58 protein-coding genes and 2 pseudogenes (1 of these 60 only partly in view) are annotated in these 54942 nt (G+C 61.9%); 40 read left to right on the plus strand and 20 right to left on the minus strand.

Going from position 1 to position 54942, the window contains the following annotated elements:
- The first annotated feature begins 268 nt into the window (after positions 1-268).
- On the plus strand, positions 269-631 hold the full coding sequence (locus EBBID32_RS09145) for a hypothetical protein (RefSeq protein WP_037489969.1): 363 nt from the start codon (positions 269-271) through the stop codon (positions 629-631).
- Positions 632-775: 144 nt separating this feature from the next.
- Positions 776-1312 (plus strand): recombinase family protein, encoded by a 537-nt coding sequence (locus tag EBBID32_RS09150; RefSeq protein WP_037489970.1) that lies wholly within the window; start codon positions 776-778, stop codon positions 1310-1312.
- A 909-nt stretch (positions 1313-2221) separates the two neighbouring features.
- Here EBBID32_RS09150 and EBBID32_RS23565 read toward each other — a convergent pair.
- Complete coding sequence (locus EBBID32_RS23565; protein ID WP_006954618.1) at positions 2222-2443, minus strand: hypothetical protein; 222 nt, start codon at positions 2441-2443, stop codon at positions 2222-2224.
- Between the two features lie 59 nt (positions 2444-2502).
- On the opposite strand from EBBID32_RS23565, the gene EBBID32_RS09160 reads away from it, so the two are divergent.
- On the plus strand, positions 2503-3186 hold the full coding sequence (locus EBBID32_RS09160) for a hypothetical protein (RefSeq protein WP_156022515.1): 684 nt from the start codon (positions 2503-2505) through the stop codon (positions 3184-3186).
- 337 nt (positions 3187-3523) lie between these two features.
- Here the strand turns inward: EBBID32_RS09160 and EBBID32_RS09165 are convergent, their stop codons facing one another.
- On the minus strand, positions 3524-4837 hold the full coding sequence (locus EBBID32_RS09165; RefSeq protein WP_006954624.1) for a lipopolysaccharide biosynthesis protein: 1314 nt from the start codon (positions 4835-4837) through the stop codon (positions 3524-3526).
- Between the two features lie 187 nt (positions 4838-5024).
- Here EBBID32_RS09165 and EBBID32_RS09170 point away from each other — a divergent pair, with 187 nt between their 5' ends.
- On the plus strand, positions 5025-5789 hold the full coding sequence (locus EBBID32_RS09170; RefSeq protein WP_006954626.1) for a sugar phosphate nucleotidyltransferase: 765 nt from the start codon (positions 5025-5027) through the stop codon (positions 5787-5789).
- A 124-nt stretch (positions 5790-5913) separates the two neighbouring features.
- On the opposite strand, the gene EBBID32_RS09175 is transcribed toward EBBID32_RS09170, so the two are convergent.
- The 3 genes from EBBID32_RS09175 to EBBID32_RS09185 are packed head-to-tail and all read right to left on the minus strand — an operon-like array spanning position 5914 to position 8509.
- Complete coding sequence (locus EBBID32_RS09175) at positions 5914-6351, minus strand: HIT family protein (protein ID WP_006954628.1); 438 nt, start codon at positions 6349-6351, stop codon at positions 5914-5916.
- Entirely contained in the window at positions 6348-7445 is a 1098-nt protein-coding gene (locus EBBID32_RS09180) for a CDP-alcohol phosphatidyltransferase family protein (protein WP_006954631.1), read from the minus strand. The genes EBBID32_RS09175 and EBBID32_RS09180 overlap by 4 nt, the downstream gene beginning before the upstream one ends.
- The gene (locus EBBID32_RS09185; RefSeq protein WP_006954634.1) at positions 7442-8509 is read right to left on the minus strand and encodes a hypothetical protein; all 1068 of its coding nucleotides are present in this window, start codon (positions 8507-8509) and stop codon (positions 7442-7444) included. Before EBBID32_RS09185 ends, EBBID32_RS09180 begins: the two co-directional genes overlap by 4 nt.
- A gap of 159 nt (positions 8510-8668) precedes the next feature.
- On the opposite strand from EBBID32_RS09185, the gene EBBID32_RS09190 reads away from it, so the two are divergent.
- From EBBID32_RS09190 to lpdA, 8 genes are all read left to right on the plus strand, one after another.
- Positions 8669-9457: a succinate dehydrogenase iron-sulfur subunit gene (locus EBBID32_RS09190; RefSeq protein ID WP_006954635.1), complete on the plus strand. Its 789-nt coding sequence runs from the start codon at positions 8669-8671 to the stop codon at positions 9455-9457.
- A 5-nt stretch (positions 9458-9462) separates the two neighbouring features.
- Positions 9463-9921 carry a PaaI family thioesterase gene (locus tag EBBID32_RS09195; protein ID WP_006954637.1) on the plus strand — a complete coding sequence of 153 codons (459 nt, stop codon included), beginning with the start codon at positions 9463-9465 and terminating at the stop codon, positions 9919-9921.
- Complete coding sequence (gene zapE, locus EBBID32_RS09200) at positions 9918-11030, plus strand: cell division protein ZapE (protein ID WP_037489978.1); 1113 nt, start codon at positions 9918-9920, stop codon at positions 11028-11030. Before EBBID32_RS09195 ends, zapE begins: the two co-directional genes overlap by 4 nt.
- Before the next feature lie 415 nt (positions 11031-11445).
- On the plus strand, positions 11446-12408 hold the full coding sequence (gene mdh, locus EBBID32_RS09205; protein WP_006954642.1) for a malate dehydrogenase: 963 nt from the start codon (positions 11446-11448) through the stop codon (positions 12406-12408).
- 100 nt (positions 12409-12508) lie between these two features.
- Positions 12509-13393, plus strand: a complete 885-nt coding sequence (sucD, locus tag EBBID32_RS09210; protein ID WP_006954644.1) for a succinate--CoA ligase subunit alpha — start codon at positions 12509-12511, stop codon at positions 13391-13393.
- 83 nt (positions 13394-13476) lie between these two features.
- Entirely contained in the window at positions 13477-16272 is a 2796-nt protein-coding gene (locus tag EBBID32_RS09215) for a 2-oxoglutarate dehydrogenase E1 component (protein WP_006954646.1), read from the plus strand.
- A gap of 8 nt (positions 16273-16280) precedes the next feature.
- Positions 16281-17528, plus strand: coding sequence for a 2-oxoglutarate dehydrogenase complex dihydrolipoyllysine-residue succinyltransferase (gene odhB / locus EBBID32_RS09220; protein WP_006954648.1), 1248 nt, complete (start codon positions 16281-16283; stop codon positions 17526-17528).
- Between the two features lie 129 nt (positions 17529-17657).
- Complete coding sequence (gene lpdA / locus EBBID32_RS09225; protein ID WP_006954650.1) at positions 17658-19058, plus strand: dihydrolipoyl dehydrogenase; 1401 nt, start codon at positions 17658-17660, stop codon at positions 19056-19058.
- Between the two features lie 111 nt (positions 19059-19169).
- On the opposite strand, the gene EBBID32_RS09230 is transcribed toward lpdA, so the two are convergent.
- Together EBBID32_RS09230 and gph are read right to left on the minus strand one after the other, a co-directional pair.
- On the minus strand, positions 19170-19931 hold the full coding sequence (locus EBBID32_RS09230; protein WP_006954652.1) for an enoyl-CoA hydratase/isomerase family protein: 762 nt from the start codon (positions 19929-19931) through the stop codon (positions 19170-19172).
- Positions 19928-20596 carry a phosphoglycolate phosphatase gene (gene gph / locus EBBID32_RS09235; protein WP_196805625.1) on the minus strand — a complete coding sequence of 223 codons (669 nt, stop codon included), beginning with the start codon at positions 20594-20596 and terminating at the stop codon, positions 19928-19930. The genes EBBID32_RS09230 and gph overlap by 4 nt, the downstream gene beginning before the upstream one ends.
- A gap of 148 nt (positions 20597-20744) precedes the next feature.
- On the opposite strand from gph, the gene glmU reads away from it, so the two are divergent.
- Genes glmU through EBBID32_RS09270 form a run of 7 tightly spaced genes read left to right on the plus strand, consistent with a single transcriptional unit; the run spans position 20745 to position 26241 of the window.
- Positions 20745-22037, plus strand: a complete 1293-nt coding sequence (gene glmU, locus EBBID32_RS09240; RefSeq protein WP_231382158.1) for a bifunctional UDP-N-acetylglucosamine diphosphorylase/glucosamine-1-phosphate N-acetyltransferase GlmU — start codon at positions 20745-20747, stop codon at positions 22035-22037.
- A 55-nt stretch (positions 22038-22092) separates the two neighbouring features.
- A complete protein-coding gene (locus EBBID32_RS09245; RefSeq protein ID WP_037489982.1) occupies positions 22093-22992 on the plus strand; it encodes a metallophosphoesterase in 900 nt (299 codons plus the stop codon).
- 33 nt (positions 22993-23025) lie between these two features.
- Positions 23026-23385 (plus strand): ribbon-helix-helix domain-containing protein, encoded by a 360-nt coding sequence (locus tag EBBID32_RS09250; protein ID WP_006954661.1) that lies wholly within the window; start codon positions 23026-23028, stop codon positions 23383-23385.
- A complete protein-coding gene (locus EBBID32_RS09255; RefSeq protein WP_006954663.1) occupies positions 23382-23762 on the plus strand; it encodes a PIN domain-containing protein in 381 nt (126 codons plus the stop codon). Before EBBID32_RS09250 ends, EBBID32_RS09255 begins: the two co-directional genes overlap by 4 nt.
- A gap of 16 nt (positions 23763-23778) precedes the next feature.
- A complete protein-coding gene (gene glmS / locus EBBID32_RS09260; protein ID WP_006954665.1) occupies positions 23779-25602 on the plus strand; it encodes a glutamine--fructose-6-phosphate transaminase (isomerizing) in 1824 nt (607 codons plus the stop codon).
- Between the two features lie 47 nt (positions 25603-25649).
- Positions 25650-25898, plus strand: coding sequence for a hypothetical protein (locus tag EBBID32_RS09265; protein WP_006954668.1), 249 nt, complete (start codon positions 25650-25652; stop codon positions 25896-25898).
- Positions 25891-26241, plus strand: a complete 351-nt coding sequence (locus EBBID32_RS09270; protein WP_006954669.1) for a type II toxin-antitoxin system HicB family antitoxin — start codon at positions 25891-25893, stop codon at positions 26239-26241. The genes EBBID32_RS09265 and EBBID32_RS09270 overlap by 8 nt, the downstream gene beginning before the upstream one ends.
- 82 nt (positions 26242-26323) lie before the next feature.
- Here EBBID32_RS09270 and EBBID32_RS24860 read toward each other — a convergent pair.
- From EBBID32_RS24860 to EBBID32_RS09295, 5 genes and pseudogenes are all read right to left on the minus strand, one after another.
- Positions 26324-26422: pseudogene (locus EBBID32_RS24860) on the minus strand (biopolymer transporter ExbD); the annotation flags it as partial.
- 329 nt (positions 26423-26751) lie between these two features.
- Positions 26752-27330: pseudogene (locus EBBID32_RS09280) on the minus strand (nitrilase-related carbon-nitrogen hydrolase); the annotation flags it as partial.
- Between the two features lie 15 nt (positions 27331-27345).
- Entirely contained in the window at positions 27346-28227 is an 882-nt protein-coding gene (locus EBBID32_RS09285) for a hypothetical protein (protein WP_037489986.1), read from the minus strand.
- Positions 28228-28269: 42 nt separating this feature from the next.
- On the minus strand, positions 28270-29049 hold the full coding sequence (locus EBBID32_RS09290) for a hypothetical protein (protein ID WP_231382157.1): 780 nt from the start codon (positions 29047-29049) through the stop codon (positions 28270-28272).
- A gap of 29 nt (positions 29050-29078) precedes the next feature.
- Entirely contained in the window at positions 29079-30293 is a 1215-nt protein-coding gene (locus EBBID32_RS09295; protein ID WP_006954680.1) for an NADP-dependent isocitrate dehydrogenase, read from the minus strand.
- A 181-nt stretch (positions 30294-30474) separates the two neighbouring features.
- Between EBBID32_RS09295 and EBBID32_RS09300 the strand changes: the two genes are divergently transcribed.
- The gene (locus tag EBBID32_RS09300) at positions 30475-31209 is read left to right on the plus strand and encodes a phosphatidylserine decarboxylase (protein ID WP_006954682.1); all 735 of its coding nucleotides are present in this window, start codon (positions 30475-30477) and stop codon (positions 31207-31209) included.
- 50 nt (positions 31210-31259) lie between these two features.
- Positions 31260-31991 carry a CDP-alcohol phosphatidyltransferase family protein gene (locus tag EBBID32_RS09305; protein WP_006954684.1) on the plus strand — a complete coding sequence of 244 codons (732 nt, stop codon included), beginning with the start codon at positions 31260-31262 and terminating at the stop codon, positions 31989-31991.
- A gap of 7 nt (positions 31992-31998) precedes the next feature.
- Here the strand turns inward: EBBID32_RS09305 and EBBID32_RS09310 are convergent, their stop codons facing one another.
- The gene (locus tag EBBID32_RS09310) at positions 31999-32226 is read right to left on the minus strand and encodes a hypothetical protein (protein ID WP_006954686.1); all 228 of its coding nucleotides are present in this window, start codon (positions 32224-32226) and stop codon (positions 31999-32001) included.
- Between the two features lie 256 nt (positions 32227-32482).
- Here EBBID32_RS09310 and rpsB point away from each other — a divergent pair, with 256 nt between their 5' ends.
- The 12 genes from rpsB to rpmE all read left to right on the plus strand — a co-directional run bounded on the left by rpsB (position 32483) and on the right by rpmE (position 43804).
- Positions 32483-33241, plus strand: a complete 759-nt coding sequence (gene rpsB, locus EBBID32_RS09315; RefSeq protein ID WP_006954689.1) for a 30S ribosomal protein S2 — start codon at positions 32483-32485, stop codon at positions 33239-33241.
- Between the two features lie 99 nt (positions 33242-33340).
- Entirely contained in the window at positions 33341-34270 is a 930-nt protein-coding gene (gene tsf / locus EBBID32_RS09320) for a translation elongation factor Ts (protein ID WP_006954691.1), read from the plus strand.
- Between the two features lie 184 nt (positions 34271-34454).
- The gene (gene pyrH, locus EBBID32_RS09325) at positions 34455-35180 is read left to right on the plus strand and encodes a UMP kinase (RefSeq protein WP_006954692.1); all 726 of its coding nucleotides are present in this window, start codon (positions 34455-34457) and stop codon (positions 35178-35180) included.
- A 1-nt stretch (position 35181) separates the two neighbouring features.
- Complete coding sequence (frr, locus tag EBBID32_RS09330; protein ID WP_006954695.1) at positions 35182-35739, plus strand: ribosome recycling factor; 558 nt, start codon at positions 35182-35184, stop codon at positions 35737-35739.
- Positions 35740-35783: 44 nt separating this feature from the next.
- Entirely contained in the window at positions 35784-36524 is a 741-nt protein-coding gene (locus EBBID32_RS09335) for an isoprenyl transferase (RefSeq protein ID WP_006954699.1), read from the plus strand.
- A 5-nt stretch (positions 36525-36529) separates the two neighbouring features.
- Entirely contained in the window at positions 36530-37306 is a 777-nt protein-coding gene (locus EBBID32_RS09340; RefSeq protein WP_006954701.1) for a phosphatidate cytidylyltransferase, read from the plus strand.
- Complete coding sequence (locus tag EBBID32_RS09345; protein ID WP_037490015.1) at positions 37306-38463, plus strand: 1-deoxy-D-xylulose-5-phosphate reductoisomerase; 1158 nt, start codon at positions 37306-37308, stop codon at positions 38461-38463. Before EBBID32_RS09340 ends, EBBID32_RS09345 begins: the two co-directional genes overlap by 1 nt.
- Positions 38460-39593: an RIP metalloprotease RseP gene (rseP, locus tag EBBID32_RS09350; RefSeq protein WP_006954705.1), complete on the plus strand. Its 1134-nt coding sequence runs from the start codon at positions 38460-38462 to the stop codon at positions 39591-39593. The genes EBBID32_RS09345 and rseP overlap by 4 nt, the downstream gene beginning before the upstream one ends.
- 87 nt (positions 39594-39680) lie before the next feature.
- Entirely contained in the window at positions 39681-42329 is a 2649-nt protein-coding gene (gene bamA / locus EBBID32_RS09355) for an outer membrane protein assembly factor BamA (protein WP_196805626.1), read from the plus strand.
- Positions 42329-42970 (plus strand): OmpH family outer membrane protein, encoded by a 642-nt coding sequence (locus tag EBBID32_RS09360; RefSeq protein WP_006954709.1) that lies wholly within the window; start codon positions 42329-42331, stop codon positions 42968-42970. Before bamA ends, EBBID32_RS09360 begins: the two co-directional genes overlap by 1 nt.
- A 6-nt stretch (positions 42971-42976) precedes the next feature.
- Positions 42977-43456, plus strand: a complete 480-nt coding sequence (fabZ, locus tag EBBID32_RS09365; protein ID WP_037489994.1) for a 3-hydroxyacyl-ACP dehydratase FabZ — start codon at positions 42977-42979, stop codon at positions 43454-43456.
- A 123-nt stretch (positions 43457-43579) separates the two neighbouring features.
- Complete coding sequence (rpmE, locus tag EBBID32_RS09370) at positions 43580-43804, plus strand: 50S ribosomal protein L31 (RefSeq protein ID WP_006954711.1); 225 nt, start codon at positions 43580-43582, stop codon at positions 43802-43804.
- A gap of 88 nt (positions 43805-43892) precedes the next feature.
- On the opposite strand, the gene aroB is transcribed toward rpmE, so the two are convergent.
- Positions 43893-44996 carry a 3-dehydroquinate synthase gene (gene aroB / locus EBBID32_RS09375; protein WP_006954715.1) on the minus strand — a complete coding sequence of 368 codons (1104 nt, stop codon included), beginning with the start codon at positions 44994-44996 and terminating at the stop codon, positions 43893-43895.
- A complete protein-coding gene (locus EBBID32_RS09380; protein ID WP_037490016.1) occupies positions 44987-45535 on the minus strand; it encodes a shikimate kinase in 549 nt (182 codons plus the stop codon). The genes aroB and EBBID32_RS09380 overlap by 10 nt, the downstream gene beginning before the upstream one ends.
- 94 nt (positions 45536-45629) lie before the next feature.
- Here EBBID32_RS09380 and EBBID32_RS09385 point away from each other — a divergent pair, with 94 nt between their 5' ends.
- The 5 genes from EBBID32_RS09385 to EBBID32_RS09405 all read left to right on the plus strand — a co-directional run bounded on the left by EBBID32_RS09385 (position 45630) and on the right by EBBID32_RS09405 (position 51070).
- Positions 45630-45818: a hypothetical protein gene (locus EBBID32_RS09385; protein ID WP_006954717.1), complete on the plus strand. Its 189-nt coding sequence runs from the start codon at positions 45630-45632 to the stop codon at positions 45816-45818.
- 5 nt (positions 45819-45823) lie between these two features.
- Positions 45824-47635 (plus strand): hypothetical protein, encoded by a 1812-nt coding sequence (locus EBBID32_RS09390; RefSeq protein WP_006954719.1) that lies wholly within the window; start codon positions 45824-45826, stop codon positions 47633-47635.
- Positions 47635-48564 carry a tyrosine recombinase gene (locus EBBID32_RS09395; RefSeq protein ID WP_037489996.1) on the plus strand — a complete coding sequence of 310 codons (930 nt, stop codon included), beginning with the start codon at positions 47635-47637 and terminating at the stop codon, positions 48562-48564. Before EBBID32_RS09390 ends, EBBID32_RS09395 begins: the two co-directional genes overlap by 1 nt.
- 11 nt (positions 48565-48575) lie before the next feature.
- The gene (locus EBBID32_RS09400; protein WP_006954723.1) at positions 48576-49520 is read left to right on the plus strand and encodes an acetyl-CoA carboxylase carboxyltransferase subunit alpha; all 945 of its coding nucleotides are present in this window, start codon (positions 48576-48578) and stop codon (positions 49518-49520) included.
- A 71-nt stretch (positions 49521-49591) separates the two neighbouring features.
- Positions 49592-51070, plus strand: coding sequence for a M48 family metalloprotease (locus EBBID32_RS09405; RefSeq protein WP_006954730.1), 1479 nt, complete (start codon positions 49592-49594; stop codon positions 51068-51070).
- A gap of 123 nt (positions 51071-51193) precedes the next feature.
- Here the strand turns inward: EBBID32_RS09405 and EBBID32_RS09410 are convergent, their stop codons facing one another.
- Both EBBID32_RS09410 and EBBID32_RS09415 read right to left on the minus strand, forming a co-directional pair.
- The gene (locus EBBID32_RS09410; RefSeq protein WP_006954731.1) at positions 51194-51355 is read right to left on the minus strand and encodes a Flp family type IVb pilin; all 162 of its coding nucleotides are present in this window, start codon (positions 51353-51355) and stop codon (positions 51194-51196) included.
- Positions 51356-51493: 138 nt separating this feature from the next.
- A complete protein-coding gene (locus EBBID32_RS09415; RefSeq protein ID WP_006954732.1) occupies positions 51494-51679 on the minus strand; it encodes a Flp family type IVb pilin in 186 nt (61 codons plus the stop codon).
- Between the two features lie 81 nt (positions 51680-51760).
- Between EBBID32_RS09415 and EBBID32_RS09420 the strand changes: the two genes are divergently transcribed.
- On the plus strand, positions 51761-52168 hold the full coding sequence (locus tag EBBID32_RS09420) for a (deoxy)nucleoside triphosphate pyrophosphohydrolase (RefSeq protein WP_006954733.1): 408 nt from the start codon (positions 51761-51763) through the stop codon (positions 52166-52168).
- A 34-nt stretch (positions 52169-52202) separates the two neighbouring features.
- On the opposite strand, the gene bfr is transcribed toward EBBID32_RS09420, so the two are convergent.
- The 3 genes from bfr to EBBID32_RS09435 all read right to left on the minus strand — a co-directional run bounded on the left by bfr (position 52203) and on the right by EBBID32_RS09435 (position 54302).
- On the minus strand, positions 52203-52682 hold the full coding sequence (bfr, locus tag EBBID32_RS09425) for a bacterioferritin (RefSeq protein ID WP_006954734.1): 480 nt from the start codon (positions 52680-52682) through the stop codon (positions 52203-52205).
- Between the two features lie 149 nt (positions 52683-52831).
- Positions 52832-53002, minus strand: coding sequence for a (2Fe-2S)-binding protein (locus tag EBBID32_RS09430; RefSeq protein ID WP_006954746.1), 171 nt, complete (start codon positions 53000-53002; stop codon positions 52832-52834).
- Positions 53003-53060: 58 nt separating this feature from the next.
- The gene (locus EBBID32_RS09435; RefSeq protein ID WP_006954747.1) at positions 53061-54302 is read right to left on the minus strand and encodes a DUF418 domain-containing protein; all 1242 of its coding nucleotides are present in this window, start codon (positions 54300-54302) and stop codon (positions 53061-53063) included.
- Between the two features lie 58 nt (positions 54303-54360).
- Between EBBID32_RS09435 and EBBID32_RS09440 the strand changes: the two genes are divergently transcribed.
- A protein-coding gene (locus tag EBBID32_RS09440; protein ID WP_006954749.1) for a methyltransferase domain-containing protein crosses the window boundary here: on the plus strand, positions 54361-54942 show its 5' portion. Its footprint extends 201 nt past the window's final position; the window shows 582 of its 783 coding nt (coding positions 1-582); the start codon lies at positions 54361-54363; its stop codon lies off the right edge, out of view.

The following is a 54942-nucleotide window of genomic DNA, read 5'->3' on the forward strand; positions in this document are numbered from 1 at the left end:
GGGGCATGCCCCCCATGATCTGATGATCAAACAGGCGGCTTAACGACAACCGGGATTAGCTTAACTCAGCCGCCAAACTGTCCAAAAAGGCGGGACCACCTCAAACGGCGAAGAGCGGCGGCGGCATTGCAAGCGGGATACGCAGCAAGCGCGATACAAAGATAGCGGTTATTGAGTTTGCGTTGGACGGCTTGAACGAGGATGCTGACGCGAACGCGAGTTTGAACGCGGAAATGCAGCAAAGGCTTGCGCGTGTGGTGAAACTGAAATGACAATTAAACTCGCGTTCGATTTTTGCGATTTCGATCTTCCGTTTGATGACGAGTTGCGACGGCGTAGCGGAAAGGCGCTTACAGAGCGGACAACGGCGTTTTCGATGATAACAATCGACGCGGATTTCGAGCGCGAGATATTGCAATATCCGCATAAGCTTGATCTGCATTTTCAGGAAATGGTAGATTACATCAAGAAGGCTGGGGAAATGCGCGAGGCGTTTGATACGCACGCAATTCAACGACGCACTGCACAGATTTTCTACAGCGACGACGATGAACGCGATGATCTTGGTTTCAGGCTTCTCTATTTTTTTGAAACCGCAGAGGACGCAAGCGCAGGGCGTTTCTTGCCGTAGCGCTTCATGGTGCAGATGCAGCGCGTTTGGGTAAACGCTACCGTGACGGCAAAAAACTGTGCAGCGAATGTCACATTTAGGTCGATTTCTAACTTTTGCGACAGCAGACAGTTTGGGTCTTAGAACCTAATGTGACGAGGGAATATGATCGTAGGCTATGCGCGTGTCAGCACAACAGGCCAAAGCTTGGATGTGCAGTTGGGCGAGCTTGCAGCGCAGGGATGCGAACGCATCTATGAGGACAAGGCGACAGGCACGAATTGCGAACGCGCTGGGCTCATAGAGATGATGGGCTTTGTGCGCGAAGGCGATACGATTGTCGTAAGCAGGCTTGATCGTTTTGCACGTTCGCTGAGCGATCTGTTTCAGTTGCTGGATCAGCTTGCGGCCAAAGGCGTTGCGTTTCAATGCGTGCATCAGAACATTGACACAAGCAGCAGCACGGGAAAGCTGACGCTGGCGATCTTGGGCGCTGTAGCAGAGTTTGAAAACGATTTGCGGCGAGAACGGCAGCGTGACGGCATTGCAAAGGCGAAATCCAACGGAATTTACAAGGGGCGCAGAGCAATGGTTAGCGCGGAGCGTGTGAAGGAATTGATAGCGAGCGGAACGGCGATCAGTGAAATTGCACGGCAGCTTGGTTGTCATCGTCAAACTGTTTATCGCTTGGCGCGATCTTGAACGAAATTTACTATGTAGATAATTTCTGTGCAGGGGTTTTCGACGTAGATAATTAAATTTCGAGCGCGATAAATATATTCGTGAGACGCGCTGCGTTGCACGACATATGCTGCTTTCGAAAAACACTTGCTGGGACTAAGACCAGATGGATGAGCGCGCAGCACGCGAACGTGAAGACGAATTGGTCGTATGACGGCAGGAACAAACGCAATCATACGAACTTAGGAGTGCAAATCTCCTAAACCTTGGAACGAGGTTCAGTGGCACACGTAAAAATGCAATCACAAGATGCAAGCTCTGACTGTTCCATTGTCCAACTTGCACCCACACATCGAAATTTTGGAAGTTCGTTGTGTGGCACCGTTAGGTGCGTCAGCGATGACGCGGTAAAAACATCTGCAAACAAGTCAATACTAACCACTTGGCTGCGTAATAGCAGCGATGCTTCCAATAGCGTGCGGACCCAATCTCAACTCAACGAAAGGGCGAACGCAATTTTTACTCTCTTTTCTGCAGAGCAGAAAGGGGGGTAAAAAGCGATTGGTTTCCCATCTAATCTAACGAAGGCAGAAATCATACGACGCAACAATTGGCAGCGACGAAGCGCGAAACGCTTGTTGCTGTAGATTGTGAAGGCGTTGGATTGCGTGAGCGCAAGCGAATGTAAGCCATATAACCAGCAACGAATTGCGAAGCGGATTTGCGATCGACGAGAGCGAAAATTCACATAGATCGCGCGAATATGAGATACGAAATTTCCGTGCAAGATTTGCTGGATCACGTTGCGGAATTTCTGGACTTGGACGAGCGATTTTGGAATTCGCGTGAAGGCAGATTTGAGTGGTGCGGTAGGTGGGTGAATTTTCGCAAGGGCAGCGACGTGATCTTGCTGGTCGTGGACGGCGAAGCTTATGAGGTGGTGCGTGTCTGAGCAGTAGGCGCGAAGGCAGCTTTGCGAGCGCGTTCAAGATTTTTGCGCTGCTTCTGGTGATCCTTGACGCTTTGTAGAGCTTTCTTGGCGACAGCAATCTGGCGTTCTTTCGCTGCAACCAGTGATTGCTCAGGCGTCAATGGCTTACGTGGCTGCTTGGGCTTGCGCGGCTTGTTGGTGCGGAATTCGTAAAATCTCATATCGTATTTATGAGGACACAGCTAAGCTTACACGATCTGACAGAATTAGCATTGCGGGGATGGTGATGGGGCTGGCAATTTGCAGTGCTTCAATTGACTGGGCAGCAACAGGAACAATGCTACAGGGCATTGGCACAATTGGCGGTGTAGGCGCTGTTGTTTGGGCTGCGATCAAAGGTGCTAATACATTTGATGCGTGGCGCAGGCAGAAACTGGCTGAGCGCAAGCAAGATCAGGCAGAGCGAATTCTAACAGCGACATACAGGGCACGGCGCGCGCTTGCATATGTCCGTGGTGTGATGATGTGGGGTCACGAGTTGCACGCTGCGGAAGAGCAGATGAAGGAGAAGGACGGTTGGGTAGCGCAGACGGAGGCAAGGCAAAAGCGGTTGGTGACTGCTCAGGCTTTCTACAACAGGATTAATCGCACGAAGGATGAACGCGAGGCGCTTGATGAGTGTCTTCCAATGGCGCGCGCACTGTTTGGCGAAGAGCTTGAGCAGGCCATTGAGAAGCTGAACCATCAATTTTGGATCGTGCAGGTTGATGTGGACAGCTACGTTGACGACGAAGGCGGCGCAGATGCTGAATTCACGAAGAAGCTTCGTCGTGGAATGTATGCGATCAAACCACCAGAAGGCGAGGTGAATGAGGTCACGGAGGCGATGGAAGCTGCTGTGGCTACGATTGAACGGATTTGTTTGCCAGTTTTGCGTTTGGAGGCCAGTGCAGCGGCGACCTAAACACACCTTTACACGTTTCTTACACGCGAAATTCCAGACCGTTCTAATATGTTGAGAAAACGTTATAAATTTCAGCGCCGGTTTAGCGAAGCGCTAAGCGTTTCAGGCACTGCCAGACTATCGAGAAGGGGCCGGTTTTCCGGCCCCTTTTTCGTTGGGTGCGCATGACGATTTTATCCAGATCCGTTCGTCCTGAGTAGCCATTGAGCGAAGTCTAAATGGCGTATCGAAGGACTCGTCCAGCGCCTGATGCTTCGATACGAGCCTTCGACAAGCTCAGTCTCTACTCAGCACGAACGGATCTTGGACCGCCCAACGTCATCTTCCACCCTCCCATTCACCCCTGTGCCCGCACCGCGTTGCGGCTGGCGAGGCCCATCATCAAGAACCCGGCAACGGCCGCGACGATATTGGCGCTGGCAGCGCCAATCGTGCCGTAGAGCGGCAGCAGCGCGGCCTGCATCCCCAGCAACAGGGCGGTCGAGATAAAGGTGATGCGCAGCGACAGGCCCGCCCGGTCGGTCGCCATCAGTAGCGGGCGATAGCTGACCCCGATCAGGTCGATGCAGGCGGCGATGCCCAGCAGCAGCAGCAGCGGATAGGCGGGGAGGAACTCCGGCCCGGCGATCAGCCCCAGCAGCGGGCGGCCGATGAGCAGGATCAGGGCGATGATGACCGCGCCCGCCACCAGCGCCAGCCGGTTGGTGCGGCGGAACAGCGCGCCCAGCGCTTCGCTCCCCTGGTTGCCGCTGCGCGACAGTTCGACGAAGATGCTGCGTGACAATAGCCCCGAAATCTTGGTCAGCGAATTAGCGAGCTGGTTGGCGAGGCGATAGAGGCCCGCGCCGACCGGGCCGACGAACAGGCCGACCACCAGCACCGCGACCTGCTGCCCCATGGATGACAGGCTGGTCTGGAGATTGGTGGCAGTCAGGAAGCCGATGATGCCGGGATTTTCCGTCCGCGCGTCGAGCGCCCGGCCCGCCGTCCACTGGCCGATCCGCCCGCGTCCTTCGCGCAAAGCCAGTCCCCAATAGGCGATGGCGCACAAGAGTTCGGCGGCACCCCAGGCGATCAGGAAACCGGTGATGGACGGCATCAGCCATAGCGCCGCGACTGCGCCGATCATCCGTCCGACCGGAATCATGGTTTCGGCGAGCGCGGCGGAATCGAACCGGTCGAACAGGCGCAAGATCCCAGTCGGGCTGGACCGGATGGTGATCATCATCACCATGCAGAAGATCCAGGCCTGCCACCCCATGCCCGGCGGCAGTTCCAGCAGCACGCCAAAGGCCAGGATGATGAAGGCGGCGATCGCCCCGCCGACCGCGGCAGAGGCGAGGTCGATCAGGATACAGAAGCGCAGCACGCGGTTGAGCGCGTCGCCATTGCCGGTCGCCATATGGGTCTGGCCATAGCGCACGACGATCTGCCAGCTTTCAAAACTGGTGATCGTCTTGATCACTGTCGCCGCGCTCAGGACCAGCGCGAACCGCCCGAAATCGGCGACGCCAAGCGTGCGGGTGACGATGGCGAGATAGGCAAGGCTCAGCACCGCGCCCACGCCCTTGCCCCCCAGCAGCCAGCCGGTATTGGCCAATATGCGGGAAAAGCCGTCCTGTGCTGCGCTGGGCTTGGGTTTCGCCATCATTCTGCTTTCCAGCCTTCGCCGCATTGTAATTCCCGTTCGTTTCGAGCGAAGCCGAGAAACGTTGCGCGGTTTCTCGACTTCGCTCGAACCGAACGGATGAAGTTGAAGTCGATCCGCTCTAGGCGTTGCGAACGTCAGTTTGAAGCCGCCTTTTTTTCGGCCAATTTCCCCTCTAAAGACCCGCGCCATGACCATCACCAAAGCCATCATCCTGTCCGCCGGGCAAGGATCGCGCCTGTTGCCGCTGACCCGCGACGTGCCCAAATGCATGATCGACTTTAACGGCCGCACACTTATCAGCTGGCAGATCGCAGCGCTGGTCGCCAATGGCGTGACCGACATCGTCGTGGTGACCGGCTTTCGCACCGAACGGGTCGAGGATCATGCGCTGCAACTCTATCGCGAGACCGGCGCGCGGATACGCTGCGTGTTCAATCCCTTCTTTCAGGTGGCGGATAACCTCGGCACCTGCTGGATCGTGCGGGAGGAGATGGACCGGGACTTCATCATCCTGAACGGTGATACCATCGTGTCGGACGAAATCGTCGCGAAGCTGATCGCCGGAACGCAGGATGCGATCACCGTCACGGTCGATGTGAAGCCCGACTATGATGATGACGATATGAAAGTGAACCGCGACGAAAGCGGCCGCCTGCACCATATCGGCAAGCGGCTGTTGCCGCCCGACACCAATGCCGAATCGATCGGGATGCTGGCCTTCACCGGCGAAGGCCCGGCGATTTTCCGCAACCAGATCGACCAGATGATGCGGACGCCCGAAGGCGTCGAACGCTGGTATCTGCGCGCCATCGACATCATCGCCAAGGGCAACCGGGTCGGCACCGTCTCGATCGAGGGGATGGAATGGCAGGAGGTCGATTTCCATCAGGATGTCGAGGCAGCGAAGGCGCTGACGGCCAAGTGGGTCGCCGAGGGGCGCTACGGCCGATAAGCGGCGCGGGAAAAAAGAGACGCGGCTATGGTTTGACCTTGTTCCCCCTCCCGCTGGCAGGGGGGGGCAGGGGGTGGGCCTGCTCAAGATTGCTTCAACCCTCCCAAAAATCAAAGCGTTGGGATCATTTCATTTCGTTATCGAAACAATTCTTCATCCACGCTTTCACATTGTCCAGCTCACTGTCCAGCTTGACCGCAGACCCAAGGTCTGGCTGCCCCGGCCAGCCTGAGTCCGCCACAGTCAAGCCCGCCGCACTGCGTGTCCCCTCATAGCGGGGGATGACGTGGAAATGGACGTGGGGATCGACCATCATCAGCATCAGATAGTTGATCTTCGCATAGCCCACCGCCTTTCCTAGCGCCGTCTCGATCGCTGCGGTGACGGTCTTGAGTTCGGCATGGGCCTGCGCGGGCAGGTCGCCGAACGCCGTCGCGTCGCTTTTCGCCGCCAGGATCAGCGACCCCAGTGTCGGCTGGGCCGGGCGGAGCAGCACGACCCAGTGGGTGAACTCCGCGATCAGCGTGGCGGGCCAGCCGAATTTCTCGATAGTGGGGTTCATGGCCGGGCCTGCTCCATCCAGCTGACGATCGGCTGGCCGGACCGTTTGACGCCATAGGCTTGCGCCAGTCGCACGGCGTGAACGACCAGCGAGATCATCGTCCACCAGGCGAGTGCGATCAGGCCGATGTCGGGGCGTCCGAACAGCAGCGACACGAACAGGATCACCATATTGGGATTGCGCCGCGCGGTGATGAGGCGGAACTGGCTGTCGAAGCGTTGCCAGACATGGATGTCCATGCCGAAATCCTTGAGGAACATCCCCTCTATCAACCGTTGCAGCACATATCCCGCAATCACCGCCGCCATTACCAGCGCGAATGTCTGGGTCGAAAGCGCCAGCCCCCAATAGACCAGCCCGGTCCCCCAGAAATGCCACCAGAAGGGCGGATGGACCAGATCGACGCCATGGTCGATCACATTGCCCCATTTGGAGGAGGTGATGGTACAGCGGGCGAGTTTCCCGTCCACCGTGTCCAGCACCATGAAGATAAAGCCGGAGAGAAAGCCGGTCCAATACATGCCCTGCGCGAACAGATAGGTGGCGACCAGGCAGAGGGTAACACCAATCACCGACACCATATTGGGGGTCATGCGCAGCTGCGCCGCGATGCGGGTCAGCACCAGTGCCAGTTCGGGCCATAGATATTTGGTGAGCAGGTCCGTGACGCCCTTATAGGCACCGAAATAGCTTTGCCGCTCGATCGCCCGCCGGGTCGATGGGTCAAGTTCGCGTACCATCGGCTGTTCGAGCTTGCGCAACTGGCGGTTGTAGAGAGCGCGGCCGTCCGACAGATCGATGACATGCGTAGCGGTCAGCGGATCGCTGCCTTGCGGCACCTGGCCCACGATCGGCGCGTTGCCCCACACAAACAAGGTGCCCGGTGTTTCGAGCGCGAGGCGCAGCAGTAGCGGATCGAAGGCGTAGGCCAGGTTGAACAGCAGTTCGTGTCCCGCCGCCAGCGTGCTGCCATTCTTCGCGGCGCTTTCCGCCATGCGGCGGCTGCGCTCGGCATTGGTCATGCCCCAGATCGGCGTCGCATTGTCGCCGATCAGGCGGACGGGACCAAGTGTGGTGGTGAGGGTCTGGCTCATGGATGCGCCTTCGCGAAGTTCAGGATGAGGTCGGCCTGCCGCTGGGACGCGGGGATGGGGGAAAGATCGATGGAATCGCGCATGGCCGCTTCCTGAGCAGCAACGAAGCCCGGTTGCAAGTCTGCGGCGCGGGCTAGGGCGGCGGGCAGGGCATCGGTGCTCTCGATCACCTGGCCGAGCTTCCAGTGGGCGAAAGCTTCGCTGCTGGCATCGCGCCGGTCGAGATTGAGGAAGATGCAGGGGCGCGGCTGGATGAGGAATTCATAGACCTGGCTGGACACGTCACCGAGATAGAGGTCGGCGCTCATCGTATAGCTCATGTCGATCGAGTGGCGGCTGCCCATGTCGACGTGGATATGCGGCGCGGCGGTGACGATGGGTGGGACCGCGCGCGCCAGCTTGGTGTGGGGGGCGATGATGACGTTCCAGTCGGTCAGGGCTTCCAGCGCAGCCAGCACGGCGGGGCCATGGGTGACCCAAGACGAGAGTTTGGGGTCGAAATGGGGATTGTAGAGCAGCACCGGACGGTCATCGGCGAAGAATCGCTGGCGGGGTGCCTTCAGCTCAAATTTGGGATAACCGCCGACGGCAACCGTATCGGGCGTGCAAAGGTCGCGGTCGATCAGGCGGCGGCGATCCTTTTCGCCTGCGACCAGCGTCAGGTCGAAATCGGCATGGCGTTTCTTGTAGCCACCTTCGCGGTCCCCCGCGCCATGTTTGATGAGGATGAGGCGGGCGGCAAAGCCGGGGACGCGGCGTGCCCAGGCGGTGGAAATCTCGGTCGTCACAAGCACGGGAAAGCGGGCGATGGCGGGGTAGTTGAGCAGCAGGGTGGCAAGCCGCGAAGGCTGGCGGAACAGCGAGTCGGCGCGGCCGGGCGGGCGGCGCAAACGCACCGGGATCAGCCGTTTTTCCGGGTCGTAGCGCGCGACCAGCGCCAATATCTGGTCCGAGGGTGAGAGGATGCTGACCCGCACGCCGTTGCGGCGCGCCAGCTCCAGCGCGGCGGGCAGCCAGTGATAGAGTTGCTGTGCTTCGGCAATGGCGAGAAAGGCGATATCCATCAGGTCACAAACGCTCCCACGGGGCATGTCGCCTAGCGGCGATGCCGGGGCATATGCAAGGGTGGCTACGTCTTTCCCTTTTGTAGGTGCTGGACCTTTGCTTATTTTTTGTTATGCGGGCCGCGACCGAACGACACTCTGAAAGAGGCTCGACGAGCGATGGCCGAATTTGCGTTGCCCAAGAACAGCAAGATCAGCGGCAAGGGTGTGACCCACCCCGCACCCGCAGGCGCGACGAAGGTGCGCAGCTTCAAAGTCTATCGCTACGATCCCGACTCAGGGCAAAACCCGCGGTACGACACTTATGAGATTGATCTCGACAGCTGCGGGCCGATGGTTCTGGACGCGCTGATCAAGATCAAGAATGAATATGATCCCACGCTGACCTTCCGCCGGTCGTGCCGCGAAGGGATTTGCGGTTCCTGTTCGATGAACATGAACGGCAAGAACGGCCTGGCCTGCACCACCGCGATCGAGGAATGTTCGGGCAAGGATGTGCGGATCACCCCGTTGCCGCACATGGACGTGATCAAGGATCTGGTGCCCGACTTCACCCATTTCTACGCGCAGTATAATTCGATCCAGCCCTGGCTCAAAACCGTGTCGCCGCCCCCGTCGGGCAAGGAACGCCTCCAGTCACCCGCCGACCGCGAGAAGCTGGATGGCCTGTATGAGTGCATCCTGTGCGCCTGCTGCTCGACCAGCTGCCCGTCCTACTGGTGGAATTCGGACAAGTTTCTTGGCCCGGCGATCCTGTTGCAGGCCTATCGCTGGCTGGCGGACAGCCGTGACGAATATACCGGCGATCGCCTGGACGAGCTGGAAGATCCCTTTCGCCTCTATCGCTGCCACACGATCATGAACTGCGCCAATGTCTGCCCCAAGGGGCTTTCGCCGGCCAAGGCGATTGCCGAAACCAAGAAGATGATGGTCGAGCGGCAGCTCTGATTGTCGTGAGCGGGACAGGGGCGAATGCCTCCGCTGCACTGGCGGAGGATTGGAGTGGCTGGCGGCGTTGGGGTGAGCCGGATAGCGGCGATTTCCTGTCCGTCATCGGCAGCGGTTATGCGCGCAGCGACGCGCCCGGCCGGGCGCAGGTCGCGCTGGAGGTGCAGCCGCTGCACATCAACCGCTATGGCAATCTGCATGGCGGTTTTGCGGCAGGCTTTGCCGATCACGCCTATTTCATCGGCCTGTGGGCGATGGGGCGCAAGGATCAGGCAGGTGCGCTGACCATCGACCTGTCGATGCAATATCTGGGGCTTGGTAAGGTCGGTGTCGCGATGATCGCCGATGTCGAACTGCTCAAGGAAACCGGCAAGATGATGTTCCTGCGCATGACGATCGCCCAGGGCGACGGGTTGATCGCCGCCTCGACCGTTACGCTGCGCAAGGTTCCCGCCCCCAAGTGACAGGGGTGATTGCCCGATATGAGGCGCTGATCGTGGCGGGCGAATTGCGCGCCGATCCTGATCAGCGCGCGGCCGCGCGGCGGCTCGACGCCTTGCAGCAGGAACTGGAAGCGGTGCCAGCGCGCGGTTCGACGCTGTGGAAATTGTTGCGCAAGGCACCAGAGCCGCCGCGCGGCCTCTATATGTGGGGCGGGGTCGGGCGCGGCAAGTCGATGCTGATGGACCTGTTCTTCGACACGGTGAAGATCCAGCGCAAGAAGCGCGCGCATTTCCATGAATTCATGCTCGACGTCCATGCCCGGCTGGCGCAGGCGCGCAAGTCGGAGAAGGGTGATCCGATCCCGCCAGTGGTGGAATCACTGGCTGATGAAGCGCGGTTGCTCTGTTTTGATGAGATGGTCGTCAACAATATGGCGGACGCGGCGATCATGTCGCGGCTGTTTACCGGGTTGCTGGAAAAGCGGGTGACGATCGTCACCACGTCCAACCGCGAGCCGGACGAACTCTACAAGAATGGTCTCAACCGCCAGCTTTTCCTGCCCTTCATCGACCTGATCAAGGATCGGCTCGACGTGCTGACATTGAATGGCCCGACCGATTACCGTCGCGACCGTCTGGGCGATGCCACGCTGTGGCACTGCCCCAATGGCGATGCGGCAACACAAGCGCTCAGCACCGCTTTCTTCCGCCTGACCGATTATCCCCCGTCGGACCGCGCCCATGTGCCGTCGGAGGATATCAAGGTGCAGGGAGGCCGCATGCTGCATGTGCCCAAGAGCCTGAAGGGCGTGGCGGTCTTTTCGTTCAAGCGGTTGTGCGCCGAAGCGCGGGGTGCGCCCGACTATCTGGCGATTGCGCGCAAATATCATACGATCATCATCGTCGGCATCCCGGTGCTGGGGCCGGAGAATCGCAACGAGGCCGCGCGCTTCGTGACGCTGATCGACTCGCTCTACGAATATAAGGTCAAATTGCTGGCGTCGGCGGATGCGGAACCGGCCCGGCTGTATCCGGAAGGCGATGGCGCGTTCGAGTTTGAGCGGACCGTGTCGCGGCTGATGGAAATGCAGTCGGACGATTATCTGGCGCTGGGCCACGGACCCAAATAGTAAAATAATGTGTTCCCGCGCAGGCGGGAACCGGGCTCAAACGTCTGGACTGTACTCCGCCTTCGCGGGAGCAGTTCGCCTTATATGGCCCTATCATGTCTTATCGCCGGGCGTCGCGCGAGGGCACATCCTGCCGTGCGCGACCGTCATCACGGCGCAATCTTCTTGCTGAAAACCGGGAAAAACAGACCGGATGCTTTCCATGTGGAAAGCATCCGGCAGGATACCCCTGCAGGGATGGCTCGGCGGCCAGGGTATGAGCCGGGAGCGACAGGGTGTTGACCCACTTTAATGAAATTGCGAATGAATTGCAAAGATAATTTGTTCCTGCCCTCTTTGTTAGTTGAAACCCCCGGCTTATCGGCTTAAGCGGGCCATCAATTCCAGAATTCACGTCTTGGAGGATGACAGACATATGGCCCGTAACAAGATCGCGCTTATCGGCGCTGGTAACATCGGCGGCACGCTCGCGCATCTCGCGGCTCTGAAAGGTCTGGGCGATATCGTCCTGTTCGATGTCGTGGAAGGCGTGCCTCAAGGCAAGGCGCTCGACCTGTCGCAGTGCGCGTCGGTCGAAGGCTTCGATGCCAAGATCACCGGCTCCAATGATTATGCCGATATTGCGGGCGCCGACGTCATCATCGTCACTGCGGGTGTTGCACGCAAGCCGGGCATGAGCCGCGACGACCTGCTGGGCATCAACCTGAAGGTCATGAAGGCTGTGGGCGAGGGCATTGCCGCCAACGCGCCCGACGCCTTCGTCATCTGCATCACCAACCCGCTCGACGCGATGGTGTGGGCGCTGCGCGAATTTTCGGGCCTGCCGCACAACAAGGTCGTCGGCATGGCGGGCGTGCTCGATTCGTCGCGCTTCAACCATTTCCTGGCCGAGGAATTCAATGTGTCGGCCAAGGACGTCACCAGCTTCGTGTTGGGCGGCCATGGCGACACGATGGTCCCGGTGATCGAATATTCGACCGTCGCGGGCATCCCGGTTCCCGACCTGATCAAGCAGGGTCGTTCGACGCAGGAGCGTATCGATGCGATCGTGCAGCGCACCCGGTCGGGCGGCGGCGAGATTGTCGCGCTGCTCAAGACTGGATCGGCCTTCTACGCCCCCGCCACCAGTGCGATCGCGATGGCCGAATCCTATCTAGGCGACAAGAAGCGCCTGCTGCCCTGCGCCGCCAACCTGACCGGCCAATATGGCGTCGACAATCTCTATGTCGGCGTGCCGGTCATCATCGGCAAGGATGGCGTCGAGCAGGTCATCGAGATCGAGCTGAACGATGAAGCCAAGGCGAACCTCACCGTGTCGGTCGACGCGGTCAAGGAACTGCTGGACGCTTGCAAGGCGATCGATCCTTCGCTCGCCTGAGCCTTTAGAGCTGCACCGTTTCGTTCCAGGTAAGTGCGCAGCCTGGAACGAAACGCTTTAGACGCCAAGTGCCACTTCCACAGAAGATAAAGGGACACCTATGTCCATTCTGGTGAACAAGAACACCAAGGTCATCACCCAGGGTATGACTGGTGCCACCGGCACCTTCCACACCGAGCAGGCGCTCGCCTATGGCACCCAGATGGTGGCAGGCGTTACGCCGGGCAAGGGTGGTTCGACCCATATCGGCCTGCCCATGTTCGACACGGTGCTGGAAGCCAAGACCAAGACCGGCGCCGATGCGTCGGTTGTCTATGTGCCGCCACCATTTGCGGCCGATTCGATCCTGGAAGCGATCGATGCGGAAATCCCGCTGATCATCTGCATCACCGAAGGCATCCCCGTCCTCGACATGGTCCGCGTGAAGCGCGCCCTGTCGGGCAGCAAGTCGCGCCTGATCGGCCCGAACTGCCCCGGCGTGCTGACCCCCAATGAATGCAAGATCGGCATCATGCCCGGTTCGATCTTCTCAAAGGGTTCGGTCGGCGTCGTGTCGCGTTCCGGCACGCTGACTTATGAAGCCGTGTTCCAGACCACCAATGCGGGCCTGGGCCAGACCACGGCTGTCGGCATTGGCGGCGATCCGGTCAACGGCACCAACTTCATCGACGTGCTGGAGCTGTTCCTGGCCGACGACGCGACCGAATCGATCATCATGATCGGCGAAATCGGCGGCGACGCGGAAGAGCAGGCTGCCCAGTTCCTGATGGATGAGGCCAAGCGTGGCCGCAAGAAGCCGATGGCTGGCTTCATCGCCGGTCGCACGGCGCCTCCGGGCCGTCGCATGGGTCATGCCGGTGCGATCGTGTCGGGTGGCAAGGGCGACGCGGAAAGCAAGATCGCGGCGATGGAAGCGGCCGGGATCAAGGTCGCGGCCAGCCCGTCCGAGCTTGGCACGACCCTGCTGGAAGTGCTCAAGGGCTAAAATGAGCCTGTAAGGCGGCCGGGCTGCACCCCGGCCGTCCTTTGCCCGACCGCGACTGCACGCGGCACGGATGGGATAAGATAATGGGTTACGAAAACCAGGAATTCGAGATCGAGCAAGGCCCAAGCTGGGCGCGCTCCAACTGGCCGTTGGCGGATACCGACGACCTGACCGGGGCGCTGGACCCGACGCAGATGCAGGTGGCCGTGAAGGCCGCTGCCAAGTCCGCAGGCAAGTCGGTGTCGGACGCCGACATAGCACAGGCGGCAGAGGACGCCATCCGCGCGCAGATGCTGATCCGCACCTATCGCGTACGCGGTCACCTGGCCGCCAATCTCGATCCACTTGGGCTGACCCAGCGCGATCTGCCTGCCGATCTGACGCCGGAATATCATGGCCTGACTGACCCGGCCAAGAAGATATTCCTGGGCGGAACGCTGGGCCTTCAGTTCGCGACCGTGACCGAAATCGTCGCCATCCTGCGCGCCAATTATTGCGGCAATGTCGGCCTTGAATATATGCACATCGCCGACGTGGAGGAACGCCGCTTCCTGCAGGAACGGATGGAAGGCAAGGACAAGGAAATCATCTTCACGCCGGAAGGCAAGAAGGCGATCCTGGCCAAGGTCATCCAGGGCGAGCAATATGAGAAATTCCTGGGCCGCAAATATGTCGGCACCAAGCGCTTTGGCCTGGACGGCGGCGAATCGATGATTCCCGCGCTCGAAGCGGTCATCAAATATGGCGGTCAGTCGGGCATCCGCGAAATCGTTTATGGCATGGCCCATCGCGGCCGCCTGAACGTGCTGGCCAATGTGATGGCCAAGGGTTTCCGCGTCATTTTCCACGAATTTTCCGGCGGTACGGCCAACCCGGAAGACGTCGGCGGTTCGGGCGACGTCAAATATCATCTGGGTACATCGACCGACCGCGAGTTTGACGGCATCAAGGTGCATATGTCGCTGGTCCCCAACCCCTCGCACCTTGAAACGGTCGATCCGGTGGTGCTGGGCAAGGTCCGCGCGCAGCAGACGTTCCGCGACGATCTGGGCAAGCATGAGCAGGTATTGCCGGTGCTGATCCACGGCGATGCGGCCTTTGCCGGTCAAGGTATCGTCTGGGAATGCCTCGGCTTTTCCGGTGTCGCGGGTTATAATACCGGCGGCTGCATCCACTTCATCGTCAACAATCAGGTCGGTTTCACCACCAGCCCGCAATTTTCGCGCGGGTCGCCCTATCCTTCGGACGTGGCGAAGGGCGTGCAGGCACCAATCCTGCATGTGAATGGCGACGATCCAGAGGCAGTGACCTTCGCCTGCAAGCTGGCGGTGGAATATCGCCAGACCTTCCATCGCGATATCGTGATCGACATGTGGTGCTATCGCCGCTTCGGTCATAATGAAGGCGACGAACCTTCGTTCACCCAGCCGCTGATGTATGCGAAAATCCGCCAGCATCCGCCGGTCAGCGACGTCTATGCCACGCGCCTGAAGGCGCAGGGCGTGATCGACGATGATTATGTGACCAAGACCACGGGCGACTTCGTCAACCATCTGGAAGAAGAGTTTGAGGCGTCCAAAAGCTACAAGGCCAACAAGGCCGACTGGTTTGCGGGTCGCTGGTCGGGCCTGCACAAGCCTGCCGACGCCGAAACGACCCGCCAGAGCGTGGAGTCGGCGATTTCGTCCAAGCTGTTCGACAGCCTGGGCAAGACGCTGACCAAGGTGCCGCAGGGCCACACCGTCCACAAGACGCTCCAGCGCGTGCTGGACGCCAAGGCGGAGATGTTCAAGTCGGGCGCGAATTTCGACTGGGCGACCGGCGAGGCTTTGGCCTTCGGATCGCTGTTGTCGGAAGGCTATGGCGTGCGCCTGTCGGGGCAGGACTCCGGGCGCGGCACGTTCAGCCAGCGCCACTCGGTCTGGGTCGACCAGAATAGCGAGAAGAAATATGTCCCGCTGTCGACCGTGCCGCATGGCCGGTTCGAGGTGCTGGACAGCCCCTTGTCCGAATATGGCGTGCTGGGCTTTGAATATGGTTATGCGCTGGCCGACCCCAAGAGCCTGGTGCTGTGGGAGGCGCAGTTTGGCGACTTTGCCAATGGCGCGCAGATCATTTTCGACCAGTATATCGCGTCGTCCGAAACCAAATGGCTGCGCTCCAACGGCCTCGTCTGCCTGTTGCCGCATGGCTATGAAGGGCAGGGACCGGAGCATAGTTCGGCGCGTCTGGAACGCTTCCTGCAACTATGCGCGGAAGGCAATATCCAGGTCGCCAACATCACGACCCCGGCCAATTATTTCCACGTCCTGCGCCGCCAGATGCTGCGTCCCTTCCGCAAGCCATTGATCATCATGACGCCCAAGTCGCTGCTGCGGCACAAGCTGGCGGTGAGCAAGGCCGAGGATTTCCAAGGCGACACGCATTTCATGCGTATCCTGTCGGACAGCAATCCGGCGCCGGACAAGGAAACCAAGCGACTGGTGCTCTGTTCGGGCAAGGTCGCCTATGACCTGATCGAGGCGCGCGATGCGGCGGGGGACAAGAATACCCAGATCGTCCGTATCGAGCAGCTCTATCCCTTCCCGACCGAGGCGCTGACGGTTCGCATGAAGCGGATGGTCAACCTGGAGGAAGTGATCTGGTGCCAGGAGGAGCCGCGCAACAATGGTGCGTGGTTCCATGTGGAGCCCTATATCGAGGAAGCGCTGGCAGATGCCGGCAAGGCACCGATGCGTGCCCGCTATGCCGGTCGCAAGGCTTCGGCGTCGCCCGCAACGGGCCTCGCCAAACGCCATGTCGCCGAACAGGGCGCCCTCGTTGCCGATGCGCTGGGTCACAGCGTTCGTGAAGAAATCCGTCGCCAGAAGAAAGGCTGAACAAGCTCATGGCCACCGAAGTCAAAGTCCCTACCCTGGGCGAATCCGTTACCGAAGCAACCGTCGGCCAGTGGCTCAAAAAGCCCGGTGAAGCCGTCGCGCTCGACGAACCCATTGTCAGCCTGGAAACCGACAAGGTCGCGGTCGACGTGCCTGCGCCGGTCGCAGGCACGCTGGGCGACATCATCGCCAAGGAAGGCGAGACGGTGAATGTCGGCGCGTTGCTGGCGTTGATCAACGAAGGTGCTGCGGCTGCTGCCGCTCCTGCCCCTGCGCCCGTTGCCAAGGCGGAGGCCGCTGCGCCTGCACCGGCGGCATCGGCACCTGCGCCTGTGGCGGCGGACGATGATGAGGGCGGTAACCTCACCCTCTCGCCCGCTGTGCGTCGTCTGGTGCTGGAACATGGTCTGGACCCAAGCAAGATCAAGGGCACCGGCAAGGATGGTCGCCTGACCAAGGATGATGTGACCGCGGCTGTCGCTGCTGGCACGGCCAAGGCGGCGGCTGCGAGCGCTGTGGCGGCACCCGCCGCTGCCGCGCCAGCGGCTGCTCCCGGTCGCGCGCAGGAGCGGGTCAAGATGACCCGTCTGCGCCAGACCGTCGCCAAGCGGCTGAAGGAAGCACAGAACAACGCGGCGCTGCTGACCACCTTCAACGATGTCGACATGACCGCCGTTATCGAGGCACGGGCCAAATATAAGGACCTGTTCGAGAAGAAGCATGGCGTCCGTCTGGGCTTCATGGGCTTCTTCACCAAGGCCGTGTGCATGGCTCTGAAGGACATTCCGGGCGTCAACGGCCAGATCGAGGGCGACGAGATCGTCTATAATGATTTCTGCGACATTTCGGTCGCGGTGTCGGCCCCGACCGGGCTGGTCGTGCCGGTCATCCGCAACGCCGAAAGCATGAGCGTGGCGACGATCGAAAAGACCATCGGTGACTTTGGCAAGAAGGCCAAGGAAGGCAAGCTGACGATGGAAGATATGAAGGGCGGCACCTTCACCATCTCCAACGGCGGCGTGTTCGGCAGCCTGATGTCCACCCCGATCATCAACCCGCCCCAGTCGGCGGTGCTGGGCCTTCACCGCATCGAGGACCGTCCGGTCGTGCGCAACGGTCAGGTCGTGGTGCGTCCGATGATGTATCTGGCGTTGTCCTATGACCATCGCCTGATCGACGGGCGCGAGGCGGTGACTTTCCTGGTCGCGGTGAAGAACGCGATCGAGGATCCGACCCGCCTTCTGATCGACCTGTAATAGTCGAGACGATAACATTACATCCGTTCGGCCCTGGACCTGATCCGGGGCTGACGAAGCCCCGCCCTTCTTGCTAAGGGCAAAAAATAGTGCGGCCCTTCGACAGGCTCAGGGCGAACGGAGATTTTTATGGCTGAGTATGATTATGACGTTCTGGTGATCGGCGCTGGCCCCGGTGGCTATGTCGCCGCGATCCGGGCGGCGCAACTGGGCCTGAAGGTCGCGTGCGCGGAGAGCCGCGAGACGCTGGGCGGCACTTGCCTCAATGTCGGTTGCATCCCGTCCAAGGCGCTGCTCCATGCGTCCGAACTCTATGACGAAGCGGCCAACGGCACGCTGGCAAAGCTGGGCGTCAAGATCGACAAGATGAGCCTGGACCTGCCTACCATGCAGGGGCAGCGGGTTGACGCGGTCAAGGGGCTGACCGGCGGCATCGAATTTCTGTTCAAGAAGAATAAGGTGACCTGGCTCAAGGGGCTGGCCAGCTTTACCGGCGCGAATACGGTCGTGGTGGGCAGCGAGACGGTGACGGCGAAGAATATCGTCATCGCCACCGGATCGTCGGTCATGCCGCTGCCCGGTGTCGAGGTCGATAATGCCGGTGGTCAGATCGTCGATTCGACCGGCGCGCTGGAACTGGACAAGGTGCCGGGGCATCTGGTCGTCGTCGGCGGCGGCGTCATCGGTCTGGAACTGGGCAGCGTGTGGCGGCGGCTTGGGTCCAAGGTCACGGTCGTGGAATATCTTGACCAGATCCTGCCCGGCATGGACGGCGAAGTCCGCAAGGAAGCCAACAAGATCTTCAAGAAGCAGGGCTTTGAATATAAGCTCGGCACCAAGGTGACCGGCGCGAAGGCGGGCAAGAAGGGCGTGACCCTGACGGTCGAGCCTGCCGCTGGCGGAGCCGCCGAAACGATTGAGGCGGACGTGGTGCTGGTGTCGATCGGCCGCCGTGCCAACACCGATGGCCTTGGCCTCGACAAGATCGGGCTGGAACTGAACCAGCGCGGCCAGATCGAGACCGACCATGAATTTGGCACCAAGGTGCCCGGTGTCTGGGCGATTGGCGACGTGATCCCCGGCCCGATGCTGGCGCACAAGGCCGAGGATGAAGGCATTGCCGTGGCCGAGAATATCGCGGGCCTGACCGGTATCGTGAACCATGACCTGATCCCCGGCGTCGTTTACACCAAGCCTGAAATTGCGGGCGTGGGGCTGACCGAGGAACAGGCCAAGGAGAAGGGGCCGATCAAGGTCGGCAAATTCCCGATGATGGCCAACAGCCGCGCAAAGACCAATCATGAACCCGACGGCTTTGTGAAGGTCATTGCCGACGCTGAGACCGACAAGGTGCTGGGCGTGTGGATCATCGCGGTCCCGGCAGGCACGATGATCGCGCAAGTGGTACAGGCAATGGAATTTGGCGCGTCGAGCGAGGACATCGCCTATACCTGCCACGCCCATCCGACGCACAGCGAAGCGATCAAGGAAGCGGCGATGGCGGTGACGGGCAAGCCGATCCATATGTGATCTGGTTGCGCGATCGACAGACGAAAAAGGCCTCCGCATTGCGGAGGCCTTTTTCGTGACGGGGGGTAGAGCCTGATGAAATCCAACGGATCACGGTAAAGTCATCGCGCTCTAAAAGTCTGGCCGTCTCTTCCCTTGGAACGCCGCAACACCTTCGGCAAAATCGGGCAGGGTGAAGGCGTCGCGGAACATGGCGAGGGTTGTGTCGTCGTCATCGGCCTGACCGTCCAATATCCGGCGAATGATCGCCTTGGAGGCGCGCACGCTATGTTGGGCGTTGGTGGCGATAGTAAGGGCCAGGGCGGTGGCAGCGGCGAGGGGATCAGCCGCGATTTCGTCTATCAGTCCGATGGCGAGGGCATCGTCCGCGCCATGCAGCGCGCCGGTGAAGAGGATGCGTTTGGCGCGGGCCGGGCCGACAAGGTCGACCAGCAGCTTGGTGTCGAACAGCGAATAGACGATGCCGAGTTTTGCAGGCGTGATCCCCAGCCGCGCGGTGGGGGAGGCGATGCGCAGATCGCAGGCGATGGCCAGGCCGCAACCGCCGCCCACGCAATCGCCGTCGATCGCGGCGATCACGGGCTTTGGCGCGTGGGCGAGGGCATATTGGCTGGCGCGGATCGCGGCCTGATTGGCGACACGCCAGGCTTCTTCGCCGCTGTGGCTGGCAAATTCGCCGATGTCGGCCCCGGCGCAGAAGAGGCCGGGGGCGGCGGAGGCGAGGATCAATACGCGCACATCGTCGTCCGCCATCGCCTGTGCGACCAACAGGGGCAATTCTTCCCACATCGCCTGCGTCATCGCGTTGCGGCGGGCGGGGCGGTCGATCAGCAGGCGCGCTATTGCGCCATCCTGTTCCAGCCGCAGGGTCATTGCGGCCAGCTTTCAAGCAAGGGCAGCAGCGCATCGAAATGGTCAATGACGGCGTCTGCGGCGAGATCCTCGACCGGGCCATCGAGGAAGCCGAAGCTGACCGCAATGCTGGGGATGCCCGCATTGCGCGCCCCCGCTATGTCGTTGATCGTGTCGCCGATGAAAATCGCCCGGCCACCGCCTGCGCGTTCGATCATGGCGTGGATCGGTGTTGGATCGGGCTTGGCGATGCCCACCGTATCGCCGCCGATGATGCTGGCAAAGCGGGACGTCAGGCCAAGCTGTTCGATCAGTGGGATGGTGAAACGTTCCGCCTTGTTGGTGCAGATGGCGAGCTTGACGCCTGCCGCCACCAGCGCGTCCATCGCTGCGATCAGGCCGGGATAGGGGACGGAATGGGCGCTGAGGTTCGCCTGATAATAGTCGAGCAGGATGGGCAGCAATTGCGCCAGTATCGCATCGTCATAGCCGCCTGACGCATCGAGCGCGCGTTGCAGCATGACCTTCGCGCCCTTGCCCACGAAAGGCTGGATCGCATCGACCGGGAAGGGCGGTCGGTCGATGGTAGCGATGGCGTGGTTGACCGCGGCGGCGAGGTCGGCGCTGGTGTCGATCAGCGTGCCGTCGAGGTCGAAACCAACAATATCGAAAGGAATTTTTGCCATGGCCGCGCCATGCCGCGAGCGCGGTGGCAAAGGCAAGCCAAACATGGCAGAGCCTTGGCGCATACACCCATTTATCAGGGACAGAGATATCGTGACCGCCAGCCGTCCTCTTGCTGTCATCATCCTTGCCGCCGGGCAGGGTACGCGCATGAAATCGTCGCTGCACAAGGTGCTGCACCCGGTTGCGGGGCGGCCGATGCTGCTGCACCTGCTGGCGAGCGTTTCCGCGCTGGAGCCGGAGCGGCAGGTGGTCGTGGTGGGCGCGGGGCGTGAGCAGGTCGAAGCGGCGGTGGCGGGCACCGGCGTGGGTGTAGCGGTGCAGGACAAGCAGCTTGGCACCGGCCATGCGGTTGCCCAGGCGCATGATGCGCTGGCGGGGTTCGCGGGCGATGTGCTGATCCTCTATGGCGACGTGCCGCTGGTGAGTGGAGCGACGATGCGGGCGATGCTCGACCGGCTGAACCGGGGGGATGATCCGCGCGCGGTGGTGCTGGGTTTCCGTCCCGATGACGCGGCGGCCTATGGCCGGATCATCGCCGACGGGCAGGGGATCATCGAGAAGATGGTCGAATATAAGGATGCGAGCGAGGCCGAGCGGGCGGTGACGCTGTGCAATAGCGGGTTGATGGCGGTGCGATCGACCGACCTGTTCGTGCTGCTCGACCAGATCGGCAACGACAATGCAGCGGGCGAATTTTATCTGCCCGACATCATCATGCTGCCGGGGGCGCCGAGTGCGGTTATCGAGACGGACGCATGGGAAGTGGCGGGGGTGAACAGCCGGGTCGAACTGGCGGGCGTGGAAGCGATGTGGCAGGCGCGCCGCCGGGTCGAGGCGATGCGCGAGGGCGTGACTTTGGTCGCGCCGGAGACGGTGTTCTTTGCCCATGACACGGTGCTGGGCCGCGATGTCGTGGTGGAGCCGAACGTCGTGTTCGGGCCGGGCGTATGCGTCGCGGACGATGTGGTCATCCACGCCTTTTCGCATCTGGAAGGGGCCAGCGTTGAAAGCGGCGCGGCGATCGGTCCCTATGCGCGGCTGCGGCCCGGTGCGCAGGTCGGCGTCAAGGCCAAGGTCGGCAATTTCGTCGAGATCAAGGAGGCGGTGCTGGGCGAAGGGGCCAAGGTCAACCACCTGTCCTATGTCGGCGATGCCAGCGTGGGTGCGGGGGCCAATATCGGCGCGGGGACGATCACCTGCAATTATGACGGCTATTTCAAATATCGCACCGAGATTGGCGCGGGGGCGTTTGTCGGATCGAACAGCGCACTGGTCGCACCGGTGTCGATTGGCGAAGGCGCGATCGTAGCGGCGGGAAGCGTGGTGACGCGATCGGTCGAGGCGGATGCGCTGTGCCTGGTACGGCCGGCGCAGGAGAGCAAGCCGGGCTGGGCCAAGCGGTTTCGGGCGCGGATGACGGCGCGGAAAGCGGCGAAGTGAGAGAAGGCGACGTGCCCCCGCGCAGGCGGGAGCCTGGTTCGGTGTGTGGTGCGCGATGAGGCTGGTCCGGCGGTATCCCTGGCGGGCGGGACTGATTGGTGCGCTGTTAGTGATGCTGGCCCTTGCGGGCTGGCTGATCCGCAACGCCAGCGCCATGCCGGTGGTGCGGCGGATGGAGATTGCGCTGCCTTTCCCGGCGGATGCGCCGCGTGAGCCGGTCACGGTTGCGCTGCTGACCGACACGCATTTGTCCGGGCCGGACAATAGCCCGGCGCGGATGGCGCGGATCGTGGCGCAGATCAATGCGCTGAAGCCTGACCTCATCCTGCTGGGTGGCGACTATATTGGCGATGCCAAGGGTGGGGCGACCTATGACGCCCTGGCAAGCATCGCGCCCTTTGCCGGGTTGCGTGCGCGGCTGGGCGTGGTGGCGGTGCTGGGCAATCATGACAGTAGGAGCAGCAAGAACCTTGTCGCGCTGAATGGCCCGGCCTGGACGGCGGCGTTTGCGCGCCTGGGCATCACCCTGTTGCAGGATGATGTGGTGCGGCGCGGGCCGCTCGCGATCGGCGGGTTGCAGGATATTTATACGCGCAGGCTCGACCTGCCCGATACGCTGGCGGCGATGGCGCGATTAGGCGGTGCGCCGCTGATCCTGTCGCATGGGCCGGACGTATTTCCCGCTCTGCCGGACGCGCCGTCGCTGACGCTGGTGGGGCATAGCCATTGCGGGCAGGTGGCGCTGCCCTTTGTGGGAATCGTCTATGTGCCGTCGAAATATGGCACGCGCTACGGCTGTGGGCTTTATCGCGACGGGGCCAAGACCATGATTGTCGCAGCCGGGGTTGGCACTAGCGGATTGCCGATTCGGATGCTGGCACCGCCCGATATCTGGCTGGTGAGGATAAAGCCGACACTGAGCCGGACATATGTGCGCGAATCGAACATGCCTTGACTTGATATCATGATATGATATCAGAATATCATCATGCGTTTTCTGGCTGACATTCCCGACGATGACGTCAAATGGCTTGACCAGCTTGCCCGTGAACAGGGCAAGTCGCGGGCGGCTGTATTGCGGGAAGCGGTGTCGGCCTATCGTCCGCAAACGTCGAAGGATTCGCTGGAGAGGGGCTTTGGCGCGTGGGCGCGGCATGGCGTGTCGGTCGATCGCCAAGAATATGATCGTGCGCGGCGGGCGGAATGGACCCGGCCGTGGGACGATGATTATGACGAAGTCCGCGCCGCATCCCCTGAATATTTCACGGAAGAGGATGACAAGGAGCGGGCGCATTATCTGGCGCTGGCGAAAAAGGCCGCCGAGACGCACCAAAAGAATCGCCCATGAGCGGTTACAGCCTGGACGCCAATATCATCATCGACGCCCTTTTGAATCATGAACCGGCACATCGCGAAATTTCCCGCATAGCCGGCAGCGGCGCGCGCATGTGGATCAGCCGCATGGCGTGGATCGAGATATTGTCCAAAGGCAATGAATCGGCCGTGCGCGAGGTGCTGATGTTTCTGGGGCAGTTCGGCCTGGACGAAATCGATGACGAGATATCGCATCGGGCGGCTGCGCTTCGCCGTGAACGAGCGAGGCTGAAGTCGCCCGACGCGATTATATTGGCGACAGCACAATTGCGCGGCCGCATTCTCGTGACACGCAATACTAAGGATTTTCCGGCAGAGATGCCGGGCATCCGCGTTCCTTATCAAATCTGAAAGGCTCCCCCGGCACATGTGCGGCATCATTGGCATCATCAGCAATAGCGACGTGGCGGAGCGGCTGGTCGATGGTCTCAAGCGGCTGGAATATCGCGGCTATGACAGCGCGGGGGTCGCGACGGTCCATGACGGCGCGATCGAGCGCCGACGGGCAGAGGGGAAGCTCGCCAATCTGGTGAGTGAATTGCGCGACGAGCCGCTGCCCGGCACCACCGGCATCGCCCATACACGCTGGGCGACGCACGGAGCGCCGACGACCAGCAACGCGCACCCCCATGCGACGCGCGAAGTGGCGCTGGTCCACAATGGCATTATCGAGAATTTCAAGCCGCTGCGCGCCGAATTGATGGCGCGGGGGCGCATCTTCGACAGCCAGACCGATACCGAGGTGGTCGCCCATCTGGTGAGCGAGCTGGTGGAGCAGGGGGCGTCGCCCAAGGAGGCGGTGGCACAGGTGCTGCCGCGCCTGCACGGGGCGTTTGCGCTGGCGATATTGTTCCGCAGCCATCCCGACATGCTGATCGGCGCGCGGCTGGGGTCGCCGCTGGTGGTGGGCTATGGCGATGGGGAGACCTATCTGGGGTCGGATGCTTTGGCTTTGGCACCGCTGACGCAGAAGATCGCCTATCTGGAAGAGGGTGACTGGGTCGTCATCACCAAAGATGGCGCGGAGATTTTCGACAAGGATAATGTGCCGGTCGAGCGGCCGGTGACCCTGTCCGGCGTGTCGGGGGCGATGATCGACAAGGGCAATCATCGCCACTTCATGCAGAAAGAGATTTACGAGCAGCCGGTCGTCGTCGCCCAGACGCTGCGCGCCTATCTGCGCCGGATGGAGAATGAGGTCGCCATGCCGGACATGGATTTCGATCTGGGCGCAGTGAAGCGCATCACCATCGTGGCCTGCGGCACCAGCTTCTATGCCGGGATGGTCGCCAAATATTGGTTCGAGAAATTCGCGCGCGTGCCGGTCGACATCGATGTGGCGAGCGAGTTCCGCTATCGCGACCCGGTGCTGGAAAAGGGCGGATTGGCGCTGTTCATCAGCCAGTCGGGTGAGACGGCGGACACGCTGGCGGCGCTGCGCCATGCCAGGGCGGCGGACCAGATCATCGCGGTGGTGGTCAATGTACCGACCAGTTCGATGGCGCGGGAGGCCGACCTGTTGCTGCCGACCCATGCCGGGCCGGAAATCGGCGTGGCGTCGACCAAGGCCTTTACCTGCCAGCTGGCGGTGCTGGCCGCGCTGGCCGCCAATCTGGCGCGGGCCAAGGGGCTGCTGACCCCGGAGGAGGAAGCCGAGATCGTCTGGCACCTGTCCGAAGGGCCCGCCGCGATGAACGAGGCGCTGGGCCATGACGGCGATATCGAGGCGATGGCGCATCTGATCGCGCCGGCGCGCGATGTGCTGTATCTGGGGCGCGGGCCGGACTATCCGATGGCGCTGGAAGGGGCGCTGAAACTCAAGGAAATCAGCTATATCCATGCCGAGGGCTATGCCGCGGGCGAGATGAAGCATGGCCCGATCGCCCTGATCGACGAGGCGGTGCCGGTGATCGTGATCGCGCCGTCAGGCCCGCTGTTCGAGAAAACCGTGAGCAATATGCAGGAAGTGCAGGCGCGCGGCGGCAAGGTGGTGCTGATTTCCGATGCGGAAGGCATCGCACTGGCGGGCGAGGGCTGCATGGCGACAATCGAGATGCCCAAGGTGCATCCGCTGATCGCACCTCTGGTCTATGCGGTGCCGGTGCAATTGCTGGCCTATCATGTCGCGGTGGCCAAGGGGACTGATGTGGACCAGCCACGGAATTTGGCGAAGAGTGTGACGGTGGAGTAGTGGGGAGGGTTATTGCTATCTGACACCATATACGGTATCATATCTGCATGACCAAGGCGGATAAGCTGCTGAACCGGATGTCGCATAATCCCGCAGGGGATTGGACAATATCGGATATCCAGACGCTGTGCGCGCAACTGGGTTGGGCTTGCCTGCCGCCGACAGGGGGCGGGTCGCACTGGAAAGTGGCGGTGCCGGGCAGTGATACAATCCTGACCATTCCGGCCAAGCGCCCGATCAAGCCGGTCTATGTGCGTAAACTGATGGCATTTGTGAAGGACAGCAAGCATGGCTAAAACAAAGGCGCGACAGGCCGATTATGCGATCATGGTCGAGCCATTGTCGGATGCGGATGGCGGCGGCTGGCTGGCGACCGTTCCCGCGCTGCCCGGCTGCATGGGCGATGGCGATACGCCGGAGGCGGCGTTGGTCGATGCGGCGGCGGCGATCACCGAATGGCACGATGCCGCGAAGGCATTGGGGCGCGAGGTTCCTGGTCCTGGCGCGCTCGGCCAGTGGCGGCAGCGCGTGCCACGGTCTCTGCATGAAAAGCTGAAATTCGTGGCTGCGCGGGAGGGCGTGTCGCTTAACGCCTATGTCGCCAATGTGCTGGCCGAGAGTATCGGGCGGGCGGGGTAAGCTGTGGCAGCCTTATACCAGATTGCGGTGATTACGACTGAACATACCGTAAGTCCCCACCAATGCGTGCTGGTATTGCTGGCTATTTGGCTGCGGGCGGTTCTGCGATAAATCCGACTTTCTTAAAACCGGCCCGTTGCGCGGTATAGATCATATGGCCGATACATCGGTACGGAATATCCATGCCACCCACGATGGAGAGAACTCGCCCCTTCTTAACGAGCGGCTTGAGCGTCGCGAGTAGAGCGTCATCCTGCTTTGGCATCAAGAATGATTGATCGCCAACGTTGACACGGCAGATGTCGGGCACTTCAAAAGTGATCGTCAATTGAACGACATCTCTTGACTCGGCTCCGGTAGACGCGCGCCCGATGACTGTCATTGGCAACAGCGCGGCGATGCAGAAAATTGCGGAAATGGCAGATTTACGGAAGCGCATTTTGCCCTTCTAATGTCAGCTATATGAGCAATCAACGTTGGGCGCTGTGGTTTGCGATCTGCACAAGCCCATCACCCACCACCCGGCGAATTATGCCCGCCTGCCGGGACCGGCCCGCCGCTCTGGGCGTGGGCGTGATCGGGGTTGTTGTCCCATTCGATATGATAGAGATCTAAACGGCGGTCGCGCAGGTTGCGGACGGTGCCTTCGGCGCGTGCCCAGCTGAGGTCGGCGAGGTTGACGTCGGCCATGGTCAGGGTTTCGACATTCTCACTGGATTCGGCTGCGATGCCATCGCGCGCGAAGGGCAGGTCGCAGGGGGTCAGGATGGCGCTCTGGGCATATTGGATGTCCATATTATCGACGTTGGGCAGGTTGCCGACATTGCCCGACATGACGACATAGCATTGATTCTCGATCGCGCGGGCCTGCGCGCAGTAGCGCACGCGCATATAGCCGGAGCGGGAGTCGGTGCAGAAGGGGACGAAGATGATGCGCGCGCCCTGATCGACCAGGCGGCGGGCGAGTTCGGGAAATTCGCTGTCGTAACAGATCAGCACGCCGATCGGCCCGCAGTCCGTCTGGATCACGTCGAGTGAATCCCTGCCCTTGATATTCCACCAAAAGGCTTCGTTGGGGGTGGGGTGGATCGTAGCGTTCGGGTCTCAACTGTTAGCCGACCGCAGCTTGTCGCGGATATCTGCGCGGGAGAAGGATCCAGCGAATATTGGCTTCTCCGCTTCACCGTTTGTATAGTTGGTAGTAGCACCGTTAGCCCTCAAGCCGAGCATACGGCACATTTTTTCGCCTTCTTTCGTGTAAGCGACTGCCAAGATCGTGAGGCGCTTTTCTTCATTTGCGTAGAAGGTGTCGTGAATGTGCCAGAGGGTGGCGTTAGCCAGTTTGGGAAACAGTTGGTCAGGCAAGCAACGATATTGCTCCCGAATCCCCAGTGCTAAGATCACGAGATAGCGTGCCTGGCTGTTTTCCGATTCCCGTAGAAGTTGATCGAGCGGTATGCTGTCGTCGGCGACTTTGCCCCATTCGATATCTCTGCCAGTCTTGGCCCGGACCGGCCACATTGCCACCCATCCTGCGATCGTATCCGTCGATTTTTCAATAATGCCGACGAGCCGACGATTGTTGATCTTCTGTGCTTCGAGCGCAACTTCCAAGCTGGGGGTGACATCCGAGAACAGTTCTGCCACGGCGGTGGTATTGAGTTCTTGACTGTCAGCATATGTGTCCAGCACGCGGCACGCAAATCTGCTGGGTGGGATCGACAACTCCATCGGTGCGACCTTTGTCGTCGACCAGAGAAAATGGAGCGCCCAAAATATTAGGCAAACGGTGATCAGCGAAGCCGCAATAATGCCAGTGCCACGAAAATAGGGAACGGCTCGATTGTCGAGTGACAACATCTGTTGGAGGCCGGAGATCAAGCCGATAAGGGTACACAGTAACCCGACGGCAAATAGGAGGCGTGTTCTAGCCGACCGCTCGATCGCGCCCCTGATGCGAGCCTTAAAAAGCAGGAGTTTTGGCAAATCACTCTCTCCGGGACATGAAGACTTTTTCGTTGCCGTCGATCAAATATGGGCGGTTGGAACTTCCTTGGCTGCGTCTGCGATAACTTGGGTGTCGGTCGTGGGCGTGTTCGGCTCACAGCTTTGATCGTTTGGAAATTTGGATTCGATGGTCAGCAGGCAGCATTCGCGAAGAAAGTCCACAAAGTCCTCTGCATAGGTCTGTCCATAGCTAGCCATATGGAATTCTATATCGCTGCGCGTCACCGTGCAAATTTCCAGATTATTGCGATCAACATAACTCATGATAGTATTGAGCCAGTTGCGGGCGATTTCCCTACTACTACCATGGGAGGAGAAGAGCCAAGTTCTGTTGGTGTACTTTGTGAAGTCGTATTTCTTTTCCTTAATCATTTTTTCTATGATGAATTTAACATCACTAGAATAGTTATTTTTTACGAAAAGAAAAGTCTCCTCGAGCGTGTAAATTAGGAGCGAAATCAGGCGATTACGCGAAAGATCTTTCTCGCGCTCCGTGCTAGAAAGCCGTTCGCTGCGTACGCTATTCAGATAATCGATCTCGGTCTTGAGATAATCGCGAAAAATATCATTCAAGAATCGAATATTTGAATGATAACGACCATTGACATATTGCCTGTAGGCGAAAACGGCTGCCGCGAACGCGATGACAACGCTCGAAATGGTCGCGATATTGCCCGCTACCGACCATTGGTCGGTAGTCATATATATAGGCCACAAACCCAACAATGCAGTGGCGTCCTTTGGACTTGCTGCGCCTGCGCAGACAAGGTTACCTGCGGAAACCAACAGGTCTGACGCCACTGCATTCTCCATTCGATAAGCTTTCGGACCTACTTGGCCATTTCGGCTTCGAGGTTGACGCGGATCGTTTCAAAAAACTGTTCCGTGGTCATCCAGGCCTGTTCCGGGCCGATCAGCAGCGCCAGATCCTTGGTCATCGCGCCATCCTCGACGGTCTTGATGCAGACGCGCTCCAGCGTTTCGGCGAACTTGGTGACATCGGGCGTGCCGTCGAACTTGCCGCGGAAGGCGAGACCCTGGGTCCAGGCGAAGATCGACGCGATCGGGTTGGTCGAGGTTGCCTTGCCCTGCTGATGCTGGCGATAGTGGCGGGTGACGGTGCCGTGGGCGGCTTCGGCCTCGACCGTCTTGCCATCGGGCGAGAGCAGAACCGAGGTCATGAGGCCGAGCGAGCCGAAACCCTGCGCGACGGTGTCGGACTGGACGTCGCCGTCATAATTTTTGCAGGCCCAGACGAACTTGCCGCTCCACTTGAGCGCGGAGGCGACCATGTCGTCGATCAGGCGATGCTCATAGACGATGCCCGCCGCCTTGAACTTGTCGGCGAATTCTTCGTCGAACACCTGCTGGAACAGATCCTTGAAGCGGCCGTCATAGGCCTTGAGGATGGTGTTCTTGGTCGACAGATAAAGGGGCCATTTGCGGTCGAGCGCATAATTCATGCTGGCCTTGGCAAAGTCGATGATCGACTGGTCGAGGTTGTACATGCCCATGGCGACGCCGGCGGCGGGGAAGTTGAACACTTCCTTTTCGATTTTCTCACCATTGTCGCCGTCCCACACCATGGTCAGCTTGCCCGCGCTGGGGACCAGGAAGTCGGTCGCCTTATACTGGTCGCCAAAGGCGTGACGGCCGATGACGATGGGGTCGGTCCAGCCGGGGACGAGGCGGGGGACGTTCTTGATGACGATGGGTTCGCGGAACACGACGCCGCCCAGGATATTGCGGATCGTGCCGTTGGGCGACTTCCACATCGACTTGAGGTTGAATTCCTCGACCCGCTGTTCGTCCGGGGTGATCGTGGCGCATTTTACGCCGACACCATATTGCTTGATCGCGTTGGCGGAATCGATCGTGATCTGGTCGTTGGTCTCGTCGCGCTTTTCGACGCTGAGGTCATAATATTTGAGGTCGATGTCGAGATAGGGAAGGATCAGGCGTTCGCGAATCCACTGCCAGATGATCCGGGTCATTTCGTCGCCGTCAATCTCCACGACGGGGTTTTTCACCTTGATCTTCGCCATGCGCCTGTTCGCCTTCTTCACTTTGGGTGGATTTGCGAAACGCCCTAGGCAAAGCGCGGCCAATGTTCAACCGTGCAGGCGGCGATTCTGGCGATGCGGCCAAGGTCGGAATATGGGTGAGGATACATAGCCCGGCATCGGTCGTTGTCAGGGCGAGGGTCTCTCCCTAAAGACGGTGGCTATGGAAAATAACGAGATCACGATCGCTGCTGGCGGCAATATCAAATGGCGGTTCCCCCCGGTTCACCCGGAAGGGGTGAAATTCGGCCTGATTGCTGCGGCCATCACCGGGATTTTCTTCCTGCTCGGCTGGGAAGTGGTCGGCTGGCTGATGCTGATCGTGACGATGTGGGTATTGGCCTTCTTCCGCGATCCCGTGCGGGCTGTGCCGCAGGATGAGGGCGCGATCATTGCGCCGGCCGATGGTCTCGTCACGCTGATCCAGAAGGTGCCGCCGCCGCGCGAGATGGCGGGTGCGGCAGGGCTGGGCGATCAGCCGCTGATCCGCGTGTCGATCTTCATGAGTGTGTTCGACGTCCATATCAATCGCACCCCGATCGGCGGGACGATCAAGTCTGTCGTCTATATTTCCGGCAAATTCCTGAACGCCGACCTGGACAAGGCGAGCGAGGATAATGAGCGGCAGCATATTTTGGTCGAGCGCCATGACGGTGTGCGCGTCGGCTTCACCCAGATTGCGGGTCTGGTGGCGCGGCGGATCGTGCCGTTCGTCAAGCCGGGCGATATGGTTGCCGCGGGGCAGCGCATCGGCCTCATCCGCTTTGGCAGCCGGGTGGACGTCTATCTGCCCGCTGGCACTGCGCCGCGCGTGATCCTGGGCCAGCGGACGGTGGCGGGCGAGACTATCCTCGGCCAGATTGGCGACCGTCGCGTGATCGCGGGTATTCAACAGTGAGGCAGCGCCGCGCCGTGCCCCGGGGTTTGCGCCGTGGGATCACCCTGCGGATGGTCGCACCCAATGCGGTGACGGCGATGGCGCTATGCTTTGGCCTGACCGGCGTGCGTTATGGCATATCGGGCGAATGGGAGCGGGCGGTGCTGTCCATCCTGTTTGCCGGCGTGCTGGACGGCCTGGACGGGCGAATCGCCCGGTTGCTGCGTGGCGAGAGCCGTTTTGGCGCGGAACTGGATTCGCTGTCCGATTCGATTGCGTTTGGTGTGGCCCCTGCGCTGATCCTCTATCTATGGTCGCTGCATGCGATGCCGAAATTCGGCTGGATCTTCGCTTTGGCCCACGCCCTGTCCTGCGCGCTGCGACTGGCGCGGTTCAACGCCAATATCGATGTGGATGTGCAACCCCACAAATCGGCGGGATTCCTGACCGGCGTGCCTGCGCCTGCTGGTGCGGGGCTGGCGTTCGTGCCGCTCTATCTGTGGCTGGTGACGGGAGAGGATATTTTCCGCGCCTGGTATGTCGTGGCACCCTGGGCCGCGTTCATCGCCTTCCTGATGATTTCCAACATTGCGACCTATACCTGGTCGGCGCTGCGGCTGCGCAAGCGGATAAGGTTGGAAGCAATTGCCCTGGCCGGGTTGCTGGCAGCGCTGCTGGTGACCGATCCCTGGCTGACGCTGCTGCTGATCTGTGGCCTCTATGTCGCGCTGATCCCGTTCGGCATCCTGTCCTACGCCAAAGTGCGGCGTCAGCGCGAGGCGGCGGCCGACCCGGCAGCCTGATCCTCCGTCAGGCGGCGAGAATGCCGGTTGACAGGGACGGGGTAGCGCGGCGTGCCGACGGCACGACGCGGGGACGACGAATGCGGACATGATAGACCGGTGCATCCTGCGGGATCGGCTGGAACAGCAAGGCTGCCACCATCTTGTCATGATAGTGGAGAAACATCCACGCGATCGTGCCGACCGCCATCAGGAAGGTCAGAGAAAACAGGGTCACTGCAACGAATGTGAACATGAGATCACTTTCTATCTTGCCATTTGCACGGCTAGTCCCACTATGACGGTGTAAACAGCGGTTATCCGCATTTGTTCCGTCTGTTCACTGTATGTTCCCATCTTTGGTACAAGTCAACCCCTTGCGCAATGTTTCGCGGGTCGTTAAAGGCGCGCCCTATTCCACATGGGAATCGACATATCCGGTGCCGGCAGGGTCTTTGAGGCTCTTTCCCGGTTCCTGATTCCCAGAGGCACAACCGGAAGGAGATTATCTTATGGCGGCACCTGTCGTCACCATGCACCAATTGATCGACGCTGGCGCGCATTTCGGCCACCAGACGCATCGCTGGAATCCGCGCATGAAGCCGTACATCTTTGGCGAGCGCAACGGCATCCACATCCTTGACCTGTCGCAGACCGTGCCTTTGTTCGGCCGCGCGCTCGACTTCGTGTCGTCGACCGTTGCCGCTGGCGGCAAGGTGCTGTTCGTGGGTACCAAGCGCCAGGCGCAGGACCCGATCGCCGACGCGGCGCGCAAGTCCGGCCAGCATTTCGTCAACCATCGCTGGCTGGGCGGGATGCTCACCAACTGGAAAACGATTTCGGGTTCGATCAAGCGTCTCAAGACCCTTGAGGAAAAGCTGTCGGGTGACACCCATGGCTTCACCAAGAAGGAAGTGCTCCAGATGACTCGCGAGCGCGAGAAGCTGGAAATGTCGCTGGGCGGCATCCGCGACATGAACGGCATCCCCGATGTCATGTTCGTGATCGACGCCAACAAGGAAGAACTGGCGATCAAGGAAGCCAACACGCTGGGTATCCCGGTCGTTGCGATCCTCGATTCCAATGTTTCGCCCGACGGCATCGCGTTTCCGGTTCCCGCGAACGACGACGCCAGCCGCGCCATCCGCCTCTATTGCGACGCCATTGCGGCTGCCGCCACCAAGGGCAACCGTGGTGCGCAGCAGGCTTCGGGCGTCGACCTGGGCGCGATGGACGAGCCGCTGGCTGAAGAGGTTGTTGCCGAAGCCTAAAGGCGTCGCACAACTGCAAGAATGACAGGCTAGGGCGCGCTCTTTGTAGAGACGCGCCCTGCCGCTTATTTGAATCACAGACATATTAGGAGCCGAAACATGGCCGATATTACCGCCGCCACCGTCAAGGAACTGCGCGACCGTTCGGGCGCCGGCATGATGGATTGCAAGAAGGCGCTGACCGAAACCAATGGCGACATCGAAGCGGCAACCGACTGGCTGCGCGCCAAGGGTCTGGCCGCCGCGCAGAAGAAGTCGAGCCGCACCGCAGCCGAAGGTCTGGTCGGCGTGGCCGTTTCTGGCACCAAGGGCGTGGCCGTTGAAGTGAACAGCGAAACCGACTTCGTCGCCAAGAACGACCAGTTCCAGGATTTCGTCCGCACCGTGTCCACCATCGCGCTGGAAAGCGGCGTGGCGGATGCTGAAGCGCTGCTGGCGTCACCCTATCCGTCGGGTGGCACTGTGTCCGAAAAGCTGGTCGCCAACATCGCGACCATCGGCGAAAACCAGAATGTCCGCCGCGTGGCGCATGTGTCGGTGAACCAGGGCGTGATCGTCCCCTATGTCCACAACGCGGCCGCCCCCGGTCTGGGCAAGATCGGCGTGCTGGTCGCGCTGGAAGGCGATGCGCCTGCCGCCGTTCTGGAACCGCTGGGCAAGCAGATTGCGATGCACATCGCCGCCGCTTTCCCGCTGGCGCTGTCGGCTGCCGACATTGACCCGGTCCAGCTGGAGCGTGAACGCGCCATCGCGACCGAAAAGGCCGCCGAATCGGGCAAGCCCGCTGAAATCATCGCCAAGATGGTCGATGGCGCGGTGGCCAAATATGCCAAGGAAAACGCGCTGCTGTCGCAGCTGTTCGTGATGGACAACAAGACGCCGATCGCCGACGTGGTGGCCAAGGCTGCCAAGGAAGCGGGCGCGTCGATCACCCTGACCAGCTATGTCCGCTTCCAGTTGGGCGAAGGCATCGAGAAGGAAGTCAGCGACTTTGCCGCCGAAGTCGCGGCGGCCGCTGGCGTCGCCTGACGCATAGTCGGTTCGCTTTCGCGCGCCGGTCGGGAAACTTCTCTCGACAGGCGCGCAGCGAACCGACATGGGGGTGGCGTGAATCGCCAAAACCCCGCTTCACATACTGGCGCGCACTGCTAAGGTGCGCGCCATTTCCTTGCCCAAAACAGATGGGCTTAGAACAGATGGAATTTTGCCCCGCATGACCCGGCCATCCTTCAAGCGCATATTGCTGAAATTGTCGGGCGAGGTGCTGATGGGTTCGGGCCAGTTCGGCATCGATCCCGAAACCGTCGATCGCGTCGCAGGCGAGATTGCCGCGGCGAAGGAAGCCGGGTTCGAGCTGTGCGTCGTGGTGGGCGGCGGCAATATCTTTCGGGGGCTGGCCGGCGCGGCCAAGGGTTTTGACCGCACCAGCGCCGACTATATGGGGATGCTGGCGACCGTCATGAACGCGCTGGCGGTGCAGAATGCGCTGGAGAAGATCGGCTGCGACACGCGCGTCCAGTCGGCAATCCCGATGGCGTCGGTGTGCGAACCCTATATCCGGCGCAAGGCGGTGCGGCATATGGAGAAGGGCCGGATCGTCATCTTTGCGGCGGGCACAGGCAATCCCTTTTTCACCACCGATACGACCGCTGCATTGCGCGCGGCCGAGATGAATTGCGACGCGATCTTCAAGGGCACCAGCGTCGACGGCGTCTATGATGCCGATCCCAAGAAGGTGGCCAGTGCGACCCGTTATGACGAAATCAGTTTCGACCGGGTGCTGACCGACAATCTCAAGGTCATGGATGCCAGCGCCATCGCGCTGTGCCGTGACAATCATATTCCCATCGTTGTGTTCAACATCCGCGAAACCGGCAATCTGGCGACAGTGCTGGCCGGGCAGGGCGTGGCGACGATCGTACAAAATCAGGAGAGCTGACATGGCCCAATATGACAAATCGGACCTGGAACGCCGCATGGCGGGTGCCGTCGAATCGCTCAAGGGCGACCTTTCGGGCCTGCGCACCGGGCGCGCCAATGTGATGCTGCTCGATCCGGTGACGGTGACCGTCTATGGCGCATCGATGCCGCTCAATCAGGTGGCGACCGTCTCTGCCCCCGAACCGCGCATGTTGTCGGTGCAGGTGTGGGACAAGACCAATGTGGGGCCGGTGGACAAGGCGATCCGGTCGGCCGGACTGGGACTGAACCCCATCGTTGACGGGCAGACGTTGCGCCTGCCGATCCCCGACCTGACCGAGGATCGCCGCAAGGAACTGGCCAAGCTGGCGAGCAAATATGCCGAAGCCGCGCGCATTGCGGTGCGCAACGTGCGGCGTGACGGCATGGACAGCCTGAAGGCCGACGAGAAGAAGGGCGAAATCAGCGAGGATGATCGCAAGCGCAAGGAAACCGAGGTCCAGAAGCTGACCGACGGCGTCATTGCGGAACTGGACGCGACCTTTGCGGCCAAGGAAAAGGAAATTCTCGGCCAGTAAGCCGGGAATGTTCCGCCCATGATCCGCGCAACCCCCACCAGCTGATGGCCACGCAAGTCCGGCCCGATGTGCCCCAGCCTGCGCCAGCCCATGGCGCGCGCCATGTTGCCATCATCATGGACGGCAATGGCCGCTGGGCGAAGAAGCGGTTGCTGCCGCGCATAGCGGGGCATCGTGCCGGGGTGGAGGCGGTGCGCCGCGTGTCGCGCGCGGCGCGGGAGATGGGGCTGGAGTGTCTGACGCTCTATGCTTTTTCGTCGGAAAACTGGAAACGGCCGGCGAGCGAAGTCGCCGACCTGATGGGGTTGCTGCGCCACTTCATACAGGCCGATCTGGACGAATTTCATGCCAATGGCGTGCGGTTGCGGATCATCGGCAACTACAAGGCGCTGGAGCCATCGCTGGTCGCGCTGATCGAGGATGCGGTCAAGCGGACGGCGGGCAATAGCGGGCCGATCATCGCGATCGCGCTCAACTATGGTGCGCAGGATGAGATGGTCCGCGCGGCGCAGGCGCTGGCGCAGCGGGTCGTGGCGGGCGAGATCGCCGCCGACGCGATTGGCGTGGGTGATATTGACGCGACGCTCGATACCGCAGACCTGCCGCCGCTCGACCTGCTGATCCGCACGTCGGGAGAGCAGCGGCTGAGCAATTTCATGCTGTGGCAGGCGGCCTATGCCGAACTCTATTTCACCGACATGCTGTGGCCCGATTTCGACGCCAATGCACTCGCGCAGGCGCTGGATGCTTTCCGTTTGAGGGACCGCCGTTTCGGCGGGCTGTGAGCGGCATGGCAAGTGAATTGCGCACCCGCGCCATAGTGGGCGTCGTGCTGATTGCGGTGGCGCTGGGCGCTTTGCTGTCGGGCGGTTTGCTCTTCTGGGTGTTGTTGTCGGTGGCCGGCGTGCTGATGCAGGCCGAATGGGCTGACCTGAGCGGCGTATCGGCGGATCACAAGAAATTGTCCATGTATGCGGTGTCGGTGCCGCTGGCGATTCTTTGTCCGCTGGCGGCAGGCCTGTCCTGGTTTGCGATCGGGCTGCTGGCGGCGGCGTTTCTGTTCGTGATCGGGGCGACGCGATCGGTCGGGCTGGCGCTGGGTGTCCTGTACGTCTGCCTGCCGGTGATGGCATTGCTGTTCCTGCGCGGGCAGACGCCGAACATCTTTGGCCTGACGCTGGCGCTGTGGGCGCTGGCGCTGGTGTGGGCGACCGATATTGGCGCTTATTTTGCGGGCCGGTCGATCGGCGGGCCGAAGCTGGCACCCCGGATCAGCCCGTCCAAGACCTGGTCGGGGCTGGGCGGGGGCGTGCTGGCGGCGTTGCTGATTGGCTTCCTGCTGCACCGCTTTGCCGGGCTACCGATCGAACTGGCGGCGGCCAGTGGCTTGCTGGCGGTGGCGGCGCAGGCGGGCGACCTGCTGGAAAGCGCGATGAAGCGGCGGGCGGGGGTCAAGGATAGCGGATCGCTGCTGCCGGGCCATGGCGGAGTGATGGACCGGCTGGACGGGGTCGCGACCGCCGCGCCGCTGGCGGCCCTGCTCTATCTGCTGCTGGTGCTGCGATGATGCGGAGGGTGTCGATATTCGGCGCGACCGGGTCGGTAGGCCAGTCGACGCTGGACCTGATCCGGCGGGATCGCGACGCCTATGAGATTGTGGCGCTGACGGCGAACAGTGACCTGGACAGTCTGGCGGCGCTGGCGCGGGAGACCGGGGCCAAGGTGGCGGTCATCGGTCAGGAGCGGCTCTATGGGGCGCTGAAGGAAGCGCTGGCCGGGTCCGGGGTCGAGGCGGCGGCGGGCGAGCAGGCGCTGGTCGATGTCGCGGGAGCCGGGGCGGACTGGACGATGGCGGCGATTGTCGGCTGTGCTGGTCTCAGGCCGACGATGGCGGCGCTGAAGGCCGGGGGCACGGTGGCGCTGGCCAACAAGGAGTCGCTGGTGTCGGCTGGTGGCCTGATGATGGCGGCGGCGGGGGTTTCCGGCACGACATTATTGCCGGTGGACAGCGAGCATAATGCGATTTTCCAGTGCCTTGCTGGCAGTCGTTTGGAAGATGTCGCAAGAATAACCCTGACCGCCAGTGGCGGGCCGTTCCGCACCCGCAGCCGGGCCGAGATGGCGAATATCACCCCTGCGCAGGCAGTGGCGCATCCCAACTGGTCGATGGGCGCCAAGATCAGCGTCGACAGTGCGACGATGATGAACAAGGGGCTGGAACTGATTGAAGCGGCGCATCTTTTTCCGGTCGGCCTCGATCGGATCGAGATACTCGTCCACCCGCAATCGGTGATCCATTCGATGGTCGAATATCGCGACCGGTCGACGCTGGCGCAGCTGGGGTCACCCGACATGCGGATACCGATCGCCCATGCGCTGGCCTGGCCGCAGCGGATCGCGACGCCCTGCCTGCCGCTCGATCTGGCGCGGATCGGGCGGCTGGATTTCGAGGCGCCCGATGAGGTGCGCTTCCCGGCGCTGCGCCTGACGCGCGAGGCGGCGGCGGCGGGCGGGGCGGTTCCGGCGATCCTGAACGCGGCAAATGAGGTCGCCGTTGCGGCGTTTCTGGGCGGGGCGATCGGCTTCCTTGATATCGCCATGATTGTGGAGGAGGTGTTGACCCGCTATAGCGCGCCCATGCCCACCACGATCGACGATGTGCTGGCGGCCGACGCCGGGGCGCGTGCCATGGCGGGCGATGTGATGGAAAGATTGACGGTTTGATCCAAAATCCCGGTTTTGTGCTGACCCTCCTGGCATTTGTGGCGGTCATCGGGCCGCTCGTTTTCGTGCATGAGCTGGGCCATTATCTGGTCGGACGCTGGTGCGGGGTGAAGGCGGAGGCGTTTTCGATCGGCTTCGGGCCGGAGCTGTTCGCCTGGGTGGACAAGCGCGGCACACGCTGGCGCGTCGCGGCGCTGCCGCTGGGTGGCTATGTCCGCTTCAAGGGCGACATGAATGCAGCGAGCATGACCGATCCGGCCTGGCTGGAACTGCCCGCCGCCGAACGGGCGCAGAGCTTTCCGTCCAAGCCGCTGTGGCAGCGCGCGGCGATTGTCGCAGCGGGACCGGCGATCAATTTCCTGTTCGCTATCCTGATATTGGCGACATTCGCCTTCGTGCATGGCGAGAGCCGGACGCCTGCGGTCGCGGGACAGGTTCAGCCGGGCAGTGCGGCTGCGGCGTCGGGGATATTGCCGGGCGACCGGATCGTGTCGCTGGGTGGGCGCGAAATGGCGACGTTCGACGATATTCGCCTTTATGCGCAGATCCGCCCTGGCGAAACGGTCGCCATGGTGATCGAGCGCGATGGCAAGATATTTGCGAAAGACGGCAAGATCGGTAGCGTGACCGAGGATGACGGCTTTGGTAACAAGTTCCAGATCGGACGGCTGGGCCTGGCCCCCGGCGATCCGGTGATCGAGCCGGTCAGCCTGCTGCGCGCACCGGTCGTCGCGGTGGAGCGGACGGGACAGATTGTCCGCACCATGGTCGAGACGATGGGCCAGATCATCAGCGGCGGCCGGTCGGTCAAGGAATTGGGCGGGCCGCTCAAGATCGCACAGGTTTCCGGGCAGGCGGCGACGCTGGGGCTGGAAAGCTTCATCTTCTTTGCCGCGCTTATCTCGATTAACTTGGGGTTCATCAACTTGTTGCCAATCCCGATGCTGGATGGCGGGCATCTGCTGTTTTACGGGATAGAGGCTGTGCAGCGGCGGCCGGTCAGCGAACGGGTGCAGGAATGGGCCTATCGGTCGGGTCTGGCGGTGCTGCTGACCATGATGGTGCTGGTGACTTTCAACGATTTGTCGTCTTTCGGACTGTGGAAAAGCCTGTCCGGCTTGATCGGCTGAGCCGCTTCGGGCAGGGAGACGCGGTTTGGCGTCGTCTGTGTCGGCGGAAACAATTTTATATGGTTTGAGGTGATGCGGGTGACAGCGATGATGAGCAGCAAGAGGCAGCGCCCGGTCGTCACGGCCCTGTTGGCGACGACGATGATCGCTGGCTTGGCGACGGTTCCGGTGATGGCGCAGCAGGCCGCTGCGCCCGCGCGGACGCTGGCTCCGCCGGTTGCCCCTGCGCCGGTCGGTACGATCCGCGCGATCACCGTCACCGGCACCCAGCGGCTGGAGCCGGACACGATCCTGTCCTACACCAAGCTGCGCATTGGCCAGCCCTTTACCCAGGAAACGCTCGATCAGGGTCTGCGCGATCTGTATGAGACCGAACTGTTCGCCGACGTCCAGATCCGCAACGACAATGGTACGCTGACGGTCGAGGTGAAGGAAAATCCGGTCATCAACCGCATCGTGCTGGAAGGCAATAAGCGGCTGAAAGAGGATAAGATCCGGCCGGAGATCAAGCTGGCTCCGCGCCAGATTTACACCCGGTCGAAGGTTCGCGCCGACGTGGCCCGCATCATCGAGCTGTATCGCCGTCAGGGCCGCTTTGCCGCCAGCGTCGAACCCAAGATGGTGCAGCTGGACCAGAATCGCGTCGATATCGTCTTTGAAATTACCGAAGGGCCGAAATCCAAGGTCCGCCAGATCAACATCATCGGTAACGAAAAGTTCAAGGACGGCGCGCTGCGCAGCCAGATGGTGACCAAACAGTCGCGCTGGTTCCGGCTGTTTTCGTCGGGCACCAGCTATGATCCCGATCGTCTGGCCTATGACCAGCAGAAGCTGCGGCAATATTATCTGACCGAGGGCTATGCCGATTTCCGCGTGATTTCTGCGGTGGCGGAACTGACCCCGGACAAGCAGGACTTCATCATCACCTATGTGGTGGAGGAAGGCGACCGCTACAAATTTGGTGACGTGAAGGTCGAATCGGACATTCGCGACCTGTCGGGCGATGGCCTGACCAAGCGGTTGCCGATGAAGAAGGGCGACTGGTACAACGCCAAGCAGGTCGAGGATACGGTCGATACGCTGAGCGAGACGGCGGGCCTGTTCGGCTATGCGTTCGCCGATGTGTCGCCCGATTTCCAGCGCGACAAAGATACGCTGACGATGGGGATCAATTTCCGCATCGCCAATGCGCCGCGCGTCTATGTCGAGCGGGTGGACATCAACGGCAATACGCTGACGCAGGACAAGGTGGTGCGCCGCGAATTCCGTCTGGCCGAAGGGGACGCCTTCAACAGCTTCCTGGTCAAGCGGTCGAAGGACCGGATCAATTCGCTGGGCTTCTTCCAGGAGAAGCTGGACGTGGAGCAGAAGCCGGGTTCGGCGCCTGACCGCATCATCCTGGAAACCAATGTGCAGGAAAAATCGACCGGCGAATTGTCGCTGTCGGCCGGTTTCTCGTCGCTGGAACGCTTCATCGTGTCAGCCTCGATCACCCAGCGCAATTTCCGGGGCAAGGGCCAGGAACTGCGCACATCGGTCAATTATTCGGCCTATAGCAAATCAGTGGAAGTGGGCTTTACCGAGCCCTATTTCATGGACAAGAATATCGCGCTGGGCGGCGACATTTATCGGCGTGATTTGAACAGCTTCCGCTATCTGACCAATAATGACCGCGATACGACCTATGAGCAGACGACGACGGGCTTCCAGATCCGCGCGGGCGTGCCGATCACCGAGTTCATGTCGCTGGCGCTGCGCTACAGCCTTAATCTGGACGATGTGACGCTCGACAGGGATACTTATTATTCCGACACCAATGGCGATGGTATCACCGAATGCGATCCGTTGCTGGCTGGCCGTTATCTGTGCGATGCAATCGGCAAGCGGACGACATCGTCGCTGGGCTATTCGTTGATCTACGACACGCGCGACAATCGTATTCGTCCGACGCGCGGCCACAATGTCGTGCTGAGCCAGGATTTTGCAGGGCTGGGCGGTAGCGTCAAATATGTTCGCACCCGCCTGAATGCGTCCAAATTCTTCCCGCTGGGCAGTGGCTTCATCTTCTCGATCACCGGGGAGGGTGGCTATATTCACAGCCTGGAAGGCGAACGTCTGGATTCGACGGGTCAGTCGGTCGACAAGATTCGCCTGACCGACCGTTTCTTCCTGGGTGAGCCGCAATTTCGTGGCTTCGACATTCGTGGTGTCGGCCCGCGCGTGAAACGTTTTTACCTGACGGCAGAGACGGATGCGAACGGCAACACCACCGGATACGTCAAGAATACCGATAATAATAATGTGTCGGACGACGCGCTGGGCGGCAAAATCTATTATCTGGCCCGCGCCGAAGTTGAAATTCCGCTAGGGTCGGGCGCACGCGAAATGGGCCTGCGCCCATCCGTATTCATGGATGCAGGTGCCGTAGCCGGGCTGAAAAATCCCGGTACGATAGCCTTTTCCGGCTATTGTTCGCCCACATCGGGAACCGGTGCTGCGGTCAGAGCGGGCGGGACGCCCTATGCCCCGACCTGCGATGTCAACTATACCTTCTCCGGCGGCAATTTCGTGGAAGAATATCTCGGCGATACGCTCAAGCCACGCCTGTCGGTGGGCTTTGGCGTCAACTGGAACTCGCCCTTCGGTCCATTCCGCATCGATATCGCCAAAGCCCTGCTCAAGGAGCCGGGCGACGACAACAAGCTCATCACCTTCAACGTAGGGACTCAATTCTGATGAAGACCATTTTTAAGGCTGCGGCGCTCGTTTTCGCGCCGATGACTGCCATCGCTCTGACCGCCGTTCCCGCCGCTGCCCAGTCCAAGATGGGTATCGCCGTCGCCGACCTGCAGCGCGCGGTTGGCACCAGCGCGGCCTATACCGTCGCCCGCACCCAGATGCAGACGACCTACAAGCCGCAGATCGACGCATTCAATGCGCGCAAGACGGCGATCGACGCTGACCTCAAGACCAAGGGCGATGCCATCCAGGCGGCGCTGACCGCCGCTGGCAACAAGCCGACCCCGGCGATCGAGACCCAGTATCAGGCGTTCCAGCAGTCGCAGCAGACCGCGCAGGCCGAATTGCAGCGCATGGGCCAGCCGATCGCTTTGGCCAACGCCTATGTCGAGGAACAGATCACGGCCAAGCTGTCCGATGCGCTGAAGGCGGCCATGGCGAAGGCCAAGGTTGATCTGGTGCTGGCCCCCGACGCGACCGTATCCTACCAGCCGACCGTGGACATCACCGCCGCTGTGGTGACCGAAATCAATGCGCTGGTCCCCAGCGTGTCGATCACCCCGCCCGCCGGCTGGCAGCCGGGCCGTCAGGGGCAGGCCGCACCGGCCAATCCGGCGCAGGCTCCCAAGTCGCGCTGATCCAGCATGACGGGGGAAGTTGAAAACACAGGCGCGCGTGGCCCGATGGATGTCCGTCGGGTCATGGCCGCGCTGCCGCATCGTTACCCGATGCTGCTGATCGACCGCGTGGTTTCTCTGGTGGTCAACCAGTCGATCCACGCGATCAAGGCGGTGTCGGTGAACGAACCCTTTTTCCAGGGCCATTTCCCGACCCGGCCGATCATGCCGGGCGTGCTGATCATCGAAGCGATGGCGCAGGCGGCGGGCGTGCTGGCGGTGGAATCGATGAATTTGACCGATTCGGGCAAGCTCGTCTATTTCATGAGCATCGACGGCGCGAAGTTCCGCTCACCGGTGGAGCCGGGCTGCCTGCTCGACCTGCATGTCGAGGTGACGCAGAACCGGGGCGCGATCTGCAAATTCGCGGGCAAGGCGATGCTGGGCGACAAACTGGCCGCCGAGGCGCAGTTCGTCGCGATGATCAGCGACCCACCCAAGGATTGAGGGCGACGGCGCGGGGCGGCGCATCGCGCTTGCCATGGCGCGCCAAACCCGCTAACGGCGCGCCTTCGCACTTTTCCCGCATCCACAGCCGGTCGGAACCGGCGCACTACGGAGCATGAAGCCATGAAGGCCGATATTCACCCCGATTACCACATGATCACCGTCCAGATGACCGACGGTACGACGTTCCAGACCCGTTCGACCTGGGGCAAGGAAGGCGACAAGATGGCGCTCGATATCGACCCCAAGTCGCATCCGGCATGGATCGGTGGCCAGCGTCAGCTGGATCAGGGCGGCCAGGTGGCGCGCTTCAACAAGCGCTTTGGCGGCCTGACGCTGAAGAAATAATCGGCCTTGTAGGTTGAATGAAAAGGGCGCCCGATGTGGCGCCCTTTTTTTGTTTCTGCTCCCCTCCCGCTTGCGGGAGGGGGACTTACTAAGCCCGGTCCGCGTCCAGAAACTTGGCGACATCGTCCAGCACGACGTCCTTTGACAGGAAGGTCTGGCCGATTCCGCGCGCGAGGAGGAATGGGAGGGTGCCGGCCGCCATCTTCTTGTCGTGGAGCATATGGCCGACCAGCGCCACGCCATTGGCAGTGACATGGGCGGTGGCGAGGTCGTGGGGCAGGCCGACGGCGCGCAGATGCGCGGTGACGCGGTCGGCGTCGGATTGCGGGCAAAGGCCCAGCCGTGCGGAATAGCGGAACGCGAGCGCCATGCCCGCGGCGACGCCCTCGCCATGGAGCAGCGTATCGCAAAAGCCGGTGTCGGCTTCCAATGCATGGCCGAAGGTGTGGCCAAGGTTGAGCAGGGCGCGGCGGCCCGATGTCTCGCGCTCGTCATCGGCGACGATCGCGGCCTTGGCACGGACGCTGCGCTCAATGGCGATGGTGCGGGCGTCGGGGTCACCGGCGAGCAGCGCCTGCGCATTGGCTTCGCACCAGCCGAAGAAATCGGGATCGTCGATCAGGCCATATTTGACGATTTCGGCATAGCCGGCGCGGGTTTCGCGCGGGGGCAGGCTGTCGAGGGTCGAGGGGTCGATCAAGACCAGGGCGGGCTGGTAGAAGCTGCCGATGAGATTCTTGCCCGCCGCTGTGTTGATCGCAGTCTTGCCGCCGACCGACGAATCGACCTGGGCCAGCAGGGTGGTCGGCACCTGGATGAAGTGGCAGCCGCGCTTGAGGATGGAGGCGGCAAAGCCGACGAGATCGCCGATCACGCCGCCGCCCAGCGCCACGACATGGTCGCCGCGCTCGATTTCGAGCGCCAGCAGCGCGTCGAGCAATTGTTCCAGATGTTGCCAGCTCTTGGTCTGTTCGCCCGGTGGCAGGATGATGGGTTCGAGCGTGACGTTCGCGCGGCGCAGGCTGGCATCGAGCCGGGGAAGCTGGGCGGCGGCGACATGGGCGTCGGTGACGACGACCAGCCGGCCTTTGCGGGCATAGGGGGCGAGGATGTCGCCCGCGCGGTCGAGCCCGCCCTGTTCGACGATGATATTGTAGCTGCGCGCGCCGAGCGCGACCGGGACTATTGCCATTCCGTCAGATGCTCCATGATGCGGTCGACCGTGATGTCATGCGGGGCGGCGATGCTCTTCACATGAATGGGCGCGAGCGCGTAAACCGGATTGCGGACCGCCGCCAGTTCGGTCAGCACCGTGCGGGGATCGCGATCCTTGAGCAGGGGGCGGCCTTCGCGGCGGGACACGCGATCGACCAGCACGTCGATGTCGGCGTCCAGCCAGATGGCGGTCGCCTGATCCAGTATCAGTGCGCGGGTATCATCCTGCATGAAGGCGCCGCCGCCGGTTGCGATCACCTTGGGCGCGCCATCCATCAGTCGGGCGATGACGCGGCGTTCGCCGTCGCGGAAATGGGATTCGCCATAGCGGGCGAAAATTTCGGTGATCGAAAGTCCGGCGGCTTTCTCAATCTCCTCATCGGCATCGACGAAAGTCACGCCCAGCCGGGCGGCGAGCCGCCGTCCAACGGTGGATTTGCCCACGCCCATCATGCCCACCAGGACGATGGGACCGCGCTTGGCGTAGGTTGCCGGGAATTTGCTGTTTCGCTGCATGGCGACCGGGGCTATACAGCCAGCCGTCACAGAGGCAAATCGCATCTTTCCCTGTCGTTTCGCGCAATGGCGGGACCAGTCGTAGCAAGGACTCATGAAGAACAACCGCAATTTCAGCAGTTTTGAGGGCGCTGGCCGCCGTCGTGGCACGCGCCTTCCGATCCTGCCCATCATTCTGGTGGTGCTGGTCGTCGCGCTGCTGGCCTTTCTGTGGTCGCGCGGCGGCGAACAGCCGCAGCAGCGGGTCGAGAAGGTCATCCCCGCCGAGAAGCTGGGCCAGTAAAGCCCATGCGCAGGACCGGGGGTAAGGCAAAATGGGCGCTGGGCAGCTTTGCGCTGGCGCTGGCGCTGCCGGTCGTGGCGCAACAGGCACCCGAATCGCTGTTGCCGCCCGGTTTTGGCGACGCACCGGAAGCGCCCGCGCCAACGCCCGCGCGCCCGGCGCCCGGATCGACGCCGGGGCCAGTGGCGGCGCCTGCGCTCAACCCGGCGACGCCGCCCGATCTGGCGCTGGTGCAGGAAGCGGCAGCCAATGCCGCCGAAGAAGAACTGACGCCCGAAGAACTGGCGGCGCAGAAGGCGAAATATGACCTGCCCGACACGGCGCGCCGGTCGCTGGATCGCATCGGCCCGCTGACGCCCGCGACGCGCGGGATGGAGCCGACTGCCTTTGGTGGCCAGTCGGGCAAATATCTGGCCACGCTGATGCAGCAGACCCATGCGCCGATCATGTCGCGCTGGGCCGCGATCCTGCTGCGGCGGACCTTGCTGTCGGCGGTGGATACGCCGCGCGACATTGACGGCGCGGACTGGACGGCGGAACGCGCCTGGCTGCTGCTGCGCATGGGCGAGGCCGATAGCGCGCGGATGATGGTGCAGAGCGTCGATCCCGACCGCTATTCCCCACGTCTCTATGCCATTGCGATGCAGACCTATCTGGCGAGCGCTGACCCGGCGGGGCTGTGCCCGCTGTCGGCAGGCGCGCTGCGCTTCAGCAAGGAGCCGGGCTGGGACATGTCGCGGGCGATTTGTCCGGCTTTGTCGGGCGATCAGGGATCGGCCAGCGGTGCGCTCAATCAGGCGCAGCGGCGGGGCGTCGTGCGTGGCGTCGACTATCGGCTGGCGGAAAAGGTGGTCGGCACCGGTTTCAATGCGCGCCGTTCGGTGAAGATCGAGTGGGACGGGGTGGATCGACTGACCGCCTGGCGCTTTGGCCTGGCGACGGCGCTGAATGTCGAAATTCCCGATACACTCTATGGCACGGTCGGGTCGCATGTACGGGCGTGGGAAGCGCGCGCGCCCGCGCTGGCGGCAGTGCGGCGGCGGACGGCAGTGGAAATTGCGGCGCGGCTGGGGGTATTTTCCAACGCGGCGCTTGTCGGCTTTTATAGCCAATTGGCGGCCGATGGCGATGCACCGACCGAAATAGCCGACCGGATCGACGCGCTGCGCACCGCCTATGCCGGGGCGACGGTGGGTGAGCGGATCGGCGCGATGCAGACATGGTGGCAGGATGGCGCGCGGCCTGACTATGTCGGGCTGATCGCGACGGCGCGCGCGGCGGCGGCGCTGCCGGTGGCGCAGGCCGATGCGCGCGATGCGGCCAATCTGGTCGCGGCGATGATGACTGCGGGTTATGATCGCAACGCGGCGCGCTGGGCGCGGGCGCTGGGGCAAATCAACGGCGATGGCGCTGCACAATTCTGGGGTCTGCTGGCGGTCGGCGCGCCCAGCCCGGTGGTCGAGATCAACGAGGGTCGGGTGTCCGCCTATGTCGGTGAGGCAGGGCCGGAAAAGGGCCGGATGCTGATCGCGGCGCTGGCGGGGCTGGCGCGACTGTCTGCCGATGATGCCGCCAGTATGGCGCAGGATAATGGCGTGAACTTGTCGGCCAACAGCCGCTGGGCGCGCGCGATCGGTGCGGCGGCACAGCGGGGTGAAAAGGGCACGGTGGCGCTGCTGGCGGCGGTGGGGATGCAGGGGAGCGACTGGAATCGCCTGTCGCCGGGGCATCTTTATCATGTCGTCGCCGCGCTTCATCGCGTCGGGCTGGACCCCGAAGCGCGGATGATCGCGGCGGAGGCGATCACGCGGCTTTGATGGGCGAGGATGACGCCCTGATCGACCGCTTTCTGGAGATGATGGCGGCGGAACGGGGCGCGTCGCGCAACACATTGCTGGCCTATCGCGCCGACCTGAATGGTGCAGCGGCGCTGATTGGCGGGCTGGCCGGGGCGAGCAAGGCGGCGCTGGGGACGCTGGCGGGCGAATGGGCGACACTGGCGGCATCGTCGGTCGCGCGCAAGGCGTCGGCGTTGCGGGCCTTTTACGGATTTCTGGAGGAAGAAGGGCTGCGTGCGGATAATCCCGCCAGCGCGCTGCCGCGCCCGGTGATGCGGCGACCCTTGCCCAAGATATTGTCGGGGGCCGAAGTCGATTCGCTGTTCGCGCTGATCGCCGAGCGGCTGGCGGTGGCGCATCCTGCGCCGAACGACCTGCGGCTGTCGGCGCTGATCGAGTTGCTCTATGGCTCCGGCTTGCGCGCGACCGAACTGGTGTCGCTGCCGCGCCGGGCGCTGGCCGCGGACCGGCCCTTCCTGATCCTGAAGGGCAAGGGCGGGCGTGAGCGGCTGGTGCCGATTTCGGACCGGGCGCGCGCTGCGGTCGCAACCTGGCTGGCGCATGTGCCGCCCGATAGCGCCTGGCTGTTTCCATCGGGGAAAAGCTATCTGAGCCGCATCCGCCTCTACCAGATCGTCAAGGCGCTGGCGGGTGCGGCGGGAATTGCGCCCGAACGGGTCAGTCCGCATGTGCTGCGCCATGCCTTTGCCACCCATTTGCTGGAGGGCGGGGCGGATCTGCGCGCGCTCCAGTCGATGCTGGGCCATGCCGATATCGGCACGACGCAAATCTACACCCATGTCGATAGCCGGCGACTGGTCGAACTGGTCAACAGCCGCCATCCATTGGGGCAGATGGTGCCGAAAATGCCGCAGCCGCGCGTTGACGACGACGCATCATCGCCCTAACGCCATGCGCCATGGTCAGCTTTCTGGAATTTGAAAAGCCCGTTGCCGAACTGGAAGCGCGCATTGTCGAACTGCGCGCCACTGCCAGCGTCGGTGACATCAATATCGACGGCGAGATCGCGACGCTGGAGCAGCGCGCGGCGAAGATGCTGGGCGACACCTATGCCAAGCTGACGCCCTGGCAAAAGACGCAGGTGGCGCGCCACCCCGAACGCCCGCACTTCAAGGATTATGTCGCGGGCATGTTCGACAATTTCCTGCCGCTGGCGGGCGACCGCGCCTTTGCCGACGATCAGGCGATTTTGGGCGGCTTTGCAACGCTGGGCGATCGTCGGGTGATGGTGATCGGCCATGAAAAGGGTGACGATACCGCCAGCCGGGTGCGACACAATTTCGGCATGGCCAAGCCTGAGGGCTATCGCAAGGCGATCCGCCTGATGGAACTGGCCGACCGGTTCGGGCTGCCGGTGGTGACTTTGGTGGATACGTCAGGCGCTTTCCCCGGTGTGCAGGCTGAGGAACGCGGTCAGGCCGAGGCGATTGCGCGTTCGACCGAGGCGTGCCTGAAGCTGGGCGTGCCGATGGTGGCGGCGGTGGTGGGCGAAGGCGGGTCGGGCGGCGCGATCGCGCTGGCGGCGGCCAATCGCGTGCTGATGTTTGAACATGCGGTCTATTCGGTGATTTCGCCCGAAGGCTGTGCGTCGATCCTGTGGCGCACCGCCGACAAGGCCAGCGACGCGGCGACGGCGATGCAGGTGACGGCGCAGCATCTGAAGAATCTGGGCGTGATCGATACGATCGTGCCGGAGCCGGTGGGCGGCGCGCATCGTGATCCGGTGGAGGCGATTGCCAGCCTGGGCGCGGCGATCGAGGCGGAACTGGTGGCGATGGACGGCATGGACCCGCTGGCGCTGCGCACCGACCGGGCGGACAAATTTCTCGCCATCGGTGCCTGACGGACGCTTGACGGGGAACGCTCCGGCCCCTCTTCTCGTTACGATGAGGTAACAGAGGAGGAGAATAGCGGATGATCTGGAAACTGTCGCTGGCGTGCGCGGGTGTGGGCATGGCTGCGCTCATGGCAGCGCCCGCCGTGGTCGGTCAGCAGCGCGCGATACGTACCGTGTCGTCGATCAGCGCGCAGGACAAGGCGAGCGGGGCCAAGCAGCATCCTGAACTGCTCAAGGAATTTGGCGGCCCTTATGCGGGACCGCAGGCGCGCTATGTAGAGAGTGTAGGACGCCGCATTTCGGTGCAATCCGGTCTTTCCAATGCGCAGAGCGATTTTACCGTCAGCCTGCTCAATTCACCGGTCAACAACGCCTTCGCGATTCCGGGCGGCTATGTCTATGTCACGCGCCAGTTGATGGCGCTGATGAATGACGAGGCGGAACTGGCCGGGGTGCTGGGGCATGAAGTGGGCCATGTCGCGGCGCGCCATGGCCAGCGGCGGCAACAGGCGGCGCAGCGCAATGCGATTGGCGGGGCTTTGCTGGGGGTGCTGACAGGTGCGTTGCTGGGTGATTCGGGCTTTGCCGGGCTGATCCAGAAGGGGATTGGCACCGGCAGCCAGTTGCTGACGCTGAGATTCTCCCGCACGCAGGAATATGAGGCGGATGATCTGGGTATCCGTTACCTGGCGTCGGGTGGTTATGATGCGCGGGCGCTGTCGGGGATGCTGGCGTCGCTGGCGGCGCAGAGCAATCTGGACGCGCGCGTTGCAGGCAGCGCGCGGACGATGCCCGAATGGGCCAGCACCCATCCCGACCCCGCGTCCCGCGTGGCGCGTGCGGCCAAGGGCGCGGCCGGCAGCGGATCGAAGAGCGTGGTGCGGAATCGCGATGCTTTCCTTAATGCGCTCGACGGGCTGCTCTATGGTGACGATCCCCGGCAGGGGGTGATAGACGGGAATCGCTTCCGCCATCCCGACCTGCGCCTGACCTTCACCGCGCCGACCGGCTTTGGCATGGAAAATGGTGCGGATGCGGTGTCGGTGACCGGATCGGGCGGGCAGGCGCAATTTGGCGCGGCGGCATATTCGGGCAATCTGGCGGTCTATATCGACAGCGTGTTTGCCAAGCTTGGTGGAGCCAATGGCAGCGTGCCTGCGGGTGAGGTCAGCCGGACCAGCGTGAACGGCTTGCCTGCCGCCTGGCGCACGGTACGCGCCAACAGCCAGTCGGGCGCGGTGGATGCGACCGTGTTCGCGTATGATTTTGGCGGCGGGAAAGCCTATCATTTCCTGCTGTTGACCGCGGCTGGGCAGGGCATCGGCCCGTTCAACGCGATGGTCCAGTCGGTCCAGCGCCTCTCGCCCCAGGAAGCGACGGCAATCAAGCCGCGCCGGGTCGATGTGGTGACGGTGAAGGCGGGCGACAGCGTCCAGTCGCTCAGCCGTCGCATGGCCTATAGCGACTATCAGCTGGAGCGGTTCCTGACGATCAACGCGCTGGCCGCCAATGCGTCATTGCGACCGGGGCAGCGGGTAAAGATCGTGACCTGGTGAGAAAGAATAATTGGCGTTGAGTGGGCCGATTTCGGCGCGGGATATGCCGATTGCATAGTCGCCAAACGAAAAGGGGCGGCGAAGTTGCCTTCGCCACCCCTCTGGTTCGACAATGTGTCGGGCTTACTTGAGGTTGCCCGAAACGTTGTTGAAGGTGCTGCCGAGCTTGGTGCCCAGGCTGGTCATCGCGCCAATGGCGGCGACGGCGATCAGAGCCGCGATCAGGCCATATTCAATGGCGGTCGCGCCCTTGTCGTTCTTCAGCATCTTACGGATGAACTGCATGTGATGTCTCCCTATCTTGAAACTGCGTTTAACTACCCGGCCGCCCCGCTTGAATAAATGTGGTCAGCAAGGATTGGATTAGGTGATGTCGGTTGAAAAACCGTTAATGGGAAGCACGTAGCTGTCAGATATTGATAGTTAACGCGACGTTACTTCATTGGACACGTTGTTCCACATGCCCGTTGTCTTGTTGGCCACATTGGTCAGCGCTGTGATCATCGCGAGAACGACCATCGCGATGATGAGGCCATATTCGACTGCCGTTGCACCGCGTTCGCATCGCGCAAGCCCCAGACGGGCGATGATTTCGATGATCCCGCGCATATGGTCCCCAGTTCACTACAGACAGTCCCCGATAGACCTGTAAAAGACCCACGGTTAACAAAGCCCTTTCAACGGACCTTTATGGACAGTTTTTCGCCTTTATGGGTGGCGGCCGCCGCCCTGATCGACGCGGATGGCCGTGTTCTTGTGCAGCAACGGCCACCTGGCAGGGCGATGGCGGGGCTGTGGGAGTTTCCGGGTGGCAAGCTGGAGCCGGGTGAAACGCCCGAAGCGGCGCTGATCCGTGAACTGGAAGAGGAACTGGGCATTCGCACGCATGCGAGTTGCCTGGCACCCGCGACCTTCGCCAGCGAACCGCTGGGCGACAAGCATTTGCTGCTATTGCTCTATGTCTGTCGTAAATGGGAAGGGGTGGCGCAGGCGCGCCATGCCACGGCACTGCAATGGGTGCGCCCGGCGCAGATGTATGGGCTGGACATGCCGCCCGCCGACCTGCCGCTGATCGGGATATTGGAAGCGCTGCTATAGGCGGGAGGGGTTGTGCCCCTCCCGGTCGCGCTCGTCAGCCCTCGGCGGCTTTGCTCTGGAGCTGGATATAATTCTGGATGCCCATGCGTTCGATCATTTCAAACTGGGTTTCCAGCGTGTCGATATGCTCTTCCTCGCTTTCGAGGATATATTGGAACAGGTCGCGGGTCACATAGTCGCGAATCGATTCGCAATAGGCGATGCCGTCCTTGAGCGGTGGCAGGGCTTCATATTCGAGCGCAAGGTCGGCCTTCAGGATTTCCTCGACCGTCTCGCCGATCTTGAGGCGACCCAGCAGCTGGAAATTGGGCAGGCCGTCGAGAAAGAGGATGCGCTCCGCCAGCTTGTCGGCGTGCTTCATCTCGTCGATCGATTCCTCATATTCAAATTTGGCGAGCTTTTCGACGCCCCAATGGTTGAGGATGCGATAGTGGAGGAAATATTGGTTGATCGCGGTCAGCTCATTTTTGAGCACCTCGTTCAGATAGTCGATGACCTTCGGGTCGCCTTTCATGGCGGATACTCCGGCTGGGGGGAAATGCCGCCGGACTATAGGCTGTAGGATCGCCGCTGTTAAGCTGAAAAGCCTTGGAATTCCGCCACTTCATCGCGCGCTATTGCGTCGGCTTCGCGAGTCTTTCGTGCGGATGATTTGCAGTCTTGTCAGGCGGACGCACGCTCTGCGGCGATGATCGTGCGGGCGAAGGGGACGCACTGGCCACATTTGGGACGGTGGCCGAAGCGCGCATAGGCGCTGCACGGCGTATCCGCGCCGTCACGCACGGCTTCCTTCAAATCCTTTTCACGAATGGCATTGCAGATACAGACGACCATCGAGACACTCTCCTGTTGGGACAGAGATAGCGCAGATGATAATAGGTCGCAATAGTATTCAGCTGCTCTTGCGAATCTTTTGCGGTTGGCCGCGGATCAGACTGCGCCAGAGCCATTCGACCGGCCCAAGCGCGAATCGCGAGAGCCAGAGCGGCGACCAGAGCAGCATCAAGCCCCAGGCCCCCAGCACGAAGGGCAGCAGCAAGCCGGGCCGGACATGGCCGAACAGGCCCATCCCCCAGCCGTAGAAAAGTGCGGTCATCAACAGGCTGGACCCCAGATAATTGCTGAGCGCCATCCGCCCGGTGGCGGACAGGCGCGCGACGAGGGGATGGTCGCGATGGCGCGCGAGCAGCCAGAGGATGAGTGCAGCCCAGCCGACGGCAAGCGGGATGCGGAAGGGGAAGGACCAGAGCAGGACAGTGCCGAATGCGGGAAGCGGGGCAAAGCCGCTGGCGATGATCCAGATGGCAAGGCCGATCATGGGCGGCAGGCCGATGAGGAAGCAGTGGCGCGCGGTGCGCCAATATTGATCGGCGGGCCAGCGCCCGGTGAGAAAGCCGCCCTTCAGCATCGCCATGCCGAGCAGCATGAAGCCCAGCACATCGAACCCGGTGAACATGAAACCCCACAGCCATTCACCGGGGAAGGCGGTGAGCTTGTGCGAGAGGATCGCGCCGAAGCCGCCGCGATAGGTGGCGATGTCCGCGCGGACGCCGGGGCTGGCAGGATCGGCCATGGTCGCCATGAAGGTCGCAAAACCATCGCGCGTGGCGGCGCTGGCGTCGGGCAGGGCGGCGGCATGGCCCCAGGCGTAGAGGGTGGCGATGAAGGCGGCGCAGAGCAGGAAGTGGAGAAGGAATATCAGGAAGGCGCTCTTGACCAGTGCCATCGGTTCCTGCCGCACGAATTGCAGCGCGGCGAGGCTGACGATCGCGTAGATCGCCAATATGTCGCCCCACCAGAGTAGCAGATAATGGGCCATGCCGATGACCAGCAGCCAGCCAGCGCGGATCATCTGGCTGCGGCGACCATCGCGCCCGGCCATCTCCTCCCGGTCGATCAGCAGCAGCATCGACGCGCCGAACAGCATGGCGAACAGGCCGCGCATCTTGCCGTCGAACAGGATCAGGCTGCTCATCCAGAAGGCGATGTCGCCGGTGCCGAGCGATCCCGATGCCGCCGGGTTGAAATAGGCCGACTGAGGCAGGGCGAAGGCGGTGATGTTCATCCACAGGATGCCCATCACCGCGCAGCCGCGCAGCACGTCCATGGCGGGAATGCGGGGGGAGGCGATCATGGACTTACCCATGAAGGGGACTGGTCAGCGGCGCAAGCCTCTGCCAAGGCGCGTAGCCATGATTGATGGCTCCAGGCAATGGCGCAAGCAACGGATCAGCGACGCCTTCGGCGCGGCGGCGGCGCATTATGATGATCATGCCGGGCCGCAGCGGCAGGCGGCCGCGCTGGTGGCGGAACTGGCGCAGCGACAGAAGCCCGACGGGGTTGGGCGGATATTGGAGATTGGCTGCGGCACCGGTTTTCTGACGCGCGACGTGCAGGCGCGCTGGCCGGGCGCGGAGATGGTGGTGACCGACCTGTCGCCAGGCATGCTGGAACAGGCGGCGTCGGCGGGCCATGTGGCGGGGCGGTTCCTGACGATGGACGGGGAAGCGCCGATCTTTGAAGGGCCGTGGTTCGACCTGATTGTGTCCAGTCTGGCGTTCCAGTGGTTCGATGATCTGGGCAGCGGGATTATACGGCTGGCGGGGCTGTTGCGGCCGGGCGGAAGCCTGATCTTTTCGACCATGGGGCAGGGGAGTTTCGCGCGCTGGCGGGCGGCCCACGCGCAATGCGGGCTGGTGGCGGGTGTGCCGGACTATCCGACGCTGGACGGGCTGCGCGCGATGCTGGCGGGGTTTGGCGATGCGTTTGCGTTT

The organism is Sphingobium indicum BiD32, assembly GCF_000382885.1.
In the GTDB taxonomy this organism is placed as follows: domain Bacteria; phylum Pseudomonadota; class Alphaproteobacteria; order Sphingomonadales; family Sphingomonadaceae; genus Sphingobium; species Sphingobium japonicum_C.

Bases quoted from the DNA above. Each gene is read 5' to 3' on its own strand.
- EBBID32_RS09245 (WP_037489982.1), top strand. From the start codon at position 22,093: ATGAGGCTGGTCCGGCGGTATCCCTGGCGGGCGGGACTGATTGGTGCG.
- EBBID32_RS09345 (WP_037490015.1), top strand. From the start codon at position 37,306: ATGCGGAGGGTGTCGATATTCGGCGCGACCGGGTCGGTAGGCCAGTCG.
- EBBID32_RS09430 (WP_006954746.1), bottom strand. From the start codon at position 53,002: ATGGTCGTCTGTATCTGCAATGCCATTCGTGAAAAGGATTTGAAGGAA.
- EBBID32_RS09405 (WP_006954730.1), top strand. From the start codon at position 49,592: ATGATCTGGAAACTGTCGCTGGCGTGCGCGGGTGTGGGCATGGCTGCG.
- EBBID32_RS09190 (WP_006954635.1), top strand. From the start codon at position 8,669: ATGGCCGAATTTGCGTTGCCCAAGAACAGCAAGATCAGCGGCAAGGGT.
- pyrH (WP_006954692.1), top strand. From the start codon at position 34,455: ATGACCCGGCCATCCTTCAAGCGCATATTGCTGAAATTGTCGGGCGAG.
- EBBID32_RS09305 (WP_006954684.1), top strand. From the start codon at position 31,260: ATGGTCGCACCCAATGCGGTGACGGCGATGGCGCTATGCTTTGGCCTG.
- EBBID32_RS09410 (WP_006954731.1), bottom strand. From the start codon at position 51,355: ATGCAGTTCATCCGTAAGATGCTGAAGAACGACAAGGGCGCGACCGCC.
- EBBID32_RS09160 (WP_156022515.1), top strand. From the start codon at position 2,503: ATGGTGATGGGGCTGGCAATTTGCAGTGCTTCAATTGACTGGGCAGCA.
- gph (WP_196805625.1), bottom strand. From the start codon at position 20,596: ATGGCAAAAATTCCTTTCGATATTGTTGGTTTCGACCTCGACGGCACG.
- EBBID32_RS09230 (WP_006954652.1), bottom strand. From the start codon at position 19,931: ATGACCCTGCGGCTGGAACAGGATGGCGCAATAGCGCGCCTGCTGATC.
- bfr (WP_006954734.1), bottom strand. From the start codon at position 52,682: ATGAAAGGCGACCCGAAGGTCATCGACTATCTGAACGAGGTGCTCAAA.
- EBBID32_RS09390 (WP_006954719.1), top strand. From the start codon at position 45,824: ATGCGCAGGACCGGGGGTAAGGCAAAATGGGCGCTGGGCAGCTTTGCG.
- EBBID32_RS09170 (WP_006954626.1), top strand. From the start codon at position 5,025: ATGACCATCACCAAAGCCATCATCCTGTCCGCCGGGCAAGGATCGCGC.
- EBBID32_RS09270 (WP_006954669.1), top strand. From the start codon at position 25,891: ATGGCTAAAACAAAGGCGCGACAGGCCGATTATGCGATCATGGTCGAG.
- EBBID32_RS09400 (WP_006954723.1), top strand. From the start codon at position 48,576: ATGGTCAGCTTTCTGGAATTTGAAAAGCCCGTTGCCGAACTGGAAGCG.
- EBBID32_RS09185 (WP_006954634.1), bottom strand. From the start codon at position 8,509: ATGGATATCGCCTTTCTCGCCATTGCCGAAGCACAGCAACTCTATCAC.
- fabZ (WP_037489994.1), top strand. From the start codon at position 42,977: ATGACGGGGGAAGTTGAAAACACAGGCGCGCGTGGCCCGATGGATGTC.
- rpsB (WP_006954689.1), top strand. From the start codon at position 32,483: ATGGCGGCACCTGTCGTCACCATGCACCAATTGATCGACGCTGGCGCG.
- EBBID32_RS09310 (WP_006954686.1), bottom strand. From the start codon at position 32,226: ATGTTCACATTCGTTGCAGTGACCCTGTTTTCTCTGACCTTCCTGATG.
- mdh (WP_006954642.1), top strand. From the start codon at position 11,446: ATGGCCCGTAACAAGATCGCGCTTATCGGCGCTGGTAACATCGGCGGC.
- EBBID32_RS09180 (WP_006954631.1), bottom strand. From the start codon at position 7,445: ATGAGCCAGACCCTCACCACCACACTTGGTCCCGTCCGCCTGATCGGC.
- EBBID32_RS09335 (WP_006954699.1), top strand. From the start codon at position 35,784: ATGGCCACGCAAGTCCGGCCCGATGTGCCCCAGCCTGCGCCAGCCCAT.
- EBBID32_RS09150 (WP_037489970.1), top strand. From the start codon at position 776: ATGATCGTAGGCTATGCGCGTGTCAGCACAACAGGCCAAAGCTTGGAT.
- EBBID32_RS09165 (WP_006954624.1), bottom strand. From the start codon at position 4,837: ATGATGGCGAAACCCAAGCCCAGCGCAGCACAGGACGGCTTTTCCCGC.
- EBBID32_RS09175 (WP_006954628.1), bottom strand. From the start codon at position 6,351: ATGAACCCCACTATCGAGAAATTCGGCTGGCCCGCCACGCTGATCGCG.
- bamA (WP_196805626.1), top strand. From the start codon at position 39,681: ATGATGAGCAGCAAGAGGCAGCGCCCGGTCGTCACGGCCCTGTTGGCG.
- EBBID32_RS09145 (WP_037489969.1), top strand. From the start codon at position 269: ATGACAATTAAACTCGCGTTCGATTTTTGCGATTTCGATCTTCCGTTT.
- EBBID32_RS09385 (WP_006954717.1), top strand. From the start codon at position 45,630: ATGAAGAACAACCGCAATTTCAGCAGTTTTGAGGGCGCTGGCCGCCGT.
- EBBID32_RS09420 (WP_006954733.1), top strand. From the start codon at position 51,761: ATGGACAGTTTTTCGCCTTTATGGGTGGCGGCCGCCGCCCTGATCGAC.
- EBBID32_RS09300 (WP_006954682.1), top strand. From the start codon at position 30,475: ATGGAAAATAACGAGATCACGATCGCTGCTGGCGGCAATATCAAATGG.
- lpdA (WP_006954650.1), top strand. From the start codon at position 17,658: ATGGCTGAGTATGATTATGACGTTCTGGTGATCGGCGCTGGCCCCGGT.
- sucD (WP_006954644.1), top strand. From the start codon at position 12,509: ATGTCCATTCTGGTGAACAAGAACACCAAGGTCATCACCCAGGGTATG.
- EBBID32_RS09395 (WP_037489996.1), top strand. From the start codon at position 47,635: ATGGGCGAGGATGACGCCCTGATCGACCGCTTTCTGGAGATGATGGCG.
- EBBID32_RS23565 (WP_006954618.1), bottom strand. From the start codon at position 2,443: ATGAGATTTTACGAATTCCGCACCAACAAGCCGCGCAAGCCCAAGCAG.
- glmS (WP_006954665.1), top strand. From the start codon at position 23,779: ATGTGCGGCATCATTGGCATCATCAGCAATAGCGACGTGGCGGAGCGG.
- odhB (WP_006954648.1), top strand. From the start codon at position 16,281: ATGGCCACCGAAGTCAAAGTCCCTACCCTGGGCGAATCCGTTACCGAA.
- EBBID32_RS09255 (WP_006954663.1), top strand. From the start codon at position 23,382: ATGAGCGGTTACAGCCTGGACGCCAATATCATCATCGACGCCCTTTTG.
- aroB (WP_006954715.1), bottom strand. From the start codon at position 44,996: ATGGCAATAGTCCCGGTCGCGCTCGGCGCGCGCAGCTACAATATCATC.
- glmU (WP_231382158.1), top strand. From the start codon at position 20,745: ATGAAATCGTCGCTGCACAAGGTGCTGCACCCGGTTGCGGGGCGGCCG.
- EBBID32_RS09415 (WP_006954732.1), bottom strand. From the start codon at position 51,679: ATGCGCGGGATCATCGAAATCATCGCCCGTCTGGGGCTTGCGCGATGC.
- EBBID32_RS09265 (WP_006954668.1), top strand. From the start codon at position 25,650: ATGACCAAGGCGGATAAGCTGCTGAACCGGATGTCGCATAATCCCGCA.
- EBBID32_RS09340 (WP_006954701.1), top strand. From the start codon at position 36,530: ATGGCAAGTGAATTGCGCACCCGCGCCATAGTGGGCGTCGTGCTGATT.
- frr (WP_006954695.1), top strand. From the start codon at position 35,182: ATGGCCCAATATGACAAATCGGACCTGGAACGCCGCATGGCGGGTGCC.
- EBBID32_RS09215 (WP_006954646.1), top strand. From the start codon at position 13,477: ATGGGTTACGAAAACCAGGAATTCGAGATCGAGCAAGGCCCAAGCTGG.
- tsf (WP_006954691.1), top strand. From the start codon at position 33,341: ATGGCCGATATTACCGCCGCCACCGTCAAGGAACTGCGCGACCGTTCG.
- EBBID32_RS09435 (WP_006954747.1), bottom strand. From the start codon at position 54,302: ATGATCGCCTCCCCCCGCATTCCCGCCATGGACGTGCTGCGCGGCTGC.
- rpmE (WP_006954711.1), top strand. From the start codon at position 43,580: ATGAAGGCCGATATTCACCCCGATTACCACATGATCACCGTCCAGATG.
- EBBID32_RS09250 (WP_006954661.1), top strand. From the start codon at position 23,026: ATGCGTTTTCTGGCTGACATTCCCGACGATGACGTCAAATGGCTTGAC.
- EBBID32_RS09295 (WP_006954680.1), bottom strand. From the start codon at position 30,293: ATGGCGAAGATCAAGGTGAAAAACCCCGTCGTGGAGATTGACGGCGAC.
- EBBID32_RS09360 (WP_006954709.1), top strand. From the start codon at position 42,329: ATGAAGACCATTTTTAAGGCTGCGGCGCTCGTTTTCGCGCCGATGACT.
- EBBID32_RS09380 (WP_037490016.1), bottom strand. From the start codon at position 45,535: ATGCAGCGAAACAGCAAATTCCCGGCAACCTACGCCAAGCGCGGTCCC.